This window comes from Acidobacteriota bacterium (assembly GCA_016208495.1).
Lineage (GTDB): Bacteria > Acidobacteriota > Blastocatellia > Chloracidobacteriales > Chloracidobacteriaceae > JACQXX01.
The window spans coordinates 1-57,671 of sequence record JACQXX010000092.1; the positions used below are offsets into that span (position 1 = coordinate 1).

Here is a 57,671-nt window from a genome sequence, read left to right on the forward strand (position 1 = left end):
AGTCAGTAGTCAGTAGTCAGTAGTCAGTAGTCAGTAGTCAGTAGTCAGTAGTCAGTAGTCAGTAGTCAGTAGTCAGTAGTCAGTAGTCAGTAGTCAGTAGTCAGTAGTCGAGTGTTGGGATTTGAGGACTTGTGTCAAGTGGATTTGGTTCTATTTGAGTCAGTTAGGAACAATTCTTTTTAAGAATTCCATGGATTCAGCTATCCGGGTTTTATCTACTGACCACTGACTACAAAAAAATGGAAAGCGGGATGGCACACCGTATGTGCCATCCCGCTTTTTTGTCACCCTGTCACCCTGTCACCTTGTCACCTGTCACCTTGTCACCTTGTCACCCACTCACCCTGTCACTTTGTCACTTTGTCATTAGCCGCGGCTTTCTGACGGAGTTGCTCGATGACCTTCTTCATTTTTTCGCGCTGTTCTTTCTGAGCAGCATCGGCAGGAATTGATTGCAAATAGGCTTCGAGCGCGTCGGCTGCTTCGCGATTCTGACTGCGCTTGCTGTAAATGGTGGCCAGATAGAGGTACGCCTGTGGAATATCTTTCCCGGCAACGTGAATCACTTTTTGAAAGGCATTTATCGCATCCGGGAATGTCGCTTCGGATTGTGCCAGCACCATCCCGAGCCGCATATTCACATTGGGGGAAGTCGGGTTGAGTTCAGCCGCCTTTCTCAGTGCCAGCATGCCCTCTTTCTGGTGCTTGAGTTCAACACAGGCCACACCGAGCGAATAAAACCCATGCCAGCCTGAGTCATTAATCCCCACCGCCTTGACCAGCAACGGAAGCGCCGCCGGATAGTCCCCGGCATCAACATAGGTGCTCCCCAGCAATTCCAGGGCATCGTAATATTCAGGAAAGATTTCCAGTGCCTTTTTCAAAGCAGCGATTCCGGGCTCAACGTCTTTCTTTTCAAAGGATTTGGTGGCCTTTTTATATTCCTTGCGGGCGTTTTCCGGCACGTCTTGATAAAACACGCTGGTATCACCTTTGGCTGGGAGCCGCTCACTTGAACTGACAGGATTTTTTCTGAGACGCAGATTCACATCAAAGGTAAAGACTTCGCCACCGGTACCAAGTGTGTTCACCGGGTTGACTTCGATGCGGACGGTTTGGGCCTCAAAGTCCGTTCCCGCTGGTTCAATCTGCAAGTAATAGTTCCCCGCCGGCACATTGCCAAACCGATACCGCCCGGCACTGTCAGAATACCCCATGCCAACCTGTGAGTATCCATCATTGAGCAGAAACACCCGCACATTCTGCACCGGGCGATTGTCAGTCCCAGCCACGCGTCCCTGAACCGTATTCCGGCTCTGGATCAGTGCCGTTGCCGTTACACGAAATTGGGTTGTGGGAAACGCCATCTGCCCCACCATCAGTACAATTCCAAGCAGCCTGGATTTCATACACCTCACTCCTTTGAAAAAAAAATGCCCGCCTCGCACGAGTCGAGACGGGCATTATCATACAGTGCGCGGTCAGTTGATCATATGATCATTTTAGGTGCGCACAAACCCGGTTCTTTCGGCCTGATTCCTGGGAAATAGTTTCAATTGAACATTTTCCAGGAACAAAGAACCAGGTACGAAGCACAGGCAAAATTAAGAAAGTCCATCATTTGCGGATGCGCTTCTTTTCTTGGAATTGTGCGCGAGACTAACGCCGTCAGTTCAGGGAACTGAGCCTGGGGCGAAAGGCTTCTCAATCATTTGAATGTTTCACCCTCAACCCCACGCCCTCAGCCCTGAAACAGCGCGCCGTTTTTCTCGTGCTGATTCCTAGAACTGAATCCCAAAGGAAATACGCGCTTCGCGTGGATCCTGGAAGCCAATCGGTTGTTTGTAGCGTGGATCAAGCACCAGATTCTGTGAGCTGATGCGCTGTTTCACACCATCCGGCGTCGCAGACAGGTATTCGTTCAACGTCGCAAAGTTGACGTTTTGGCCTGGTCCCAAAATATTGACGAATTGGTCAACGATGTTGCGTTCGTCAAACAGGTTGAACACGTTGAACGAAAACTTAAAGCGGACACGTTCGCTCACATTGATGAAGTGTGACACCACCAGATCGGTCTGGGTGTACACTTCGGTCCGTCCAGCATCAGCACGACCAAAGGCAAACAGCGGCAGACCGCTGGAGCCTTCCACGGTTGAGGAAACAACGGTGGTGATTGGTGTGCCTTGATAGATGAACTGCGAACCACCGATTTCAGTGGACATGTTCTTTCCAAAACCTTTGTAGTCAAAGCGATAGGCGGCAAAGGTCTTGAATGTGTGTGGTCGGTCGGTCGCCAATCGGCCCAAAATCGGATCGCCATTGGCGTCAAAGTTCAACGCCGGGAGGTCAAAGTTTCGGTTGACGTTCGGGCTGGTTCGGCCAAGTCCATTGGTCACTTCGTCTGAGCTGGCCAGACCGGCATAGTTTCCATACAGCTTGCTGTAGATGTATGAGAAGTTGGCATACCAGTTCTTGGAAAAGCGCTTGTCAAGGCGCAGTTCAAGACCGGTGTATTCACGCACGGCTTTCGGGGTTGGTGGATCAAAGAAATCCACCGTGGCACCAAAGCCTGGGTTTCCAATCGTGTAGACTTCATTGCCGTCGGCATCGAGACCGCCGACGTCTTCAATCGCCCGCAGCACATCCTTGCGGGTAAAGCGGGCGCTAAAGAGCCAGTCTTTCGAGAAGTTGTAGTCCACCGCAAACGAAAACTCACGCATTTTGAACGGTTTGAGATCCGGATCAATCGTTGGTCGTGAACCGGGCAGCGTCACGTTGGACGGGAAGCGCAGGTCAATCGGCCCCAGGATGACATCGCCGGGCTGATTGGTCAGGTTAATGCCCCGATAGTCAGCCTGTTCCAGCTTGCGATAGGTGCGCAGGAATTTTTCACCACCGAATGAACCGCGTGGCAGTTCATATTTCATCGTGTCGTAGAAAATGCTGAAGCTTCCGGAAACTTTGACCTTTCCATCACCCAGCACATCCCACGCCGCACCGATACGCGGTGCAACTTTATCCCCCCACCCGAAGTCAATCGGACGTGTTCCAGTTCCCTGGGCCACATCCGCAGGAATATCCGGGTGGAAATCCGTGCGGATCGGGAACGACGGCAGGAATTCTTTTTCAAACCGGACACCCAGGTTGAACGTCAGGTTTTTGTTCAACTGCCAGGTATCCTGCACGAAAATTCCCTGGTTGCTGCTGGTCACATCACCCGTGCGGGCGAAATCATCGGCGATGTAATAGCCATATTCCCCTCGCTGACCAGCAAAGGTACGGCCAAAGAAGTACTGGAAGCGACCGCCAGAGAACCCGAATTCAACTTTGTTGCTGAGCCGGTTGATCTGATAGCCACCCTTGATGATGTGTTGTTGACCGCCGAATGATTTGACCCACGTCGCATCACCATAAAAGTTGGTGCGGCGGGTAATATCAAACTGGGTCAAACTGTTGGTTTCAACCACTGGCCGACCCGTCACGCGCGTGTCGCCAGCGCATTCCGGCTGAGTGCATGGCGCGTTGATAATCACCAACGGTGTGTTCGGCAAAATGTCGTAGGCACCACCTTTGTCGTTGAAATAGTTGTGACCCGTACGGGCACTCAGGATCAGGTTTGGCGTGAGGCTCCAGGTTACCCCGCCGGATACTTGCCAGGCTGGCGTATAGCCGCCCTGGAATGGGTACCGAGGGTTCAAAAAGACCGTATCGCTCGTCGTCTGGAAGCCCAGCAGGTTTGGCGGCCCTTCGGTTTTGATCGGGTTGTTTTGGAAGCTGCTGTAAATATTGATTTTGCTTGATGGCGCAAAATCAAGCCGCGCGATCAGATAATCACGCTTGGTGCGATAGTCCACCAGCCGGGTGTTGAGCGTCTGGATCGAAGTATCGCCAGCCGCCACCGGTTTAATCCGATCCAGCCGACGGGTCTGAATCTCGTACTGAGGGGCGTAGCCCAGGAAGAACCACAGACGGTCCTTAATCACCGGTCCGCCAATCGTAAAGTTCGGGTTGATCAGCCGGGTGCCGTCTTTGCCGCGTGGGTTGGCAAAATACTCGACGGTTTGCTGTCTCGGATCAAGCGGGTTTAACCGCTGGGTTGGGTTGTCTTCCGCCCGGAATGAATCAGAGGTGTATTCAAAGCGGCCTTCGCCGTGGAATTCGTTGGTGCCGCTCTTGGTAATCACGTTGACCACACCGCCGGTCGCACCGCCGTATTCGGCTTCGTACCCGGCGCTCTTGACCTGAACTTCTTTGACAAAGTCCAGCGGCGTGTTCTTTGAGCCACGCAGGCGGCCCTGGGTGATTTCGGTCACTTCGACACCATCCACCACAAACACGTTTTCAACGCCTGAAGCCCCGTCAATCTGGAACCCACCAGATTTATCTTCACTTCGAGTGCCTGGCGCAACTTCAAGCACGGAAGAGAAATTCAGCGTTTTGGGCAACAACTGAATTTGCATTTCACTGATGTTGACCGCCGTCTTGGATGAAGTCACGTCCACATAGGCCGCGTCGGCGGCAGTGACGTTCACGATTTCATCCTGACCACCAGCTTTCAGATCCAGGTTGACCTGGAGCGTTCGCCCCAGTTCGAGGTTCAAATCACTCACTTCATAGGTTGTAAACCCTGAAGCGGTCGCCGTGATGGTATAGGTTCCCGGCTGAAGATTGGTAAAAGTGTAATTTCCGGATGCGTCGGTCGTGGCCTCATACGTGCGCTGTGCGTTTTTGGCGGAGACCGTCGCCCCAGCCACCACAGCACCCGTTTGATCCCGAACAACCCCTTTGATACTGCCTGATACTTCCTGAGCACCGCCCGCAACCGCTGGTCCGGCATAGGCCAGCACCGGCTGCGATACCCCTGTCGGAGACAGGACAACGGCCAGAAATAACAGGGCGGAAAGCAATTGAGTCAGCTTTCGTCTCACGTTTTATTCCTCCCAGAATGCTTATCGTTATTTTGTTCTGTGATCGCCCATCATTGAGGCCCGCGTTTGAAGCAAGCACACTTCACGGCGTGAGAAGGTCCGATGCCATTGAATTCCTTTGCAGATTGAGGGGAGATGGACAGGTATATGCGAGCGAGTTGCCGTGAACTGATAAGGAGTGGCACTATTTTTGGCAGCACGTGGCGTTCCAAAATATTCAAAATTCTGAATACATCAGCTCAAACAACACCCTCAACGGTTAGAAACCTGCCATCCGTTGCACATAATTCTTCACTATTCTGACTCGCGGGAGAGGGCGGCAACAGGTACGATTCACTTTAAATTCAAAAATTTGGATAAACTTGGGATTCACATTTGAAAAATCATCTTATTTATTTTGACTTATCTGAAAAAAATATTTTATTCCAGTCAGTTGCCTGACAAAAATTCACCTGAATCCGTATCCAAAGATGGAAAGTCATCCAAAAATTTGAAATTTTTATCCAAAATTATAAATTTCTAATCTTCCGGTAATCCATTTTTTTGAATTACTCTCTTCGAAAGACAATCCATTTCGAGGCTCAGGGCCTGAGAGAACACAGGCTGACACGTCAAACCATTTTGGAATGATGTGGGCTGGAGGCTGTACGCTTTAAAAAAAAGGAAATTGATTGTCTTCCGTTGCTCTTATACCAATTTGTAGTGAAGTCCTCGTATTAGAAAATAGTCAAATAGTTCAATCAAATAAACTTAGTGAACTACTGACTACTGACTACAAACTGGTATTAAATGAGGTTTGGATCTGAGGATGGGCAGGATTTGGCGGTGCTGGTGGATTTGAACACTCCGGCGATAACACAACGCCCGGACTGAACGAGTAAGGTTCAGGGCTGGAAATAACTGAAATAACTGACTTTTCAGTTCCCAGCCCTTCGCCTTAAATCATTTTTCCTGATTCGTCCTTAAAACTGAATTCCGAAGGAAATACGGGCTTCACGTGGATTCTGGAAGCCAACAGCCTGGTTGTAGCGCGGATCAAGCACCAGATTCTGTGAACTGATGCGCTGTCTCACACCATCCGGGGTGGCTGACAGATATTCGGCCAGGGTTCTGAAATTGACATTCTGGCCGGGTCCTAAAATCTCCACGAACGGGTCAATCACATTGCGTTCATCAAACAAATTGAACACGTTGAACGAAAACTTAAAGCGCACACGTTCGCTCACGTTGATGAAGTGTGACACCACCAGATCGGTCTGGGTGAAGACTTCGGTTCGGCCAGCATCACCACGACCAAAGGCAAACAAGGGGAGGTCAGTGGAACCTTCCACGGTGGCTGAAACCAGGGTTGTGACTGGTGTGCCCTGGTAAATGAACTGCGAACCGCCGATTTCAGTGGACATGTTCTTTCCAAAACCTTTGTAGTCAAAGCGATAGGCGGCAAAGGTCTTGAACGTGTGCGGTCGGTCGGTCGCCAATCGGCCCAAAATTGGATCGCCATTGGCGTCAAAGTTCAACGCCGGGAGGTCAAAGTTTCGGTTGACGTTCGGGCTGGTTCGACCAAACCCGTTGAAAACTTCATCTGAACTGGCCAGACCGGAGTAGTTTCCATACAACTTGCTGTAGATGTATGAGAAGTTGGCATACCAGTTTTTCGAGAATCGCTTGTCAAGGCGCAGTTCAAGACCGGTGTATTCACGCACGGCTTTCGGGGTTGGCGGATCAAAGAAATCAACTGTCGCTCCAAAGCCTGGGTTGCCAATCGTGTAAACTTCATTGCCCTGGGCATCGAGACCGCCGACGTCTTCAATCGCCCGCAGCACATCCTTGCGAGTAAAGCGAGCGCTAAAGAGCCAGTCTTTCGAGAAGTTGTAGTCCACGGCAAACGAGAACTCACGCATTTTGAACGGTTTAAGGTCTGGATCAATCGTTGGGCGTGAACCGGGCAGCGTGACGTTTGACGGGAAGCGCAGGTCAATCGGCCCAAGGATGACATCACCGGGCTGGTTGGTCAGCGTGATCCCCCGATAGTCGGCCTGTTCCAGCTTGCGATAGGTACGCAGGAATTTATCACCACCAAATGAACTCCGTGGCAGTTCATACTTCATCGTGTCGTAGAAAATGCTGAAGCTTCCGGAAACCTTGACCGTTCCATCACCCAGCACATCCCACGCCGCGCCGATACGCGGTGCAATCTTGTCGCCCCAGCCAAAATCAATCGGACGGGTGCTGGTGCCTTGCGCAATATCCGGCGGAATATCCGGGTGGAAATCCGTGCGGATCGGGAATGACGGCAGGAATTCGTTTTCAAATCGGATCCCCAGGTTGAGTGTCAGATTTTTGTGTGCCTGCCAGGTATCCTGAATGAAGATTCCCTGATTGCTGCTGCTCACATTCCCCGTGGTCGCAAATTCATCCACAATGTAATACCCGTATTTTCCTCGTTTGCGAGCAAACGTCCGATCAAAGACATATCGGAAAACACCACCCGAAGCACTAAATTCAACATTGTTGCTAAGCCGGTTGATTTGATAGCCACCCTTGATGATGTGCTGTTGACCACCAAATGATTTGACCCACGTCGCATCGCCATAGAAGTTGGTGCGTCGGATGATGTCAAACTCGGTCAGACTGTTGGTATCTACGACTGGACGCCCCGTCACACGGGTATCCCCGGCGCATTCCGGCTGAGTACAGGGTGAGCTGATGATCACCAACGGCGTATTTGGCAGAATGTCATATGATCCGCCCTTGTTGTTGAAGTAGTTGTGACCAGCACGGGCACTCACAATCAGATTTGGCGTGAGGCTCCAGGTTGCGCCACCTGAGACCTGCCAGGCTGGTGTGTACCCACCCTGGAATGGATAGCGCGGATTCACAAAGACCGGGGAACTGGTCGTCTGAAAATCCAGCATATTGGCCGGTCCTTCGGTTTTGACCGGGTTGTTTTGGAAACTGGTAAAGACATTGATTTTGCTTGATGGCGCAAAGTCAAGCCGACCAATGAGATAGTCACGTTTGGCGCGATAATCCACCAACCGGGTGTTGAGCGTCTGAATGGCAGTATCACCGGTCGCCACCGGCTTGATCAGATCGAGCCGGCGAGTTTGGAGTTCATACTGCGGGGCGTAACCCAGGAAAAACCACAGCCGGTCTTTGATCACCGGTCCACCGAGCGTGAAAGTTGGATTGATCAGCCGGGTGCCGTCCTTACCACGCGGGTTGGCAAAGTACTCGACGGTTTGCTGTTGTGGATCAAGCGGGTTTAACCGTTGGGTTGGGTTGTCTTCCGCCCGAAATGAATCAGAGGTGTATTCAAAGCGACCTTCACCGTGGAATTCGTTGGTGCCGCTCTTGGTGACCACATTGACCACCCCGCCCGTCGCACCGCCGTATTCGGCCTCATACCCGGCACTCTTGACCTGAACTTCTTTGACAAAGTCCAGCGGCGTGTTCTTTGAGGTCGGCAGACTCCCTTCAATAATTTCGGTTACTTCCACGCCGTCCACCACAAACACGTTTTCAACGCCTGAAGCCCCGTCAATCTGGAACCCACCAGATTTATTTTCGCTCCGTGTACCCGGCGCCACTTCGAGGACTGACGAAAAATTCAGGGTTTTGGGCAGCACTCGAATCTGCATTTCATTGATGTTGACGGCTGTCTTGGATGAAGTCACGTCCACATAAGCCGCATCAGCCGCTGTCACGTTGATGATTTCATCCTGACCGCCAGCTTTGAGATCCAGGTTCACCTGGAGCGTTCGCCCCAGTTCGAGGTTCAAATCATTCACTTCATAAGTTGTAAAACCTGGGGCGGTTGCCGTAATGGTATAAATCCCTGGTTGAAGGTTGGTAAAGGTGTAATGTCCAGATGCGTCAGTCGTTGCTTCATAGGAACGCTGTGCGTTTTTGGCGGTAAGGGTTGCCCCAGCCACAATGGCACTGGTTTGATCTCGAACAACCCCTTTGATACTGCCCGTTACTTCCTGAATACCGCCCGCGATGATGGGTCCGGTAGAGGCCAATACTGGCTGTGACAGCCCTGTTGAAGACAGGGCTATCGCCAGAAAGAACAGTGCGGAAAGCAATTGAATCAGCTTTCGTTTCACGTTGTATTTCTCCCAGAATGCGTAGTTTTTTCTCTTCTGTGATCGCCCATCACGGTGCCGTGCCCATAACACAAGCACACATCACAGCTTGAAGTGGTTCGATGCCACTGAGTTCTTTTTCAGAAGTGAAGGGAGATGGCAGAGAGGTGCGAACCGAATGCTGTGAACTGACAAGGAATGACACTGATGTGCTCAGGTGTCGCCCTCAATACTCCTGGTTCCTTCAAATTGGTTTTATTGATCACGAAAGAGAGCCGGTCGCCTCATTCACGTTCATCACACATCCATCGGCCTAACTTCCCAGATGTGCTATGATTTGCCGTCACCTCGTTGCACCTGCCTCTTTTGTTTCACGGTTCATTTCATTCCTGACTAGGCACTCTGAGGCGGTATGTCGCTTTGTAGCTCATCCTTTTTTCTCCGGCGAATGATCCACCGATACAGCATACTTGGGCTGGTCCTCCTGATATTGATATTGGGATGGGTGCAACCAGGGTTCGCGCTTGACCCAACCAAAATGCTGGCCCAGTACGGTTATGATGAATGGCAAGACGGTTTGCCGCAAAACACGGTTCATACCGTCGTGCAAACCCAGGATGGGTATCTATGGCTCGGCACCTATGAAGGACTGGTCCGGTTTGATGGGGCGCAGTTCAAAGTTTTTGACCGGAGCACTGTACCGCAAATCAAAAACAACAGCATTTGGGTGGTGCGTGAAAGCCCCGATGGAACGTTGTGGATTGGCACTTTAGGCGGTGGACTGCTGAGCTATCGCAATCATCAATTCGTGGGGTATGACATTGCTCAAGGGTTGCTCAGCAGTTTTGTCTATGCCCTCTGCCCAGGTCGTGATGGCGGGCTCTGGATTGGGACCAACCAGGGTCTGTGCAAGTTGTACCAGGGTCAGTTCAAGTCATATCCAGAACACAAAGAACTCGCCGGAAAACTGATTCGCTCGCTCTATGAAGACCAGGCTGGACGACTCTGGGTGGGCACCGATACCCAGGGGTTGATCTGCCTGGAGGCTGATCGAACCACAATATATTCAAGTGCTTCCGGCTTTCCAAATAATAGTATTTATGCCGTTCTGGAAGACCCCCAGGGCGGTCTATGGATTGGAACCAATGGTGGCGGACTCTGCTTTCTGCATGAAGGTCGCTGGACCGCCTACACCACTCGTGATGGCTTACCTGACAATTTGATTCGGTCACTCTATCAGGATCGCCACGGCGCCGTTTGGATCGGAACACTTGGGAATGGCGTTTGTCGTTTTTCTAACGGTCGGATTGAGACCTATACCGGATCGAGCTCACTGGCTCTGGATCAAGTCCGGACCATTTGTGAAGATCGCGAAGGGAACCTCTGGCTTGGAACCAATAATGGGCTGAAGCGGTTACGGGATGGGAAATTTATTACCTATACAACCTACCAGGGTCTGTCCAACAATTCAGCCAAAACCATTTTGGAAGATCGCTCCGGTCGAATCTGGATTGGTACGGATGGCGGCGGACTCAGTTATTTGAGCGGTGGAAAATTTTACACCTACACGACCAAAGACGGCCTGCCAAACAACTTCATCCGAAGCCTGGTCGAGGACCAGCAGGGAACGTTGTGGATCGGAACCAACGGCGCCGGGCTCTGTTCGCTCGTCAATGGCAAATTCCGGACCTATACCACTCAAGATGGGCTGTCCAACAACATCATCAATGCCCTGTATTGTGACCGCCAGGGAACACTTTGGGTTGGAACCATTGGCGGCGGAGTCAATGCCTTTCGAGATGGCAAATTCACGGCCTATACCACCGAAAATGGTCTGAGCGACAATCTGATTCGGGCCATTACCGAAGATCATCACGGAACAATTTGGGTTGGGACGGTCAACGGTGGCATTAACCTGCTGCGCACCGGCGGTATCTCCCATATCACGACCCAGGAAGGACTCAGCAGCAATAATATTTTTTCACTCTATGAAGATGCGCAGGGAGTAATGTGGGTCTGTGCCAGTGACAATCTTTCCCGGATCACAGGTGGAAAAATAACCAATCTTTCCCCAGCCGACGGTTTGTTTGAAGGAAACAAGTTTCATATTTTGGAAGACGATCAGCAGCGATTCTGGATCAGTTCGAACAAAGGAATTTTTTGTCTTTCCAAGACTGACTTGAACGAGGCCCTCAACCGTACCCGCACGTCACTTTCCTGGGACGCCTATGGCAAAGCGGATGGGATGGAATCCAGCCAATGTAATGGGGCCTCGCAACCAGCCGGCTGGAAAAGTCGGGATGGCAAGCTCTGGTTTCCCACGATCAAGGGTTTGGTTGAAATCAATCCGACTCGCATCCAACGCAATACCATCACGCCACCAGTGGTGATCGAACAGCTTCAGTTTGGTACTGGTCAACTGCCGCTCAACGCCTCACCGGAACTCTCCTGGGACAAAGAAACACTTGAAATTCGCTATGCCGGTCTTAGCTTTTTGGCCCCAGAGCGGGTCCGGTTTCGCTTTCGGCTTACAGGGTATAACCCAAACTGGATCGAAGCCGGCACCCGGCGGGTGGCCTATTACACCAGCCTGCCGCCCGGAAACTATACATTCCAGGTCATTGCCTGCAATAACGATGGGGTATGGAATACTGAAGGCGCCACCTATCGGTTTGTTGTCAAAACCCCACTTTCTCAAACCTGGTGGGCCTACCTGATCTATGCTACGGGATTGTTTGTGATTGGATATTTTGTCGTCAGGTATCGCACGGTTCAGCTCCAGCGCAGCAATGAATTGCTTGAAAGTCGGATCCGAGCCCGAACCCGTGAACTGGCCGAACTGGTCGAACATTTTAAAACCGCTGAACAAACCGCCCTGGCCTTGCGCGATAAAGCCATGACGTCTGAAGTAAAAGCACTCGAAGCCAGCCGGGCCAAAAGTATGTTCCTGGCCACCATGAGCCACGAAATCCGCACCCCCATGAATGGCATTATCGGCATGTCGTATCTGTTGCTTGATTCCAGGTTGACCAAAGAACAACAAGAGCAGGCCGAAACGATTCAAAATTCAGCCAATTCCCTGCTGACGATCCTCAATGACATTCTGGATTTTTCTAAAATCGAGGCTGGCAAGCTGGAATTTGAAGTGATTGAATTTGACCTGCGCAAACTGGTCAAGGATGTAACGGAACTTCTGGGAAAACTCGCCACCGATAAAGGTCTCACTGTAACCACCACCATTGCCCCGGATGTTCCAGCCCAGTGTAGCGGAGCACCAACCCGGATTCGCCAGGTTCTGACCAATCTGCTTGGCAATGCGGTGAAATTCACTGAACAGGGCACGGTGTCGCTCAACGTGAAGGTGGTTGAAAGAGATTCGGTTCAAACCACGCTCCGATTTGAAATTACGGATACCGGAATCGGGATTGACCCGGCAATTCAGCGCCACATTTTTGATCCTTTTTCGCAAGCGGACGAATCCATGACTCGTCGGTTTGGCGGTACGGGCCTGGGGCTGGCGATTTGCAAGCAACTGGTGGACATGATGGGCGGTGAAATCGGAGTTGAAAGCGCGCTTGGGCAAGGTGCCTGTTTCTGGTTTACAGTTCGACTGGCTTCACATTCAGTTCAAGAAAATCACCATCCGTTGAGTGCGCCCTCAACCGATCACACTCAACCCCCTCTGCCAACCCAACCGGCAACTTCAAAAAACCTTCCTTTGGAACAACCTGTCTTGCTGGTCGAAGATAACATCGTGAATCAAAAAGTCGTGTGCCGGCAACTTGAAAAACTTGGACTGAAAGTCACCATCGCCAATAATGGTAAGGAAGCGGTTGAAGCCACACGCCATACGGCATTTGCCTTAATCCTGATGGATTGCCATATGCCTGAAATGGACGGCTTTGAAGCCACCGCCAAAATCCGCCAGCAGGAAGGCCCTGACCGCCATATACCGATCATTGCCCTGACCGCCGGCGCGTTGCAGACCGATGCCGACAAATGTTATCAGGCCGGAATGGATGACTTTCTGGCCAAACCCTTTAAACCCGAAGAATTGCGCCACCTTCTTCAGCGCTGGCTGAACCCTTTGGAGTGCGGCGGTTTGACGCCGCTTTAGGTTTCCATACTCAAACAAAACGAGAACACAGTATGAAAAATAAAAGCGTCCCCTTCTCTATCGGCGATTGTGTCGTTGTCAAAAAAGGTGTCAAAGACCCGGATTCCGGTATCAACATGGGCGACTGGCAAGGCCGGGTGATCAAGATTCAAGAGACGAATCCTGAAGAAACCCTGCTGGTCATTGCCTGGGATAGCATTACGCTCCAAAACCTGCCGGCTTCTTACATCAAGGAAAGCGAAGAACAAGGGCTTGACTGGGCCGAAATGTGCCTGGGCCTGAAAGATGTCAAACCGGCTATCGCCCGCGATACGCCCAGGGACGTTGAGCGGATCGCCTCCGAAATCAACTCCAACGCCCACTGGTACGGTCTTGGTGACGAAGGGGCTCGAATTCAAGCGGTTCTTGCCGACGTTCATCCCAGAGATGAACGAGGCGCCCTGGATGCCTGGTATGAACACCTGGAAGAAAACCTGTCATTTCCCTTTGAAGCTGAAATCACCGAACCTCAGCGCGGGGGACAGCTCCGCTATGGTGATAAGGTCAAGGTCCTCGACATTCTTGACCAGGATGACATGTATGGAATTCTGGTGGCGGTCAAACGGGGTTCAGCGACTTATCACTTTCCGCTCTGTGATTTGACGGTGGTGGGAAAAGATTCTCCAACCAAACAACTGGTATCGGATTATGCCGTCTGGTTTGCCAATCGGTAGCGAAGTGACAAAGTGAATTGATTGAACAGTTTATCTTTTCCCAAACCTTAAACCCAGCCATTCTTTGTTTGAATGGTTTCTCGATTTCAACCCAAAAAGCTGGCAACCTGGAATACCTGGCGACTTCAATCAAGCGGGAAAAAGTTAAGAGTTCCGCCTTCAGGCGGGTTTTGTACCCCAAATTTGGTCTCAAAGGACACGGTGACCGCCTCAAGGCGGAACTCTTGACTTTTTCTTGATGGTTGAAGTGGTTGAGTCTTCTAAATTGGCATCGGCTTTGGTTCAGAATTGAGAAATCATTCAAATTGAGAATTGCTGCCTTAAACCCAATCCCAAATCCTAAATGATCTTGTATGCCACGAATTTTCGACAATATTGACCTGCCGTTTCTCCCAACCTTGAGCCAAACACTTCAAACTGCCATCCGGGCTGATTTCTGTGTGGGGTATTTTAATCTGCGTGGCTGGAAAGAAATTGACACCCACCTTGAGCACTGGGTGCCAGAGCAAGGACAACAATGTCGCGTGCTGGTTGGGATGCAGCGGCCTGGGCAGGATGAACTTCGGCTGGCACTCAGCCTGACCAGACATGAAGAAGAGGTTGATAATGAGACCGCCGTAAAACTCAAGAAACGATTGGCTGAGGAGTTTCGCGAGCAACTGCTGATTGGGGCGCCGACCAATCAGGATGAAGCGGCGTTACGGCGGCTCTCAAGCCAGATCAAAGCCAGAAAAGTCATCGTCAAATTGTTTTTGCGGCACACGCTCCATGCCAAACTCTACCTTGTGTTTCAGCAAAATTTGAATATTCCGATTGTTGGGTTTCTCGGAAGTAGCAACCTCACCCTGGCTGGGCTTTCCCATCAGGGTGAACTCAACATTGATGTGCTCGACGGTGATGCCTGTCAGAAATTGGCGCGGTGGTTTGAAGATCGCTGGAATGACCGGCTCTGTCTCGATATTTCGAAGGAACTGGTCCAGATCATTGATGAAAGCTGGGCAAGGGAAACAATTCTCCCTCCTTATTATATTTACCTCAAAATGGCGTACCATCTGGCCCAGGAAGCCCGAACCGGGCTGGCGGAATTTCAGATTCCGTCGGAGTTTCGAAACACGCTGTTTGAATTTCAAAAGGCAGCCGTGAAGATCGCGGCGCATCACCTCAACAAACGAAACGGTGTCCTGATTGGTGATGTGGTTGGGCTTGGAAAAACGCTGATGGCCACGGCGCTGGTACGGATCTTTGAAAATGATTTCGACCTGGAAGCCCTTATCATTTGTCCGAAAAACCTGGTGAAAATGTGGGAAGCACACCGCGAACGGTATGGCTTGCGCGGGAAGGTCCTCTCGTTAACCCGTGTGACGGCAGAGTTACCGGCGTTGCGTCGGTATCGCCTGGTCGTGATTGACGAAAGTCATAACCTGCGGAATAAGGAAGGGAAACGCTATAAAGCACTTCTAGACTACCTCCGAAAAAATGAAAGCAAGTGCGTGTTGCTTTCGGCGACGCCTTACAACAAAACCTATCTCGATCTGGCAGCCCAGCTTGGGTTGTTTATTCCGGAAGATAAAAATCTTGGGGTCCGGCCTGAAAACCTGCTGCGCGAAATTGGATTGACGGAATTTGAACGGCGCCACCAGTGCCCGGTTCATTCGCTGGCTGCCTTTGAAGCAAGTGAACATCCCGATGACTGGCGGGAACTGATGCGTCTCTTTCTGGTCAGACGGACTCGCAGCTTTATCCAAAACAACTATGCCCAGACCGATGCTGAATCTGGGCGCAGATACCTGACTTTTGAAGATGGCAGCCGCTCTTACTTCCCGAACCGGCTTCCGAAAACCGTCAAATTCACGATTGATGACAGTGACCCAAATGACCAGTATGCCCGTCTCTATGCTGATCAAATCGTTAAAATCCTGGATAAATTGACTTTACCGCGCTATGGGCTTGGAAATTATGTTTCAGCAAAGCCCCATACTCCACCAACCCAGCTTGAAGCGAAACAGCTCAAGGATTTATCCCGTGCTGGAAAACGGCTGATGGGGTTTTGCCGAACCAACCTGTTTAAGCGACTGGAAAGCAATGGTCAGGCATTTATCCAGTCACTCGAACGGCATATTCTGCGCAACTTCATCTTTTTGCACGCGATTGAGACGGACCAACCACTGCCAATTGGAGCACAAGGAGCAGAACTGCTTGATACACAGGTGACGGATGCCGATGCGGACGACATCATTTTTACATCCGATATGTTTGAAGATGACGGCGAATCTTCCGACACAGCGCCATCACCACCGGCCAATCGGTTGCAAAGGTTGGAGGATTACCAACAACGCGCGGCTGAAGTCTATGCCCTGTACACCACCGAATATCGGCGGCGGTTCAAGTGGCTTTCGCCCCGGTTCTTCACCAAATCGCTGGCCAAAGACCTGAAGGCTGACGCGATTGCCCTGCACGGAATCCTCAATCAATGTGGCGACTGGGCACCAGATCGCGATGCCAAACTGGATGCCTTATTCAAATTGCTCACCGAACAACACGCCGGTGAAAAAGTCCTGGTCTTTACCCAGTTTGCCGATACGGTTCGGTACCTGGAGGAGCAACTCCAGTCTCGATTTCGACAAAATGGCCTGAATCCAACCAAAATTTCCGGCGTGACCGGAGATTCGGCTGACCCAACCGGCCTTGCCTGGCGATTTTCACCAGCGAGCAACCAGAAACGGGAGCAAATTCCACCTGAGCGCGAACTCCAGGTGCTGGTGGCAACTGATGTCTTGAGCGAAGGCCAAAATCTTCAAGATGCGTGGGTTATCGTCAATTATGACCTGCCCTGGGCGATCATTCGACTGATCCAGCGGGCCGGACGCGTGGACCGTATCGGCCAACAATCTGACCGCATTCTTTGTTATTCATTTTTACCGGCGGAAGGCGTCGAACGCATCATTGGCTTGCGGAAACGCATTGTCCACCGGCTCAGAGAAAATGCGGAAGTGGTCGGAACTGACGAAGTCTTTTTTGAAGATGATCGCGGGGAGAACATCCTGCTCAACCTGTACCACGAAAACGCCGGTATTTTGGACACCGATGACGACACCGAAATTGACCTGGTTTCTTATGCTTACCAGATTTGGAAAAACGCGATTGCCGCCAATCCAGGTCTGCAAAGCACGATTACCGGGCTGGGCAATGTCGTCTTTTCGACCAAAGCCCATCAGCCATCACCACGATCACCAGAGGGTGTATTGCTCTACCTCCGCACACCCGAAGGCAACGACGCCCTGGCCTGGGTTGACCAGAATGGCCACAGCGTCACCGAATCGCAATTTGCTATTTTGCGCGCCGCTGATTGCACGATTGAGACCCCAGCGTTGCCACGACTGGAGAAGCATCACGAACTGGTTCAGGCTGGCGTGACCCACATCGCGGCTGAAGAAAAACGCATCGGCGGACAGTTGGGCCGTCCGACAAGCGCCCGGTATCGGACCTATGAGCGGCTCAAACACTATGCCGAATCACTACGCGGAACGCTTTTTGAATCAAAAGACTTGCTCAAAGTGTTGGAAGATATTTATCGTTATCCGCTTCGCCAGTCAGCTAGTGAAACCCTCAACCGTCAAATCCGAAGCGGCATCTCTGACCCAACCCTGGCCGAACTGGCAATCGCCCTCCGCGATGAAGACCAGTTGTGCATTATCCACGACGAAGACCAGACCCAGGAACCACGGATTATTTGTTCGTTGGGGTTATCTGGGCAGGTAGAAACGTAGGGGCGGATCAATTGGGGCGGACACGCAGGTCTGCCCGTACATCCGCCCTGGATTTTATAAATGGGGCGGATCAATTGGGGCGGACACGCAGGTCCGCCCCTACGATCCGCCCGCTATACCAAAATAAAATGGTGGAACGATATGGTTTACAATTCTGAAAAACACCATCGCCGGTCCATTCGATTGAAAGGGTATGATTATTCCCAGGCAGGTGCCTATTTCGTCACCATCTGCGTTCAAAACCGATTGCATTTGTTTGGAAATATTGAAGATGGGGTAATGAATTTGAATCCGGCGGGCCAGATGGTCGAACGATGGTGGCAGGAATTACCACACAAATTTCCAACCCTGGAAATTGATGAATATGTAGTGATGCCAAATCATTTCCACGCCATTATCGTCATTGACGACCAACCACCCGGTTCCCATCAGGAGGGCGGTTCCCATCAGGAGGGCGGACACGTAGGTCCGCCCCTACCCCGCCCTTCTGATGGGAATCGCCCGAATTTTACCGTCGGAACAATCGTGCAATGGTTCAAAACCATGACGACCAACGAATACATCCGCCACGTCAAACAAGACCGGTGGACGCCATTCCCCGGAAAATTATGGCAACGTGATTATTTCGAGCATATTGTCCGCAATCAGGAATCCCTCAATCGAATCCGCGCCTATATTGCGTCAAACCCGGCAACCTGGGACCAGGATCGGGAAAACCGGTAATGGGCGGATGTTGGGGCGGACCTGCGTGTCCGCCCTGTCCGCCCTGTCCGCCCTGTCCGCCCTGTCCGCCCTGTCCGCCCTGTCCGCCCTGTCCGCCCCTACGTCCGCCCCAATGTCCTCCCTAACCCCAAACCGTTCATCCAAAATGATTTATGACAACCCTGAATATCCCACGCACCCGAAATCTGCTGCAAAAATTTGATTTTAAAACACTTTTTATCGAAGAACTTGGCTGGGACAGAAACCGGTCAACGCTTCCAGTTCTCGTTGACGGAAAATCTTTTCAGTTGTCCGCCGTTGCTCACAAACGTGGGTTTGCAGTTTTTCTTTGTGAAATAACGGCTGGACAATCCCTTGATTACCAAACCCGCCGCAAAATTGAGCAACAAGTGGTCAAATCTGCCTTTGAGCATTTAATTATCTTTGTTGATACAGCTCAGGGCGTTCAAATCTGGCAATGGGTCAAACGTGAACGGGGCAAGCCAACGGCCTGTCGTGAGCATACCTACCACATCAACCAACCGGGTGATGCACTCATTCAAAAATTGCAGACGCTGGTATTTACCCTCGATGAAGAAGAATCGCTGGGGCTTCTGGACGTGACACAGCGTGCCCGTGATGCTTTTGACCTGGAACGAATGACGAAACGGTTTTATGACCGATTCAAAACCGAGCATGACGCATTTTTTAACTTCATTGCAGGGATTCCTGATGCCGAAATGCACCGCTGGTACACATCAGTGATGCTCAACCGCCTAATGTTTATTTACTTTATCCAGAAGAAAAACTTCCTGGACAATAACCCTGATTACCTGCGGAAAAAATTGGAAGTCAGCCGACAAACCGGCAAAGATCAGTATTACACCGAGTTTCTGTGTCCGTTGTTTTTCGAAGGATTTGCCAAAAAGGAGGGTGACCGGTCAGCCGCAGCCCGACAAATGCTTGGGCAGGTGCCCTACCTCAACGGCGGCTTGTTTATGAAACACCAGATTGAGGAACTTCACGGAGAGAAAATTCAGATTGCCGACATAGCTTTTGAACGGCTCTTTGATTTTTTTGACCAGTACCAGTGGCATCTGGATGAACGCCCATCGCGTCACGATAACGAAATCAATCCCGATGTGTTGGGCTATATCTTCGAGAAATACATCAATCAGAAGCAGATGGGGGCTTATTACACCAAAGAAGACATCACCGAATACATCGGCAAAAACACCATTCTTCCCTACCTGTTCGATGTCGCCCGCCAAAAATGTAAAATCGCGTTTGAAGGTGAAACCACCGTTTGGAAGTTGCTCCAAAACGATCCTGACCGATATATCTATGACGCTGTCAAAAAAGGAGTTGACCAGCCTTTGCCGGATGAAATCGCGGTTGGGCTGGGCGATGTTGCCAAACGAACGGAGTGGAATAAATCGGCACCGGCTGAGTTTGCGCTCCCGACTGAAATCTGGCGTGAAGTCGTCGCCCGCCATCACCGCTATGAAGAAATCCGCACCAAACTGGCGGCGGGTGAGGTCCGCGACATCAACGACCTGATTACCCTCAATCTCAACATCCGGCAGTTTGCCCAGGATGTGATTGAAAACGCGGAAGGCCCGGAATTGCTGCGCGCTTTCTGGCAGGCTATCGAAAAAGTCACGGTGCTTGACCCAACCTGCGGTTCCGGAGCATTTCTCTTTGCGGCGCTCAATATCCTGGAGCCGCTCTATGACGCCTGCCTTGATCGGATGCAGGTTTTCCTCGATGACCTGGCCCGGTCAGATCATAAGCATCACCCGAAAACCTTCAGTGACTTTCGTGAAACGCTTGAGACGATTGACCGCCATCCCAACCGGCGCTACTTCATTTTCAAATCCATCATTATCAACAACCTGTTTGGCGTGGATATCATGGATGAAGCGGTTGAAATCTGTAAACTACGGCTTTTCCTCAAGTTAGTGGCCCAGGTCGAGCAAGTGTCAGATATCGAGCCGTTGCCCGACATTGATTTCAACATCCGCGCCGGAAATACCCTGGTCGGGTTTGCAAACTACGACGAGGTGAAACTTGCCGTCACCCGCAAGTTCGACTTTGACAATGCGATGGGGCGCATTGACGAAAAAGCACAGGATCTTGATCGGCTGTTCAAACTCTTCCGCCAGCAACAAACCGAACTCGGTGGCGACGTTACCCCAAAAGATAAAAAGGATCTGCACGACCGCTTAAAAGAACTGGAAGATGAACTCAACCTGTATCTGGCTGGTGAATATGCGGTTAAGGTAGATCAAAAAGGGGCGTATGAAACATGGCTCACTTCCCACAAGCCGTTTCACTGGTTTATTGAGTTTTATGGAATCATCAAGGACGGGGGGTTTGATGTGGTGATTGGGAACCCACCGTATGTGGAAATATCCACAATCAGGTCTGTTTACAAGTTGATCGGTTTTGAAACAGATGTATGTGGAAATTTATATGCACCTTGTATTGAGCAGTCATTCAGTCTATTGCAAAACACTGGTCGCTTTGGATTTGTTGTGCAACAGCCTATCGTTTCAACCCAAAGAATGAAAACCGTTAGAGATTTTTTGATTAGAGAATCTTCTATTGTGCTCAGCAGTACATTTGATGACAGACCAAGCAAACTTTTTGATGGAATGCACCATGCACGGATTGCAATTTTGATTGCTGAAAAACGTCCTTCCGTTAACTCCGCTGTACTTTATGTCACTCCATATAAGAAATGGTACAAAGAGGAGCGAGATATTCTTTTTAACAGCCTCAGCTACTTTGGCCCAATTAACCGCTTTGATATTGGTTGTTTTCCAAAAATTCGATCAAAAATCGAATGGAACCTGGTAAGTAAGTTATTTTCAATGCCTCGTAAATTTGGTGAACTGCTTGTCTCACAACATACCAACTATCAAATTTTCTATAAAATCACTGGAGTTGGTCACTGGTTTACTATCACGTGTCGTCCACCCAAGTTTTACCGTGAAGGCACTGAATCGTCCTCAACGAGGGAAGAAACAATAAATTTTCCAACCTTGACAAACCGTGAAACCGCCTTTGCCCTTTTGAACAGCACACTTTTTTATTGGTTTTATCAGGTAAGAACAAATTGTCGAGATTTCAACCCGTCGGATTACAAAATCTTCCCAATACCAAATAGAATTGAAGTAATTGATCTATCTGATCATTCAAAAAGACTTCAGAGAAAACTTGATGCATCAAGTACGTTAATTCAAGTAACTCACAGTAAGACAGGAGCAATTCAACTTGAGCAATTTAAACCAAAAGAAGCAAAAGACATCATCGATGAAATCGACCGTGCCCTTGCCAAACACTACGGCTTTACCGACGAAGAGCTAGATTTCATCATCAACTATGACATCAAGTATCGGATGGGTCGGGATAGCGGGGATAGCGAAGATTGACAATAGTCACGGACGATGCAAAAACAGACAACCCTTTTCAATACAATAACTTTTGCCAAAGGAATCGAATGTGAGCGAAACCAATTGGAACCCAACGAAGATTATCCGGTATGTGAAAACAGTTGATTCCAGTTCACGAACAGCTATTGTTCACACTGATGCTGGAAGAGCCTATCTGAAAGCAACCAACAATCCAGAAGGACGGCATATTCTGGCGTGCGATTGGCTAGGAACGAAACTGGCACATGAGTTTGGACTACAAACCTTTGATGCGGCTATCTTGAATATCACGGAGGAGGACCAAATCCCAATCCAGGGTACAATCCTTGCTGAAGTTGGGGCAGCCTTTGTCACGCGATCCGAGGTTGGGATCCCAATGGGGCAACTCCGGGCATTAACAGGGGTTGCCAATACAGAAGACGTAGCCCGCCTGGTTGTCTTTGATACGTGGGTTCGCAACTGTGACCGTTATGCACCAGGCTTGCGCCAGGGGAAGCCTCGGTCAAATGCTGACAACGTTTTCCTCTCCATGGAAACAGGCACTTTGGTGTTGAAGGCAATTGACCACGGGCACATTTTGACCTGTGGAAAACCCCTGTCGTCACGACTGGCACATATCGAATTTGTCCAGGAGTCAAAGCTTTACGGGCTGTTCCCATTCTTTTTGGGATCAGTAACGGCTGAAGATATTGACCGCGAAGCCAAGCGGCTGAAAGATATTCGCCCTCAGTTTTGGCAAACCATCTTGCGACACCTGCCTGTCGAATGGGATGTGTCGGATACTACCAAACAGGCAATTGATCAATTTCTGTCGGATAGGGCGCAATTTCTCATCAAGCGGATCGGTGAAATTGCCGCCCAGGAACTCAGTTCCACCTTGCAGGAGGGAGAGACCATATGAACGACAATCTCAAATCTATCAAAGGGTATTATTCGCTTCTCCAATATGTGCCCGATTTAGAACGCTCTGAAGGGGTAAACGTTGGCATTGTGTTGTTTTGTCCAGACATTCAATTTTTGAAAATCAAGACCGATCCGAGCAATGACCGGATTCGACGGTTCTTTGGTCACGACCGCGAATTCAACCCAGCCATCCTGACTGCCTATAAAGATATTTTTTCAGAGCGGTTGGAGTATGAATTCAGTCAGCGGAAACTGACGACGCTCGCCGAGTTTGAACACTTTGTTGATACGCGTGCCAACGTTATGCTCTTGACGAAACCACGCTGGGTCAAAGTTTATGATCCAGAAGCCGAACTGGAACATCTGTTTCAGACGTTGGTCGGCACACCAGTACGTGCCATCGCCAAAACAGCAAGTGCTGAACCAGCCACGATTTCCGCCACATCTGGGCAACTCATTTTCACCCAACCAAAAGAAGTTAAACACCTGTTTACCCAGAAACTCACTCAGCGGAAACTGACGGCAAAAATTACTTCAAACCTCAAACTTGAATTGCCATTGTTAAAACACACCCAGACCTACCCGGTGGCCTATCACAATGGAGCCCTCAACGTAGTGAAACCAGTTGTGTTTGGAGAGACAGAAACCAAGGCAAGCAATCACGCCTGCCGTCTGGCGGTTGAAGGTACCGCCTTGCGGAAATTGCCTGAACCAGCCGTTTTGCGGGTGCTGGCCGGATTTAAGTCTGAAAATATTGACCTCATTGCGCAGGTCACGGAGTTGCTTGGAACGTTTCAGGTCAAACTCTACCGGGCTGATGAAATGGATATGCTGATTGAAGAAATCGAACGCAACGCACACGAATAGGCTGCCAGATGAAACTGACACACCTCACTTCGAAAGACCCTGAGTATCCGGCAATACTCACGAACGTGATGGGAGCTAAAGCCCCACAAGTCCTTTCAATGATTGGAGATATTTCTATTTTAAAGCGCCCGACCGTGGCGCTTTTTTGTTCGGTCAAATGCCCTGGCGAGTTGATTTTGAAGACCTACGATTTGGCTCAGCAGTGGCGAGCTGAAGAAACCACTATCATCAGCGGTTTTCACTCCCCGATTGAACAGGAATGCCTCGTGACCCTGCTGCGTGGGAAACAATCAATCATCATTTGCCCGGCGCGTGGCCTCGAAGGCATGCGCCTCAAGGATGAATGGAAAAAGCCGCTGGTGGATGAACGGCTACTCTTGCTTTCGATTTTTGGTCAACCGTGCAAACAGCCGAGCGTGCGGACAGCCACGCTTCGCAATCAGTTTGTGGCGACATTGGCCGATCAGGTTTTTGTCAGTTATGCGGCGGAAGGCGGAAAAACCGAACAGTTTTGCAAAACGCTGATTGAACAAGGCAAATCCGTGCTGACTTTCGAAAGCAAGGCAACGGAAAATCTCGTCACACTTGGGGCGGAGGTATTCAAGATTAAAACTGAGAGCACAAAAAGCGCTGAAGGATGAAAGGACTGAAACAAGCTTATGAAAACACCAGCCGAGCTTGAAAACAGCGAATACCAGGAATTTTTGACTCATCTCAAAACCCGAATCCGGGAAATCTCAAATATATGTGAGCATTTGCCGAAAATTACCCCCACAAACAATTCGTGCAGCAGCCTGCTGCACAAATTCCCTGGCAATGGCAGTAAGTTAAGAATGGGAGCGCGGGTATCCTGCCCACTTGTATTTCAATTTCAACCAACTGCGGGTGAGACGCCCGCGCTCCCAGCAGAAACTTTTTTCTATTTGCCGAGAATTACCCTGACGAGCAATTTGTGCAAGAAGTGCTTGCACAAATTCCCTAAGGGAGCGTTAAAAAACGGCTAACGTTGCTCTATCCCTCCGGGATGAGAACCAAAAACCGACAGGTGAAAGGAATATCACCCTCCAGTCACAAGTTCATTTTTTTGCGACTCACGACTCGCTACTCGCTACTCGCTTTCCAAAAAAGTGCTATACTGCCCGCCGCCACAGCCCGTTTGAGCACAACCAGCACAGTTCACCTGACTTTTTTTCTCGACCGTCGCCAGCCCCACCACCCTCAGGGTGTATCGGCGATGCACGTTTCATCTTCTCAAGGTGTGTGTACCATGCGAAAAGCAACCCTGCTTTTTTTTGCTCTCTTTGCTTCGGTCATCCTCAGCCTCAATCAACTTCCACTGAGCCAGGCCGCCCCCAACACCGCGCCGGTAACTGCCATTCAGCCTGCGTCCCAGGCCAAACCCAAACCAGTGGCCAAAAAAGCTGGCGCCGGCGACAAGACTGCTGGCCAGACCAGGTTATTCCCCAAGCCGAAGCCTGATCCGACCCGGGCCCAAACACCTGAGATTGATACCGCGTTGTTTTTGACCGAGGAATTTCAGGGCGTCCAGAGCCGCGTTCCGCGCCCCTATGCAGAAGCCCGCGACCAGATTGGCCAGTTGCTCACCAAATATCCGCAAGACACCAAACTCCTGCGCTATGCGGCCAACCTGGATGAAAAGCTCGGCAATTTTGACCAGTCCATCACGGAGATGCAGCAGTACACAGAGTTGCGCGGCAATGCTCCGAACGCGCTCCGGCGGCTGGCGGCCTTCTACCACCAGCGGGCGATGTTTGCCGACGAAGTACGCACCTTGCAACGGCTGGCGCCAGTGGCATTTCCGTTTGAACGCGACGCCATTTACCAGGAAATTGCCAAACGCGTCAAACAGCATAGTTTACAGGGATTTGACCTGGCTGAATTTTACCGAAAGACGATTGAAACTGATCCAAATAACCTCAAACTGGTTGAACAGTACATCACCCAACTGACCGAAACCCGGAACTACACGGAAGCCACACGGGCCCTGACCGAACTCCAGCCAAAATACCCGGCTGACCTGCAGTACTTTCTCAAAACCAGAGCCAGCGTCTATGAACAGACCCAGGATCGCCGCCGGGCCGAAGCTGTCTACGGCGATGCCTTTGACCCGCTCTGGCCGCGCCCGATTGTGAGCGATTATTATGACCTGCTCCGCCGGATTGGCCGCTATCGGTCATATCGCCGCGACCTGCAGGAGAAATTTCTGCGCTCGAAAACGGCTGATTTCAATGTGGCCACCCGACTCTTTAACCTCTATGCCTATGAAGCCAACCTCGAACAGGCACAGCGGGTCGTCACCGAATTTGAAAATCGCCGAACCGCCCAAAAAGCATCCTGGAACCGCAAAGAACTGGAAACTCTGGCCGGACAGTGTCTCCAGATTGGCAGCTATGATCTGGCATCGCGGTTTCTCTATTCAATGTACCTGATGCAGGGCCTGCAACCGGGTACGCATGAACGCGAACAGACCCTGGCCAGACTGACCCAGTTGCTCCTTGATGCCCAGACCAACGGCCTCCCCTTGAGTACCGGCGACCTCTCGTTTTATCGGGACGTAGCCCAAATTGATCAGGGCGCGGGCTTTTTGAATGGAACACTGTCGCTCATCCTGGCCGGCAGCAGCCCGCAAAGTGAATTCAAAGCGGTTGAAAGTTCAGCCGTGGCGTATTTTAACCGCGCCTTTGCCCATCGCCTCTACACCGGACTCAAAACCGAATACCCGGCGTCCAAACAACTGCCGGAACTGACCGCCAAACTGCTCGATGCGTTTACGGCAATGGGTGAATATGAAATCGTGGTCAAACTCGGCGATGAATTCCTCAAACAAAACCCGCAATCACCAAACTTTGATGTCATTACTCTGAAAATTGCCGATGCGGAAGTCCGTCTAAATCGTCGAGCCAGCGAACGGACCCGACTCATCGCCTTGATGGATCGCAAAGCCGCCGAACTCAAGCCCGGCCAATTGCTCGTGCCGGTGGCCTCGAAACGATGGACCTACAAACCGACACCAGTGCCGGGAGAAACCGTCGCCACCGATGGGACTCCGGTTGAAGAATCCGAATCTGAAACTGATTCAGGCAGCACGGTTTATGAAATTTATGACCCGGCGGAAGGCAGCGATAGCGATTCATCGGAGTATCAATATTATGACTATCCGACCGACTATCTGGGAAACGGCATCCAGCCAGCCGATGCCATTACTTATAGCCGGGTTCTGGAGCGGGTGATTGCGAGCTATGCCGCCGAGGAAAAACCCCAGGAAACGCTCAAGTTCCTCTATGGCGAAATCAAAAAACATTCGCAGGAAGAAGGACTCTATGAGCAAATGCTGAAGTGGCTGGGGCAAAACAGCCTGGTTGACGATCAACTCAAAGTGTATTCCGATGCGGTGCGCCGCTTTCATACCAACACCTGGTACCACCGCATGGCGCGCTGGTATGTTCGCAATGACCGGAAGCAGGCGTTTGAGCAGTACTCGCGTGAACTGACCGAGATTCTCGATGACGGCGACATCGAAGAATACCTGCAACAATTCATTACTCAGGCTGACCCAAACAGCAACCAGAACGACGCCCGGCTGTACCTCGAATTGTATCGGTTTGCCCACGACCGGTTTCCAACCAATGTCTCGTTTGTTAAAGGTCTGTTGACCTATTACAAACAAACCAAAAACTGGAAAGAATGGGAAAAATTATCAGCTCAGTATTACTTTTCAGACCCGGATATTCGTGAAGAACTCTTGCGGTGGCAATCGCAAAGCAACACCTTACGGTCAAACTATGAAGCCGCTAAAGGCCGGGCGGCAACTTCGCCGGTGTACAATCAATTTGCCGCCGATGGTGCGATGTGGCTCTCACACCACGACGAAGCCCTGACCGCCTATCGCGAACTGGTCAAAAAATATCCGGGCGAGCCCCAATATGCCGAACGGCTGGCCAAAATGGCCCGGTCGCTGGGCAGCCAGGACATCAAACTCTATGAGGAATCTGCCGCCGCCTGGATCAGCCTCGCCAAAGTCTATCCAACGTCACATACCTTCCCGACCCAGGCCGGCGAAGTCTATGCCGAAATGAGCGATTTCAAACGGGCTGGCGAGCAGTGGGACGCCATTCTCAACCGCGAACGCGGCAACCCGGAAACATTTCTCGAAGTCGCCAGCATTTATTGGGATTACTTTCAGTATGATGATGCCATCCGTATTTTGAGCACCTTGCGCCAGACCATGGGCAGCACGACGGCCTACGGCTATCAGATGGGCGCCATCTATGAAGGCAAAAACCAGATGGATCGGGCGATTGCCGAATATGTCGCGGTCCTGGTCGAAGTTGGCGACACACGGACCCAAACCGTCAAACGCCTGCGGCAACTCACGCCGCGCAAAGATTATGCGGCTCAGATTGCCAGGGCCTTTGCGGCCCGTGCCGCCCAACCGGGTGCTAATGACGACGGCCAGTTGACGCTTGGGTATGTGGAATATTTAAAAGCCGTTAAACAGTTTGACGAAGCCTTTACCCTGCTCAAACGCGACGTCCAGACCCGCACCAGCCCTGAATTCCTCGAAGCCGCTAGCGATGAATTCCGTCGCAATCGGCGAACCGATGAAGAAGAACAAACCCTCAAGCGGCTCGTGACGCTGGCCCGCGACGAACACGAAGCCATGAAATATCGGCTGCAACTGGCGGCCTTTTATGAGCGCAATAATCAGGTAGACACCGCCGTGTCGGTTATGGATCGCCTCACCAGCGAATTTGCCACCAATCTGGGCGTGCTGCAGGAAGCCACTCAGTTTTACTGGCGCGTTGGGCTGCTTGATAAATCCATTGCGCTCTATCAACGCACGTCAACCCAGGCGGTGGGACAGTACAAACGTCAATTTACGCTCCAGCTTGCCAAACGCCAGATGGATGCCGGCAAACTGGCGGATTCTGAAAAGACGCTCCGGACGTGGTATGGTGAAAACCCGCTTGATATCGAAGCCTTTACCCTTCTGACCAAAGTTCTGGCTGAATCCAATCAGTCAGAAGCCCTGGCCGAACTGTATAAAACCGGACTCAAAAACATCGCCAACGGAAACCTCAGCTCTGATGAACGCCGCAACAAAACGGCGGATTTGCGGCTGGGTTTGATCGAAACACTTACCAAACTCAAACGCCACAGCGAAGCGGTTGACCAGTACATTGAAATCATCAATCGGGATCCGGAGAACACAACCGCGCTGGCAGCGGCGTTGCGTTATTCGTCGCGCACCGGGCAAATGGGCCGGTTGCGGGCCTACTATACCGATCTGGCCCAAAAAGCGGACCGAAACTATCGCTGGAATGTCGTGCTGGGTGAAATCTCGATTTACAACGGTGAAGTCACTGTCGCCTCTGACCAATACCGGCAGGCAATTTTAAATGAACCACAGCGGCTTGATTTCCGCTCAAAACTGGCCGGGTTGTATGAGCAGCTTGGGCGCTATGACGATGCGGTAGCGGTGCTCCGGCGGGCCTACGAAATTGACGCCGGCAATTCGGAATGGCTCGTGACGCTGGCCAGTCTCTATATTCATCAAGGAAAAGCCGATAAAGCGGTTGAAACCCTGCGCGAAGCGGTTACGGTTCGGAAAAACACGCTGGCCGCCACTTATTTCCAATATGGTCAGATTCTGCTTTCGGCGGGCATGGTCAAGGAATCGGTGAAATTCTTTGAAGACGGCGTTGAAAAAGTCCGCCGTGATCCATACCGGAATGCCATTTCTTCCTATGAAGCCGGTAACTGGCTGACCGCCGTGGCGCTTACGGAAACACCGCTGACGGCACTGACCAAAGCTGAAACCCTGGTGAATCTACTCACTGCCGAGGCCAACAAACCCAATAATGCCCAACCGGGAACACCTCGGGGTTCAGCGGAAACCGTCCGGTCCACGCTCCGTGAAAAACTGGCGGAGATTGTCTTCAACTATGCCACGCCCGCCCAAATGACTGAACTTGAAGCCGCCCTTCGCAAGCGGGTGGACCAAAACCAGGCCAACACCATCGAAAGCCTGACCAACCTCAATTCACTGGTTGAATGGTTTGACATGCTGGGATTGACGGCTGCCCAGGAAGCCGCGCTCATCCGGGCCAAAGACGTGGCCTATGCCATCCGCACCAACAATCAGGATGGGCGCTTCCACACGCAACTCCAGTCGTTGCTTGCGTTTTATCGTTCACGAGAAAACTTCAAGACGGTCATTCAACTCCTCGAAACCGAGGAAAAACGCGAGAAATACCCTGGAACCTACAACTATCCGGTGGCGATTGCCGCCGAGTATCGCGCCGCCGGGGATGTATCAGGCGAGATGCAAACACTGGCCCGACTCTATCGCAGCCAGAGCGGCGATATGGTCACGAGTGAAAACGCGGAAGTCGGACGTTACTTAAACCTGCTCTATACTCAGGGCAAACGCGCCGAACTCGATGCCCTGGCCCAGATTCGCTCGCCGTATCAACTTCAATTGATCAATTTTCTGGCCAAACGACGCGAAAAAGACCTGGCTCGCAAGGCGATTGCCAACGCCGGATTGTCACCGGCGTGGATCAAGTCTCGAACCGCCCAGCTTGAACTGTATTTCCGCAATAGCTCCCCAGACGTGGAACCACTCTTCCGCGAAGTCCTCAACCTGCGGCCAATCGGCGAGCAACTGGCTCAAACGCCAAATCAGCAACGCGAACTGGTCGGCGATGACTGGTACAAAGTCGCGTCAAACTACGGTGTCTGGTTAACCCTTGACCCGAAACGGACCAAAGACGCCAGCCGGTACCTGCTGGCCTACGCCGAAGATTCGCCCAAATCGGATGAAGCCCAACGTGGTCTGGCCAATTTCCACCGGCTCGACAAACGATTTGACCTGGCCAAAGCCCACATCCAACTCGCCAAGGAATTGGATCCAGCACAAATTGAGACCTATGCGCTCGAAGGTTCAATTCTGTATGAATCAGGTGACCGCACTGGCGGGCGAGCGGTGTGGAACCAACTGCTCAACCTGCCCCGCGGCGTCAGCGAAGCTTATGTCCGGTACCTGCAAGTGATGACCGAACATGATTTGTTTCTTGAAGCTCTGCCAGCGGTTGAAGAACGGCTGGTGGCCCGTGTTCGACGCCCGGACGTTGACCCGGAAGATTGGGCAGGTCTGGCCCGCGCGATGAGCGCCACAGCGGATGAAGAACCAAAATTTGCCAAAGCGGTCAATGACAGTTTTGTGCGGGTGATGCAGGCCGTGCCGGAAGATATGAACTTCGGCCTCTTGATCCTGAATGAAAAACTGGTACCTGCCAGCGAAAAAATCCCGTTCCTTCGGATGATGCACAACCGGGCGGCGGATACGGTGCTGGCCGCTTATTCAAACGGGGACTATAACTTCAATAACTATGGCTACTACACCTATTACTTTAATTACAGTTCGCCGGCCAACGTGTTGAAAGTCGTCGAACAACGCTGGATTGACCATCTGCTGGAAAAGAAAAACTATCCAGAAGCTGAAAAAACGCTGGCGGAGATGCGTTCCTTGCGCACACTGCTCTTTGGACAACTGCGTGAAAGTGAGGCGGTCAATCCAGATGAATATTATTCCGATTCGGACGACTTAACCGTTGAACCAACCTGGATGGTGATGGCCCAGGCCGTACTTGAACTGCGCACCAATCGGGCCGCCCTGGCCTTGCAACGACTCCGAACCGCGATTGGACTTGATAAAGCCGATGATTTTCGAGAAGGTGAAATGGATTATGAAGGAAACGACTACAGTTATGACTCGGAAACGAAAGTTACCTATCAGAATGCCTATAACCTTCTTGTAAATGAAAACCATCAGGCCGAAGCTGATGCCCTGCTGGGTGAGTTCTACCAGAAATTCCAATCGCCAAACTCTCCACTGAGCTTCTTTGTTGGAATGGCTGAAATTGAATTTCGCCGGGGGCGAACAGCCGAAGGTCTCGCCCAGTTAACCCGTCTGATCAACAATCGCAACACTGCTGATGCGTTGATTTCAGCAGCGGAAACTGCGGCTCACTACGGACAATTTGCCCAGGCAGTTGAATGGCGGACCAAAGCCACCCGGCTCGCCCCGCTCAACACCCTCAATCGGATTGAGCTGGCAAGAGTTCAGGAACGAGTCGGCACGGCAGAGACCGCCCTGACCACACTGGCCGATCTGATTGATAACCAGAATACAACCAACCCTGAGCGACTGACGGCGATTGAAGTTCTGGGCGGCATTGCCCGCCGCAATCGCACTGCGGCTTCAGCCCTGATGGCCCGGTATACCAGCAAACCGGAATACACATCCCAACTCGTGCTGGCCCAAATCCAGGAAGCAACTGGAAACACCAGTGCCGCCAAATCCATTCTGGATCGGCTGGCAGCCGCACCGTTTGCCACCATGGCCCGGATTGAACGCGGGCAACTGGCGATTCGTGAAAAACAACCCGAAACGGCACTCACGGCCTATCTGGCAGCGCTCAAGGACGATCCAGAGAAACAACTTTCCGAGCGCCTGGCCTTTGCCGATGCCCAGCCGGGAACCAACCTGATCGAACTCTATCTGGCCACCAATCAGTCTCCAGCCGCCCTCCGACTGGCGGGGACGCCAACCACGGAGGAATCAGAATCCAGCGACAGCGATTTGACCAGTTTTACTTATCAAACCATTGTCAACGAAGACAGCCTGCCGGAGCCGGCCCTGCGAACCCTTGCGGCTGAAAGTCGGCGGCATACCCGCGACTATCAACAGCGGGTTTATCCACTTCTGGTCGAAGCCGCTGTCCAGACGGGCGACCTTCCACAAGCGCTCGAATTTGCCCGTGTGGCCCGAAAGTTTGCGAAGACACCGGAACTGATTGCGGCGGCTGACAAGCGGATTGAGACGTTGACTGAGCAGGTCAACCAGTTCAATCGCACCAACCTGATTTTTGGCACGAGCGTGACTGGACCGGAATCATTGGAAAGCACGCTTGGGGAAGCAATTGCGAGGAAATGAGTGAGGTAGCGAGGTAGCGAGATAGCGAGATAGCGAGGAGTCAGTACCACCTGTGTAAGTGGGTGGGAGTCAAGCCTCATAGCGAGGAGTCAGTACCACTTGCGTAAGCGGGTGGGAGTCAAGCCTCGGGTGAAACGAGCGTCAGCGAGTGGAGTTCGTGGGCAATTAAATCGTCGAAAGGAACCTCTTTGTGACAAATCAGACTTCGCTCGAACAATGGAAACAGTTGTTTGATGTCGCCAAACAGTTAAAAGAACAGTCTCCCTGGACCTGGATGTTGGACTCTCATCTCTTTGGCGTTCAAGACCCGGTGAGCAGCAACATTGCCTATTGTTGTGTTTTGGGAAACCTCGGAGAAGTACTTGGCATTGCGGCTTATCTGGGAACAACCGGATTGGAAACATTTATCCAAATCCAGCAGGGTGCCATTGGGATGGATCCTGAAGAACTCCTGTTTATACAAGATTGCCTGATGATGTCATTTGATGATCGAGATTTGCTCGACAAAAACGAACTGGCCACCATCAAGAAACTCGGCTTGAAATTTCGGGGGCGCCAATCCTGGCCGACGTTCAAACGGTATGAACCGGGCTTTGTCCCCTGGCCCGTCAATGCCCAGGAAGCCCAGTTTCTGCTCTACATCATTGAACAGACAATGGTGGTGGCCCAGCAGCTTCGTGAAAATCCGAAATATCTTGAACCTCCCAAAAAAAAGCTCTGGCAGAGACTTACATTAACTGAGCGGTACCTCACCCGCGTGCCAATCCAAACTGGAGACTCCTTGAGTTGGAAAGACGAGTGGCTTGCCCCACCACCGTCCCCCAAACAATCAAGTTCGCTCGGCACCATCAATGAAGTTCAGCTTGAGCGAATCAGTAAGCTGCCAATCAAGCGCGGCGGAACCTGGGAAATTGATTATTTTCATACCCATGCCGCTCTTCGAGATGCCGACAAACCCTATTTCCCGATTATTGGGTTGGTGGTGGAAAGCCAGAGCGCCATGGTGATTGCTCCGGTCATTTGCAAACCCGATCAGATTGGGACACAACTGGTCGGAGAATTGTTCAAGATCGCCGAGGAACATCGAGTGTTGCCACAGACAATCAACGTGCTTCGACCGGAGTTACAGGAATTTTTGTCACCAGTCGGCAAAAAACTCAGCGTCAACATTAAAACTGTCAGACGCCTGCCAGGATTGGAAATGGCTCGGGACTTTATGCGTCAGATGCCAGGATTTTAGGAATGAAGGATGAAGGAAGTGGTTCGTGGTTAGGGAGCGTTAAAAAACAACTTCCCGATTTTCATTTGGGTCGAAGCCATTTTCTTTTGAGTTCGGTGGCACTTTCCCTGACAAAAGCTCAGACCCCGTTGAAGTCTTTGGATTTCTTTTTCGTGTATTTCGTGTATTTCGTGGTTTCCTGCTCTGAAATTCGATCTCTCCGGGTGACTTTCGATAAAAACGGGAAGTTGTATTTTTACAGTCCCTTAGTGATTCGTGGTTAGAAATCAATACTTTCGAAGAAGCACCAGGCATCAGGCACGGTGAGAGACGACTTGCAATCGGGAATGTCCCAGGCCATTGATGGGAACACACCTTCACTGAAAATGACTTCCAGCCGGTCCTTTCTGTCTTTTATGTCCTTTCTCTCCTTTCTGTCCAGGCAGTCGGTATTTTGGGCAAAATTTGGGGGATGAACCATGAAGAATAAACCTTCGTCAACAACCCAAACAGCGCCTGCACCGTGGCTGTATCACCCGACACTTGACCTGATCGTGGGGTGCGGGGCCTGGTCGTTCCCCCTGCTCTTGCTCGATTATGGAATTGGCCCTGGGAAACCCATTGCTGTTCTCGTCAGTTTTTATGCGCTGGCACTGGTGTTTAATTATCCACATTACATGGCCACGCTCTATCGGGCCTATCGCACCCACGAAGACGTCACCAAATACAAATACTTCACCCTCTATTTCACCGGGTTAATTGTCCTGACCGCGATCCTGACGCACTGGTCGTATGAACTGCTGCCGTGGGTCTTTACCACCTACATCACCTGGAGTCCCTGGCACTACACGGGTCAAAACTACGGACTGGCCATGATGTTTGCCCGGCGGGCTGGTGCTCAACCGCCCACCTGGCAGCGAAATCTGTTTTACACCGCGTTTCACTCCTCGTTTTTCATTCTCTTTTTCACCTTCCACAGTGGTCCATCCAGCGACCCGGTACTTGTCTCCCTTGGCTTTCCGATTGGGTTTGGATACTGGGCACGTGTGGTGCTAGTTGGAGTGTTTCTGATCACAAGCCTCTGGAGCATCTGGCTTTTGGTCCGACAATCAAGCTGGAAAGCCATGCTGGCGCCGATTGTTTTACTCTCGACACAGTTTCTCTGGTTTGTGGCGCCGACATTGCTCGAATTCGGATCAGGTGTCTCAATTGCCCAGACCCGGTACAGCTCTGGTGTCCTGGCCGTCATGCACTCGGCCCAGTATTTGTGGATTACCAGTTACTTTGCCCGTCGCGAAGCCCAAACCAGTGCGATTCCAAACTGGAGTTTCGCCGCCTATTTCGGAACGCTGATTGTCGGTGGAATTGCGTTGTTTCTTCCCGGCCCGTGGTTGATCAGCTATGCGTTTCACTATGACTTTGCCGCCAGCTTTTTGATCTTCACGGCAATTGTCAATATTCATCACTTTATGATGGACGGCGTCATTTGGAAATTGCGGGATGGACGCATCGCCGCCCTGCTCCTGACGCCTTCAAGTGGAAAAGTAGCCGCGAGTTCCCAGTACAAAGTCGCGTTGGTTGATGCGGTTCGATGGGTGACCGGCGCGAGCACTGGAGCGCGAGTCTTTCGCATAGCAACCGCCATTGGGTTGCTCTTTCTCGCCGGACTGGATCTGGTCAAGTTCTACTTTACAACCAATGAACAAAACCTTCCGAATCTGGTTCGGGCGGCAGAACTCAACCCATATGATTCAGTCGCTCAACGACGACTGGCCCAGGCTCAGCTTCGACAAAACAATACCGATCAAACCATTGTTGCCCTGCAAATAGCAGTGAAGGTCAACCCTCACGACCCAAATACCCAGCAGTTACTCGGGAAAATGCTGCTCGAACAGGATCGGCTCACCGAAGCCTATGCCCACTATCAACAAATGGTGGTCAATATCCCCAATGATGCCAATGTTTTGATGAACTATGCCGTTTTGGAAGCCCAATTTGGCGATACTGACAAAGCCATTGCCGGTTGGGAACAGGCCCTGCAGCTTGATCCAGGTCAATTGAACGCCCATCGGTATTTGACCGAAAACTATAAACAACAGGGCAATTTCCAAAAGGCGATGTTTCATGCCGAACGGTTTCTGGAATCGGCCAGGAAACTCCCGCCAGATCAAGTCACTCCAGCCGATGTCATGATGATCACCTTGCGTCTGGCCCAATCTGAAGCTCAGTTGAATGCCCAACCGGCGGCCATCACCCACTTTGAAGCGGTCATCACTCAGTCCCGGCAGATTGGGAACCGTGATGTCGAAGCCCTCGCACTGGTTCAATGCGGGGAAGCTTATGGCCAGCTCAAACAATTCGATAAAGCCTTGGGTGTGTATCAACAAGGGTTACAGCTTGAGCGCCCCAACAGCAGCCAGGCTGATTTAGCCGTTGACTGGTTTAACTACGGGCAGTTGTTACAAAGCTGCCAGGCGCCCAACCGCCTGATTTTGGCCTGTTTTCTCAAAGCGGAGACGCTGTTGCTCAATGCCGGATCCGGAGTCCAATCATCTTTGAATGTTGTGCGCCGGGCCCGAATCGAACTCGAATCACGACCTGATAGCGATGCCGCCCAGACCCGCCGTCAGTTGGAAGTCGTTTTGCAAGAAGCACTTCGGTTTCGAAAAAATGGATAGGATGAGCCCCACAGGGAAGTTTCAGTTTTAACCTGCGCAGCCGGTGACAGACAATAGCCCCCGGTGCAACCGGGGGATTGCCCAGTTGCCCTCCTCAACCTGCGCAGCCTAGATTTTGTGCAAACAGCCCCCCTTCCTCAAAATCCTGTTTGTGAAATTGTTTTTCCAGTTTTCCGCCCTTTTGGTTCCTTCACAAACCTCGGTTCAGGTTCAGTGGTCGAAATTCAGGTTCTGAATTTGATCCAGGTGGTTGAAGTTGCTGAGCCTCAATAGACAAAACCGGAAAAATAACTTACAGCAGGTGGCAGAGAGAGAAAGAGCACCCATCCGGGTGAAATCCAACCCTTCCGCAATAGAGAAATTTCAGGTTAAATAACACTATCTCAATGTAGAACGCTGAACTCCGAGGCGACGAACTATGACTCACGAAGAAATGGAACGCACAATGGAATTTATCCTCGCGCAACAGGCCAAATTCAGCGTGGATATTGATTTGTTGAAAGAATCACAGGCGGCATTGACCAATTCAGTGACTGAAATGAAAATCCAGGCCGATCTGGACCGGGCAATAATGCAGGAAGCAATTCATGAAATGCGACAGGGTGTGACCGCCATGCTTTTGATTGCCGAGCGGTTGGAAAAAACAACCAGCGGGCTGGTGCAAGCCCAAATCGGTACCAGTCAGCGAGTGACCCGGCTCGAAGACCGTGTCACCAAACTTGAACAACCCTAATTGCATTTATAGCCTTTCAGAAAATGATTTCTGTACAGCGTTCAAGCTTCAACTTGCGAAACCTTTTCCTCCACAGTATTCAAGTTATTGATTTAAATTGAGTTGCCTGATTTGCTCGAAGAAGACAAGCTAAAGCTTGAACTCTGTACATCAACCCACCTGCTCACTCAGGTGGTACTGACAAGCTCTTCCTTATGTCTGCAATTTCTGCTCGATCAGCGCCCGGATTTCTGCCGAAGGTTCCCGCTGCAAATGGGTTTTCAAACCTTCAAGCGCCTGTGGATCATTAAACGCAATCAGCAGTTTGACCGCTTCCAGGCGAACATCGGTATTCCCGTCATTTAAAATCCCCAACATCAATTCAACCACTTTGTCGCTCGACTGGCGGGCCAGTTCCTGCAAGGCGGCAATGCGCACTTGCGGCGTTGAATCCCGGAGCGCCGCCATCAACATCGGCAGGATTGTCGGGTCGGCGTCTTCGCCAAGCTTGTGAATGATCAAAATTCGCAGTCGGGCATCAGTTTGGGTCAGCGCATCAACCAGTGCTTTTTTACCCGGCTCCCCAATCGTCACCAGCGCATTGACCAGCGTTTCCGGGCGAACCAGATTTTCAGGAATGCCGTCCTTGTTGAGTTTCACCGGTGTCAGCAATAGCGTCGTAAGCGACGAAATGACCGTGGGATCTCCGGACCGCCCAAGCGCTTCAATCGCCGCCGTCCGCACCTGATCTTCTTTATCTTCCAACCCAGCCAGCAGCACCTGACGCGAAACATCGGTTGGCGGCATAAAGCCAAGTGCGCGAACGGCATCAGCCCGAACACGGGTCAGCTTGTGCCGCGCCAGCTTGAGCAACGGTTCCCGAGCCGGTTCCCCAATATTTCCAAGCGCAAAAGTCAACCACCAGCGAACGGCAAACCGGTCTTCGAGTTCAAGCCGCATCAGCAACCGGTCTGTCGCTTTTGGATCACGAAGCTCTCCGATTAAATAGGCCGCCATTGCCCGCACCGGAAGGCGGGTATCTTCAAGATAACTCAACAGTTGTTCGGTCGAAGTTGTCAGATTTGTCGTGCGAACGACCTCCATCACCCCAAATCGGGCGCGGCCATCGGCTTTGCCAAACAAGCCGACCAGTTCCCCTGGTGAAGTAACCCCAATTTGGACCAGCGATTGCCGGGCGTAGTACCGCACCACAGCCGACGGATCATCCAGCGCAGCCACCAGTGGGGCCACAGCGCGTTGATCGCGAAACGGCCCCAGAATCCGCGCCACCTGTGCCCGGGCGGTCCAGTTTGGCGTGCGCATCATCTCCAACAAAACCGGCACTGCCTGGGTGTTTTTCAATTTGGCGAGTGCCGATGCAATTTCAAGGCTCACGGTGGCGTCAGTCGTGGTCTTCAACGCTGCCAGCAACCCGGTGGCGGCCCGGTTATCACCAATCATCCCGAGGGCTGAAGCCGCCGCTGCCCGCACGGTCAAATCACTGTCGCGCAGAAGTGCCAGCAACGGTTCAATCGCCCGTGTCTCTTTTAATCCACCCACCACAGTGGCTGCGGTGCGCCGGATCAGACTTTCCGGATCGTTGAGCAATGGGACAATCGCCGAACTCTGCTCGGCTCCGCCAAGCTGGCTCAATAGCCGCAACGCTTCATAGCGAATCTGCCAGTTTTCCGATTTGAGATCAGCCACCATCCGTTCAGGAGTCACTCCAAACCGTGAAAGCCCGGTTCTGGCGGCGGTTCGGATTTCCGGCGCCGGGTCTTCAAGACTCACAATCAGCGCATCAATCGCGGTACGATCTTCAACTTTTCCAAGGGCTTCGACAGCCGCCAGCCGTTGCCGGGTGTCGCTTGATTTGAGCAGTTCGGTCAGTTTGGTCACGGCAGTGGCTTCACCCAGTTGCCCAAGCCAGGCCGTGGCCTCAATGCGCTGTTCGGCTGAAAGTTCAGCATTCGCCGCCCGACCAGCCAGCACTTCGAGCGTCACATTGAACCGCTCAAGCGCCAGATTGATGGCCTGACGCGGCTTTTGCTTGTCGTCCAGGCGGGCTGCCAGCAAGGCATCAATCGTTTGTGAGGTCTTGAAATCATCCAACACGGTCAACAGCGCTTCGCGTTCGGGCGGTGGTGGCTCTTCTTTGAGCCGGACAATGATGAGTTCCGGGAGCGATGAATCGTGGGTGGCACGCAGCATCCGGACCAGAATTTCCCGCGTCGGTGGATCAACATCCACCAGCGCCTGGAGTAAACCGGGCACTGGAACTTTTTCTCCAAGCGCTTCAAGCGCCGAAGCCGCTGCCTGTCGGTGTGGCGAAGCCGTATCCGCCAACAAGGTCAACATCAACGGTCCGGCCAGCGCCTCGCGTTTCGTTGTCCAGTCGACAATCAATTCCTGCTGAACCGCCATCGGATACAGCCCAAAATCCCGAATGAGCGCCTCGGTTTCGCCGGTTTCACCTAATTTGTAGCGTGTCAGGGTAAGTTCCCGGTCAAATTCAAGCGATTCACCCCGCCACGAAGTCACCTGATCTTTCGCTTCAGCCAGCCTGAGATTTCCAACCGCACGGACAAGCTGGAGTTTTCCTTCAACGGTTTTTTCGGTGGCAATCGCCTGCAAGAGCGCGCTTTTTGCCCGCTCGCCACGCAGGTTTTTGAGTGCCTGTAAGGCCACCAATCGCAGGCTTTCATCTTCGCTGTTCATTGCCGTCAATAACACGTCAATGCGACGCGAATCTCCGATTTGGCCAAGTGCATACACCACACGCGCCCGTGTATCCCAGGCTTCTTTGCCAAACAATTGAACCAGATCGGGCACGGCAGCCTGGATTTTGAGCTGTCCCACGGCCTGAACCGCCCGCGCCCGGACAAACCAGTGATCGTCTTTGAGTGCCTGAACCAGTGCCGTGCTCACGGTTGGCGAAACCGTGCCAAATCCAAGTGAGAACGCCGCTTCGCCCCGGATCATCCAGGCATCGTTCTTGAGTTGCTCCAGCAATATTTTTTCGACTTCGTCACGGGTTTCGGCAGGTCCGAGGCAATCCTTCAAAAACCGAACGGCGGTCAGACGAATCAGCGGATTGGCATTGCCGACTTCAGCCAGCAGTTCGGCACAGGATTTTTTGGAAAACTGAGCCTCGATGGCTTCGAGTTCGGTTTGGGCTTCGGCAGTTTTTGGGGCGGGAGTTGAACGTTTGGAAGGCGTGAGTTCCGTCCCATTTTTCGGACGCGGCGCAACCGGCGGCTTTTGGGAAGCTGGTTTCTGTGCCCACACCGGATTAACCGTCACAACCAGAAAGCAGGCAAACCCAACCAGTATTCGCCGAATTGTTCGCCAGAGACGGCTGAACTGAAAAAGACCAGAGGAGTGCAAAGGACGACGTGACATCACAGAAAAACAACTTCTTTCAGCAGAATAAATCGTCTGCCACCCGCCGCACGATTGACTCATCCTCAAGCTCGGAAAGCAAGGTGCGAAATGACTTGCCCAGCCCTGGGTGAATCGCATCCGGGCACAGATCACACAGCGGTTCCAGAACAAACCGCCGCAGGTGCAAACGTGGGTGCGGCAGTGTCAACCAGACACCGTCGCGGTGTTCGTCACATGTAACATAGTGCTGGGCATTTCGACAAAGCAGCAAATCAAGGTCGAGCGTCCGCGCGCCCTTGGGAACGGTGCGAACCCGGCCAAATTCAGTTTCCAGTGCCAGGCAGTCAGCCAGAAAACCAAAGGGTGAAACTGGCTCAGAAAAAGTCAATTCCACCACCGTGTTCAAGAACCAGGGTTGATCAAGGTAGTCAACCGGCTCCGTTTCATACCATCCAGCCACCCGGCCAGCGACTCCTGGGCGGGCACACAACCGCTCAATCGCCGCCTGAAGCAACATTATTCGATCACCCAAATTTGACCCAAGTCCAAGGAAGATGATTTGCATAAGAAACAAGGTAAGCGAGTAGCAAATGGTGAGAGACCTAAATATTGACCTCTTCTCCAGTTTTGGTCACAAATGCGGTTGGTTGAGACCAAATGAAAGGACATAAAGGACATAAAGGACGAAAAGGACCAGATGGAAGTCAGTTTTGTTCTCACGAAGGCTCAATTTCGGTGAATTTCGATTCCGCTCAATGACCTGGCCGCTGTCTGGTCACGAGGTGTGTCTCGACCTGGCCGATACTGATCTTTCAACAAAGTGGTGTTATTTTGGGCGAAATTGAGGCCACTCTCAATTCTTCATTCTCAATTCTTCATTCTTCATTCTAAGTTGGTATTAGTGCTCAACCTCCAATCGTTCCAGACTTTCAACGGCATAGACGAGTGTTCCCCAACTAACCACGCCAGTGAGAATCAGGCAACATCCCCATCCAAGCACATTCAACCAGATTTCAAATTGGGGGAAAGCCTGCCCCAGCGCGGCAAATCCCATCACGGCAGCAAAGGCAAATCCAATGTAGGTCAAAAGAAGGAGCGGGGTTAAGCATCCGGCTTTCACCGTGGCCTGCTGCTGTGGATTTTCCCAGTCCAGTTTTGGGAAGATGGCATGCAAACCAATCACGATGCTGGTGGCGCCAATCCCAATCACGTAAATCAATCCAAGCGAAGTCAGGACCTCGGTCAAACTCCCTTGGCGCAGGGCCGAAAACAAAAGGATAAAAAATGTTCCAATCACCGGGTATGGCAGATAAGCCAGGAGGAATTTCCCAAACAGCACCTGCCAGGCTGAGAGTGGTGCCACTTTGAGTTGCCAATACCCTTTGCCTTCGCGATTGACTCCGGGTCCGAGGGCACCGGAAAGCGAGCTACACAGAAAGAAGGTAATTCCGGTTGTGCCAATCCGCTGAAAAACTCGGGCGAGGTCACCCCGATGATCACTTACGCCAAAATCTCCGGTCACAAGCTGGTACATCCAAAAAAGTGCCAGCAGGAGCGGAATAATCAGATTCTGCAAATTGCGGAAATCACGAATAATCAGCCGCAGGTCTTTATATACAATCGCTCGTGAACCGGCTGGAATGATCCGAAGGATCACATTTTTCAGCCGGATTGGGAAAGTTTCGTGGGTCTCAAGTCGTAACTGGTCAGAGGTAACCAGCTTTGCTGGTCGGCGGCGCCCGCCAACCGCAATGTTTGACCAACCGGTGTAATACAACCGTTCCGTCACCCACAAACACACCAGAAAAACACCCGCCGACACGCCAAAAAAGAGCCCTCCATACAAAATCAGGGCGACCGGGTGATGGTTCCCTGCCGCAACCAGCGTCCGGCCAGCCCAGCTCGACGGGAGCATCCACGAATCCAGCCAGTTGATCGCAGCCAGTGCCTGTTGGGCGCGTTGTGGGCCAATTGCCCGAGGCGCAAGCTGCGACAGCATAAAGATGACAATCCCGATGAACCCGCCAATGGCTGCCACCAGTTCCTGTACCCGATGGGCTGGAATGACACGGACAATCCCCATGACACCAATGGCCCCCAGACCAGCCGGCAGCAGCGGAATGGAATACACCACCAGTGGAGTCACCACAAAATAGAGCCAGCCAAAGTCCATTCCAACGCCATATCCCCAGGCCAGCGGCAGCAGAAAAATGGTCAATAACAGATATGACATCTGTAACCCGCTGAAAAACTTGATCACAAACACCGCTCGCATCGGGACGGGAGCCACCAGCAGCATCTCCATATCCCCTGACAGGTACAGGGCCGAAAGAATGCTGACCACACTGGTTAAGAGCAACAAGACCAGCACAAAAAAGAAGATCCCGCTCGGGAGCGCCTCCAATGCCATCAAAATATCAAGACTTGTGATGGGTTGAAGTTCGACTGGCCCACGAGTGGCGGTCCGCTCCAGAACAGCATCAAAATGAGGATTGTGGAGTGCTTTGACCGTCAGACCAATTACACTTTTTGAAACCCAGAACGCCGTGACCGCCCCGACCAGTGAAATGGCAATCACAAACACGGCGCCAGCCTTTCGCCCCAAACCACCTCTCCAAAAGGTGTTTCGGGCAACCAGCAACCGCATATGAAAAATGACCCAAATGGCGTTGAACATAGGAAAGAGGGGGTTCGGGGTTCGGGGTTCGGGGTTCGGGGTTCGGGGTTGGGTTCGGGGTTTTCGAAGGAGGGCGCGGTTCAAAGCAACAGCGCCTTTACTTCACCCTGTCACGTTGTCACCTTGTCACCCTGTCACTCTGTCACTTTGTCACCCTGTCACTCTGTCACTTTGTCATTCAAACAGGCTGCCAGTCGGGCAAAGTCTTGGACGGAAAGCGTTTCGGCACGCTGTTGTGGGTCAATACCGGCCTGGCGTAGACAGTTGTCGAGTTGCGAACGATCTCCTGGAATCAGAGCTGCCAGCGCATTGCTCAGGGTCTTGCGCCGCTGGCTAAACGCCGCACTGGCCGTTCGAAAAAACCAGTCTTCGTGTTGTGGAGCAATCAGCGGCACGGGCCGAGGAGTGAGTTTGACAATGGATGACCACACCTTGGGGGGTGGAGAAAAGGCACCTGGAGGGACGTCAAACAGATGTTTGATCTCACAGTAAGCCTGGAGAATAACCGAAAAATAGCCATAGGTTTTATTTCCTGGCCGGCTGCTAATGCGTTCCACGACTTCACGTTGCAACATCACCGTCATATCAGCAAACAAATCGCGATGCGCGACCAGTCGTTCCAAAATCGGAGAGGACAGATTGTAAGGCAGATTGGCGACAACACGCGTCACGGTGGGAGAGAATGTCAATTCTGTGCAGGCTGAAGTGAGCACCTCAGGGAGATTGCAACTCAAAATATCAGCGTGATGAATCACAAATCGGGTGTTTGAAAAGGTGATCCGAAGATAATCCGCCAGTTCTTGATCCAGTTCAACCGCGACCACGCCTCCAGCAACAGTAACCAGTTTCTGAGTCATGGCCCCTCGCCCAGGTCCGATTTCGAGAACCAGAGTTTCGCTATCAACACCAGCAGCAGCCACAATTCGATCCACAACACGTTGATCGCGAAGAAAATGCTGGCCAAGGCTTTTACGGGGAGGACGAAAATTCATGGGCTGAAAAACCTCGGGCTGAGGGCTGAAGAAACCAGGGCTGAAGACTCGCAAGCTCGGGGCTGAAGAAAACGGGCTCAATACCCTTAACCCCAAGTCTTCAGCCCGACTTCTTCAGCCCTAAGCCCTAAGCCCTAAGCCCTGGTTTGTTCAGCCTCAGTCTTCAGTTACACTTCGACAAAGACAGCTCCGTCTTCAACTTTTACCGGAAATGCTTTGATGTCGTCATTGCCCCGAACAACATGGCCCGTACACACATCAAATTTCCACCCGTGGGTGGTACACATCAGCAAGTTACCTTTCAGGATCCCAGTCACAAGCGGTGCTCCCTGATGCGAGCAGACGTTTTCGACGGCATATACAGTGCCATCAACCTGTACCAGGACAATCGAAGTCCCGCCAGCAGATACAGCTTTCTTTTTCCCTGGTTCGATTTCATCAACCATTGCAACTTTAATCCATTCTGACACGGGCACTCCCCCTTTATAAATTTCTTGATTGCAAGTGAAGAGAAGACTTCGGATTGAAAATTTCGGGCTCAGGGCGATTGAAGGGATGAGGGATGAGGGATAAAGGATGAAAGAAAACCAATTCTTCAGCCCCAAGCCCAATGTCTTCAGCCCGCTTTCTTCCGCTCCAAGCCCGAGGATTTTTCAGCCCTATGAATTGGCATTGCCACCCTGCTGGGCGGAAGGATTCAGGAATGAAAGGTCCATATTGGCGCGCTTGAGCATGGTTTCGAAATTACCTTTGTCAACCGCCTTCATATAGGCTTCCTGCGGTTCAACAAGCCGACGGCGTACCAGATCAAAGAGGGCATCATTGAGGAGCACATTTCCTTTTAGCTTTCCAGTTTGCATCGCCGATTGAATCTGGAAGGTTTTCCCTTCACGAATCAGATTGGAAACCCCGGAATCAATGATCAGGACTTCGAGTGCGGCGATACGCCCGCCACCTTTCTTTTTACACAATGTCTGTGCAATGACCCCTTTAAGTGATTCAGAGAGCATCACCCGGATTTGTGCCTGCCGGTCAGCCGGAAACTGGTCAATGATCCGGTCCACGGTGGACGGTGCGGTTGAAGTATGCAGCGTTCCAAACACAAGGTGGCCGGTTTCAGCCGTTTCAATCGCAATCGCAATCGTTTCCAGGTCGCGCATTTCGCCGACCAGGACAATATCTGGATCTTCGCGCAACGCGGCCCGCAACGCATCTTTAAAAGAAGACGTGTGGTTGTGGACTTCGCGCTGGTTAATCAGACACTTTTTGTTTTCGTGGGTAAATTCAATCGGGTCTTCAATCGTGATGATATGGTCACTCCGGTTGCGATTGACATAGTCAACCATGGCACACAGTGTCGTTGACTTACCGCTTCCGGTCGGGCCAGTAACCACCACCAGTCCTTTGGTCAAATAACATAACTTGAGAATTTCAGGCGACAACCCCAGGGTTTCGGCGGTCAGAATTTTGCTTGGAATGACCCGGAACACTCCACCCATCCCTTTGCGATCACGAAAGATGTTACAGCGGAACCGCGCGATGGTGCCATACTCATAGGCAAAGTCGGTGTCGTTGCGGCGGCTGAATTCCTCACGGTTTTTATCGGGCATCAACTCCCACAGCATCCGTTCGGTGTCCTCTGGCGTGAGGGCATCGGTAAATCCTTCCATGACAACCATATCCCCATCCAGCCGCAACATTGGCGGCGCAGAGGTGGACAGATGCAGGTCCGACGCTTTGAGATCAAGCTGCTTTTGAAAAAATTTATCCATTTCCAGCGGCCCCTGACGACGCGGCCCGCTTGTCGTCGTTGGGCGCAAGGTCGGAGGTGAGGAAAATCCACCTGGCGGAGTTGGGGTCCGCGGCTGCATCGGTGGCGGAACCGGCTGCTGTGAAAAATGCGACGGAGGTTGAGGCGGTGTTGGTAATGGTGTCTGAGGTGGTCGAAAACTCGAAGCGGACGGTGCGGATGGTGGTGCCAGACCACCTGGGGGTGAGGAAGATGAATAGGCCACGCCACCTGAAGGCGCCGGGGAAGGATAGCCAGAGGGGGCACGTGGCGCAGTGGGTGCTGACATCGGCGGGGGTACCGGCGCGGGTGCCGTACCAACTGGACCGCCACCCAATGGACGGAACGTCACTTTCATCGCCCCGCCTTCTTTCGATACCGTTACGTCAAACGGGCCGGCGCCGGAAACATTGACCTGAAACTGGGTCGTCGGCTGACTCATCAGCGCGGCTTTTTTATCCTCCGGAATAATCGGGGACAAGAGCTTAAAAATATCAAATGGACTCAGTTGTGTTCGAGTCAGGTCAGTAATTCCAGAGGAATTCATGACGATTGGATGTTTCCCAGCTTGCAAAACTAATTGATCCGCTCCAGCCATGCGCGGATCACGCAAAAGGCTTTCAATGCTTGCGACCATAGCCAACCCTCATTCAAAGTCCACAGCAAGATGCAGGATGCACGGATTCATCTGTGTTGGTGGGCATATTGAGGCTCAACCTCTGGATCAGAAGGCTTGATCAAGTACAGTGGCTGATCCAAATGGAAACAAAAACGGCCTCAACCTGCAGTCACCGCAACAAGTGAATCGTGAGCGTTTGTGAATATTTTCTTTTTCAGGGAATGAACAACTAACCGAAGTGACAGCCGCTGGCATCTTAGCACAGCATGTAAAGAGGACGTCATGTGTTTGTTTTGCGTGCTCCGGCAATTTAAAACCTCGGGCTGAAGACCAGGGCTCAGGGCTGAAGTCTCGCAAGCTTCGGGGCACAGAAAGGGATGAAGGATGAGGGATGAAAGAAAACCAGTTCTTCATCCCGATAATCTTCCGCCCTCAGCCCCAAGCCCTGGTTTTCTCAGCCCGACTTCTTCAGCCCTGAGCCTAATGTCTTCCGCTCGACGCCTTTACGAGCGAAAAATGAAGTACACCGCCCCGAGTAAACACAGCCCAGCCCACAAGTAATCTAGTTTCAGCGGTTGCCCCAAATAGAAAATTGCAAATGGAGCAAAAATCATCAGCGCAATTACTTCCTGCAAAATTTTGAGTTGGGAAACAGTAAACTCAGTGTGGCCAATCCGATTGGCCGGAACCTGAATCAAATACTCAAACAGGGCAATTCCCCAGCTAATAAAGGCGGCGATATACCATTTTTTATGGTTCAGGTTTTTGAGGTGACCATACCAGGCAAAGGTCATAAAGACATTGGAGAGCGCCAGCAACAGCGCGGTTTTCAGCAAAATTGACATAGAGCAGAGAAATTCATTTAGGGTTTCAGGGTTTCGGGGTCTTTTTCAAGCAAGATCGTGACTGGTCCATCATTGTGGATTTCAACTTCCATAAACGCGCCAAACACGCCGGTTTCAACGTGAAGGCCCATTGATTGCAGCACTTCGACAAAGAAATCAACCAATTTTGAAGCCTTGTCGGGAGCTTCAGCATCAGTAAACGCCGGGCGGCGTCCTTTGCGAGCATCGCCATAAAGTGTGAATTGCGAAATCACGAGTGCCTCTCCCTGAATTTCAAGCAGGGATCGGTTCATTTTTCCCTGGTCATCCTCAAAAATGCGCAGATTGGCAACTTTGTTGGCCAGCCATTCAGCTTCGGCTCGGGTATCGCCAATTTTGACGCCCAGCAAAATATTGAGGCCGCGACCACAACGACCGACAACCACACCGTCAACCACGACAGCCGATCTGGTAACTCGTTGAACAACAACACGCATAATTTGAAGGAGGGTTCAGGGTTCAGGGTTCAGGGTTCAGGGTTCAGGGTTCAGGGTTCAGGGTTCAGGGTTCAGGGTTCAGGGTTCTTCGAGTGTATTCATTCCTCAACACCAAGCCCTCAGCCCCAAGCCCTCAACCCTCTGTTTTGCAGATTGCAGACACAAAATGACTGCGCTAGGATGCGTGCCAACGCTAGCGAAAAATCACATCCTGTCAATTCTTTTTCACGACTCTCAATTCAACAAATTAAGGATTTTTCCTGTCATGACCACATACAATCCGAAAGAAGTGGCCGGGATTTATGCCGCAAACCTGGTTGCCGAAGGCATGGTTGTCGGCTTAGGAACTGGCTCAACCGCTACATTCATGATCAAGCATTTAGGCAAACGAGTCAGCGAAGGGCTGCATATTACGGCCATTCCAACCTCTGAAGCCTCCGCTCAGTTGGCCCAGAGCCTGGGGATTCCGCTGGTTGGATTCGGCGAAATTGACCATATTGACATCACCATTGACGGCGCCGATGAAATTGATGGGCGGTTCGACATGCTCAAAGGCGGTGGTGGCGCGCTCTTGCGCGAAAAAGTCGTGGCGTCGTTGACGAAACGCCAGGTCTGTATTGTTGACCCGATTAAAGTTGTGGAGCAGATGGGCAAGTTTCCGCTCCCAGTTGAGGTTGTTCCCTTTGGCTGGGAAGTCGTCGCCCATCGCATTACCGCTCTGGGTGGCAAGTACACCTTGCGCCAGACCAAAGAGGCGGAACCGAAAACCTATGTGACCGACAACGGCAACTACATTCTGGACTGCGATTTTTACCCGATTACTGATGCTCCAGCCCTGGAACGAACCATCAAAATGATGCCCGGCGTGGTTGAAGTCGGCCTGTTCATCCAGATGGCTCACACGCTCATCATCGGGAATGAAGACGGCACCTGCACTGTGAAAGAAAGAGATAGTCAGTAGTTGATAAGTCAGTAGTCAGTAGATAAAACCCGGATAGTTAAATCTGTGGAATTCTTGAAAAGAATTGTCCCTAAATGACTCAAATAGAACCAAATACACTTGACAGGCAATTCAAAATCCCAACACTCGACTACTGACTACTGACTACTGACTACTGACTACTGACTACTGACTACTGACTACTGACTACTGACTACTGACTAAATTTTTGAGGAAGGCACACCACAATGAACGAACTTATGCACCGCACGCTCCGGGCAACGGATCCGGAGATCGCCGAAGCCATTTACAATGAAAACCGCCGATTGGCATCAGGTTTGGAAATGATTGCTTCGGAAAACTACACCAGCGAAGCCGTGATGACGGCGATGGGCTCGGTTTTCACGAACAAATATGCCGAAGGCTACCCTGGACGGCGTTACTACGGCGGTTGCGAATTTGTGGACATCGCCGAACGGCTCGCGATTGACCGCGCGAAACAGATGTTTGGCGCCGCACACGCCAATGTCCAGCCACACTCCGGCGCTCAGGCCAATATGTCGGTGTTTCTGTCGGTACTCAAGCCGGGAGACACGGTGATGGGCATGGACCTGTCACACGGCGGGCATCTCACGCACGGCCACAAGCTGAATTTTTCAGGGATTACCTACCACATCGTGAGTTACGGCGTGCATCCGGAAACGGAACGGATTGACTATGATGCGCTGGCGGCCCTGGCCGAACAGCACAAACCCAAAATGATCATCTGTGGCGCGAGCGCCTATCCACGCCAGATTGATTTTGCCCGGATTGGTGAAATTGCACGGTCAGTGGGTGCCTACTCAATGGCGGATATTGCCCACATTGCCGGACTGGTTGTGGCTGGTGAACACCCAAGCCCAATTGAGCACATGGATTTTGTGACCACCACGACTCATAAAACCCTGCGTGGGCCACGCGGCGGGCTGATTATGTGCAAGGAAGAACACGCCAAAATCATTGACCGCTCGGTATTTCCCGGCGTTCAGGGCGGACCGTTGATGCATGTGATTGCCGCAAAAGCGGTTTGCTTTAAAGAAGCGCTCGAACCGGCCTTTAAGGAGTATCAACAGCAGGTCGTGCGCAATGCCAGCGTGCTGGCTGAAACGATTGCCGCCGCCGGGTTCCGGATTGTGTCGGGAGGAACGGATAATCACCTGTTGCTGGTGGATGTGTTCAGCAAGGGCATCACAGGAAAAGTCGCGGAAAAAGTCCTCGAACATGCCGCAATCACCGTCAACAAAAACACGATTCCGTTTGATAAGAATCCACCGCTCGTCGGAAGCGGTATCCGCATCGGCACGCCGGCGCTGACCACCCGTGGCATGAAAGAAGACGATATGCGGCTAGTTGGCGGCCTGATCTGCGAAATCCTGGCGGATGTTGAAAATACTGCTGTTCAGGAAGATGTCAAACGACGCGTCGAAGAACTCACCACGCGCTTCCCGATCTACCAAAGCCGAATGACCGCCTACGAAGCCGAAACTCAGCAAATGGCCGCGCATTCATAACCACGCCAGAAAAAATGGAGCAAGGTGTCACCAAAACACCTTGCTCCACAGACGGAGTCACGCAATGGCACGCGAAGCTTACGGCGTTTTTGAAGGCGGCGGGGTCAAAGGCATTGCCCTGGTCGGAGCACTCAAAGCAGCGGAAGAACTTGGGTTCACCTTTCGTGCCGTCGCGGGCACCTCCGCCGGGGCTATCGTCGCGTCACTGGTCGCAGCCGGATACACGGCTGATGAACTGCGGCTCATCTTGATGGAAAAGGATTTCAAAGATTTTATGGACCCGGTTGCCAGTGGCATAACCGGCTGGATCCCAGGGTCAAATTTCGCGAAAGCGTGGAATGCGATGGGGTTGTATAAGGGTGACCATTTCCACGATTGGATGCGTGAAAAACTTTCCTGGAAAATCTTTGGCAATAAGAGGAAATCACCTACATTCAATGATTTGCTTGAAAAAACGGGCATTCCACTCAAAGTAGTAACCATTGAACTCATCAGCCAGAAAGTGCGAGCCTTTGAAAGCCACCGCAATGAAACAATGCATGTTGCGGATGCAGTACGGATGTCAATGAGTATTCCTTTTTTCTTTGTCCCGTATCGACGTGGAAGTGAAATGTATGTTGATGGCGGCGTCCTCAGTAATTTCCCAGCCTGGGTCTTTAAAAAAGTTCAAGACATTGAGCCATTACCTGTCCTTGGATTTCGTTTTGAACCTGATAGCTCAGATTTGATAACCAACGTCTGGGAACTCAGTTTGGCTCTTATTGGGACAATCCAGAAAATCGGAGAACAACTTTTGAATGAGGATACCCCAAATATCACTCCCGTTAACCTACCCACTCTTGGAATTGGCACAACCGACTTTGATTTGACGGATACTGATAAGGAGAATTTGTACCAGTGGGGATATGAACGAGCACAAGGTAGTTTGTTGGATTCCTTTCCACCCACACCATAACCCAGGAGGTGAAAATACAATGTCTTCACAAAACCCCTTTAATTATCTGTCGCCGATTACCAATCCAGCCGATTTTTTCAACCGCGAACGGGTGAAAGAAGAATTGAAGGCGCTTCTGGCCAAAGGCTCAAGCTGCCAGGTTATTGCGACACGTTCTGGGTACGGAAAAACATCTTTGCTTCGTTGTCTTGATGGATTTGCCCAGGAGTGGGATTCCTCTTATGTCACTGCCTACCTTGATATGAAGGAAGCTGATTGCCGAACAATAGCCGGTTTTGTAAAAGCTGCTGAAACAGGTTGGGGAGATCGTACTCGCGCTGCCAAATACAAAGATCCGCAAAATATGGAAACCCTGTTGTCAGTGCCCCAACTGGCGAACCGGGTTCAACAATTGCGCAAATCTGGGAAACGCCCGGTCTTGTTACTTGATAATTTTGAAGCGGTGGCCAGGTTCCCAACCGAATTCAATGAGGATTTCTATCTTGATCTTCGCCATATCGCAACAAGCAAGGAATTGGGTTTGTCGTTTGTGGCTACGTCAGAACAACCCATCCACGAAGTGGTTTACCCACGCAACCCGATTGTGTCGGCCTTTTCCAACATCTTCCGAACCACCTACCTGTTTCGGTTCAACGAAGAAGACTCCCACGACTTTGTCACGATTGAGCGTCCAGGTGTTCCCAAATTCACCGAAGAAGAAAAACAGGCCATTCTGGAGTTCGCCAAAGACCACCCAATGAGACTCCAAATCGCGTGCCATTTTGTGCTGGAAGCCAAACTCAACGGCACCAGCCTGACGACCGGCATTCTCAAAGCCATGGCCGCCGCCGATTCCCGTCATGCGGCATAGAACAAGGAATGAGAGATGAAGGATGAGGGATGAAAGAAATAACCTATTGTTTATCAATAGGATAGATCACTTCAGGGTAAGGATTTCAGGCCCTGCGGGCCTAAAACCATTCCACATCTGGCACCGTAACCTCTGGCCCAATCTTCATCCTCTAACTGATTTTAATTCCAACAACATATGGGCGATTACCTTCGCTGGGCATGCTGGCAATTGTTTCTCATTTTCTTTCAGCCGTCGCGGTTTGATCGTGAGGTAGCAGGCGATGGAGTTGAAAAGCCAACGATGTCTTTCAAGGAGCGTGTTTTCTATGTGGGGAAAATGGCTCCAGTTATGACAGCAATTGTCTTTGGGGGAAATCTGCTGATTGGTTTAGCTTGCGAGGCATATGGAATTAATTATGACTGGTTAAGATCCTGGCTATTTGCTTTTGGATGTGTGGCGGGTGGCTTGGCAGTTGGCTTGGCGGGTGGCTTGGCGGGTGGCTTGGCAGCTGGCGTGGAGAGTGACGTGGCGGGTGGCGTGGCGTCCGACGTGGCGTTTGGCTTGGTGGGTGGCTTGGTGTTTGGCCTGGCGTCCAACATGGCGAATGGCGTGGCGTCCGACGTGGCATCTTGCGTGATGTTTGGCGCGGCGGTTGGCGTGATAGTTGGCGTGATGGATAGCGTGGTGTTTGGCGTGATGGTTGGCGTGATGGATGGTGTGATAACTGGCGTGGCGGTTAGCGTGGCGTCTATCTTGGGTTATTTTAGATTCATAACGTACCCCATCAATGCTGCACTTTCGACCACTGCTTATTTCAAAGCCAACCGAAATCCTCAAACTGCTTTTCGTGCCTGGCGATGGTGCCCCATTTCCTGGAATGAAGTGATCTGGCTGCCTTTGCCATATCTGAGCGACCTGTTGGTGTTGATGACCAAACAGCACCGTGAAGAGGGTTTTCGTCAAATCGCCTTTGTTGCGGCTGAACGCACATTACAACGCCGTGCGGTACTTTCGGCACTGGCTGAAATTGCAGTCAGTGATTTGCAGGCCAAAACTCCGCAGGAACTGGCCAGTATTTCCGAGACGCTCAAGTGGACAACCAATGCTCCGGCAGAGTTACCGAAAGAATTGACCGAAGCCCTGCCGCAATTTGATCGAATCGCACAGCAAGTTGGTCAATCTATTGAACTTCGTTCCCAAAATCGTAAACGGAAGGCGCTTGACCAGGCGCTGTCCGAACTCCAATCACTCCAAAAAAGCTTGATTGTGACTCGTGGAAAACTGGTGCCACGATTGCTGCAAGTCGCCAATGAATGGCAGGCACTCATCAAAGCTAGTCGTCAGGCGCTCCAGTCTGACATCGAAGCCAGAGGTGAAATCCCCAACCCGTTTGTCTTTGGAACCCCGGTGACCGAATCTGAATACAATGTTTTCACCGGGCGTCAGGACATCGTCGGTCATATCGAAGAATCCCTCCTCAATGCTGCAAATCTGCCCACCCTGCTGCTCTTTGGCCCACGACGAATGGGAAAAACCAGTATTTTGAATCAACTCCCACGGTTGCTGGGGCCCGATTTTGCGCCGGCAATGGTTGATTGTCAGGCGCCAGCCGTGCGGGAAAGCGCCAACGCATTGCTCCGGTATATTTCAGAGGCGATGAGCGAAGCGTTGCAACGCCGCCGAATTCTGATTGACCCGCTTTCGGTTGAAGCGCTGAAAAGCGAACCGTTCGGGTTTTTTGAGAAATGGTTGACCAACGTTGAGAAAGCCCTCCCCGAACAAATGCGGGTGCTCCTGTGTCTGGATGAATATGAACGGCTACAAACGGCGCTTGATGCCGGATGGGGTGCGGACGTGCTTGATTTGCTCCGAAATACCTTTCAGCATCGGCGGCGCATCGCGATGATGTTTACCGGAGCGCATCGTTTTGCCGAACTTGGTCCCGCCTGGACGGATCGGTTTATCAGTGCGCGAAATATCCGCGTGAGCTTTCTCAAACCTGACGAAGTTGTACCGCTTCTGACCAAACCAATTCCTGATTTTGATATGACATATGCCGATGGAGCGCTTGAAGGCATTATTTCAGCGACGAACGGACAGCCTTTTCTCATTCAAGGAATCGGCTTTGAACTGGTGCAGTTTATGAACGAAGGCAAACGGAAACAGGCGACTATCGCCGATGTCGAAGAAGCCATTTCACGCACGCTTTCGAGCGGCGATGCCTACTTTTTCAATGTCTGGAGTGATGCAGGCGAAGACGGACAGGCAATTTTGCAGGCAATCGCGACCAGTTCACCGGTTCCAAATTTCCCGAAAGCCATGCGCTGGCTCAAAGACCACGACGTTTTGACCACCGAAGGGCGCTTCGCCGTGCCAATAGTCGAACGGTGGGTTAAGACCATTTAGGGTTCAGGGTTCAGGGTTCAGGGTTCAGGGAAATCCAGTTTTTCCAATCAACTCCCGATGTGGTTTTTCGATTTGCACCTCGAAGAGTTGCCGTTCGGATGCTCAAATCTGCTTTTGAAACCACACCTGTTCATGTGATGAAATGGATTTCACTTCTTCACGGCCTTCCAGCAACAGGTAAAGGCTGGCTCACCGCGACTCAACAGAAAGCTCCAGCCGTGGTTGCCGGGCGCAAGTGTGAATTCATGTTCCACGCCGGCATCGGTCAGAATCTGATTCAGGAGCTTGTTGCCGACGTCAAATCCGTAGCGGTCTTCGCTTCCCACATCAAAATAAATTTTCAGTTTTTTGAGCTTCGCGGCATTGGTTTTGGCCAGGTAGAGCGGATTGTTTTCCTGGAAAAATGAGGTATCCGGCGGGTTACCATAGAGTTCGGTGGCGATTTTGTAGCGGTACTGACCACGCATATCCGACACCGAAGCTGGTGGTTTTGGCGATTCTTCAAAAAGCGCCGCGCAGTGGGTTACGACGCCGGAAAAGAGTTCCGGGTGCTTGAAGGCAATCAGGAGCGCCCCGTAGCCGCCCATTGAAATCCCTTCGATCAAACGATGCTCAGGTTTGGCAATCGTCCGAAAACTCTTATCAACAAAGGGGATAAAGTCTTTTACAATCGCGTCTTCATACCGTACGCCGCTTTTGCTGTTGATGTAAAAGCTGTTTTCGCCATACGGCATGGCGACGATGTATTCGCCCACCTTGCCGGCGGTGCGCAATTCCTGCAACTTGGCTTCAATCCCACGACCTTCCCAATCCCGCTCTGAGTTAAACAACCCATGCAGAAAAATCACCACTGGATAGCGGCGTGATTTGTCCTGGTCATACGAAGCCGGTAACGAAACGGCGTAGTTGACGGCTCGACCAAGGCTGGCCGACTGAAAGGTGGCATATTCAACCCGGCCACGGGCGGCAGAAGGTTTTGTTTCTCCGCCCGGCGCCGGCCCAACCGCAGGTGCTTGTTGGCCGGTTACGGCACAGGTGGAGCAAAAAACAACGGCGCAAACCATTGAAAAGACAGAGAAAATCGGCTGCCAGACAAACAACTTCATTCAGGTGTTTCTCCTTAATACAGATATGAATAACGTGGAGAGATGCGGATGTGAAGCGATCTTGAGAGAACGAAGATTTTTCCAAAGTTGCCCAAATTTTGATTGAACTGGACCGCGAAAGTCCAACCGCTTTCACTGGTCCTCAGACTTGCCTGAGCGTTCAAAATATCGAGCCTTCCAAAAACAAGGCATTTTGGGAATCAGGCGCTCTGGGGTTTTGACCCAGGTTGACTGAAAGTTGAGCGAACCCTCAAGCCAAGTGCTGCAAATGCTTTTACTTATCCACGCTGAAAAGGACTCTGTCCTTGACACTCCTACCCCGCTATGCTATCAACGCTCTTCTTTTTAGGACCCGTTTCATCCCTCATACTTTTCCGTCTCTAAAGGTTGAACCTCATTCGCTATGATAGACGCATGCCTATTACCTCAACTTCTGCTTTTCGCCGAATTGTTGAGCGTTGACTATTCTCTCGTCGTTATCATCGTCCTTTTCATTGTTTTAGCGGTTCTGCTCAACAGCCTGATCTTCAATCCGATCCTGAAAGTGCTCGAAGAGCGGGAACGCCTGACCAGCGGTTCCATCAGCGGTGCCCGGCACCTGCTCGAAGAATACGACCGCCGGCTCAAAGACTATGAATCGGCACTTAAAGATGCGCGCCTTGTGGCCTATGAACAGATGGAAAAACATCGTTCAGCCGCAATGAAGGAACGCACTGATATGCTTAACACCGTGCGTGCCGAAACCACGGCTGACATTGCCAAGGCCAAGAGTGAAATCGAAGCTCAGGTCAAGAAAGCCCGCACGGCACTTGAAAAAGATGCCTCGGTGATGGCCGCCACGATTTCGACCTCAATTCTTGGTCGTCAAGTTGGAGGTCCACGATGATGTTTCCTCTCTTAACCAGCCTGTTCGCCTCAATCGAACTCCTCTCCTCAATGCCGCTTGGCTATCGCTTTATCAACTTTGCCATTTTTGCGATTGCACTTGGGGCGGTTCTCTATAAACCACTCACGCAGGGGTTGCAGGCCCGCGCCAATTCAATCGAGGAAGAACTTCAGCGAGCTGGAAAAGAAATCGCTGCCGCCGAAGCCAAAATGAAAGAGTTAGATACCCGTATCAGCCGACTTGATGACGAAATCAACAACATCAAGCAGCAAGCTGAACGCGATGCCAAAGCTGAGCGCGAACGAATTGCACAAACCACCAAAGAAGATGCCGAACGGTTGCGCGCGATGGCCCGCCTTGAAATTGAAGGTGCGATGAAAGCGGCCCGGACTGAACTCCGGGCATTTACCGCCTCGCAGGCAGTCGAAATGGCAGAAGCAATCATCCGGCGTGAGTTGAAAGACGCTGACCGCGATCAACTGGTTACTCGCTATGTTGACCGCATGGAGCGGGTGAACTGATTGGGGGCTTGGGCGATTGAAGGGATGAGGGATGAGGGATGAAATAAAACCAATTCTTCAGCCCAATGTCTTCAGCCCTGAGCCCTGAGCCCGATGTCTTCAGCCCGAGAAAAAGGTCTTCATTTCCACGAACTGAGTTATTTATGAGCATTACCGCCCTTGCCAATCGTTATGCCCGTGCTTTGGTTGATGTGACTGCGGCCAAAGGCGAAATGAAAGAAGTGTTTACTGAGATCAGCGCGTTTCAGACCCTGGTCGCCACCCACGCCGAACTCCACGAAGTCGTGGTCAATCCAACAATTCCCCAAAACCAGAAAGAAGTGCTGCTGGTCACGCTGACCACCCGCATGAAGCTGCGCCCGACAACGGTGAATTTCCTGAGTCTACTGCTGCGCAATCAGCGTCTGGCCTATTTAGGTGAAATTGTGGAGGCATTACGACGCGAAATTGACATTCGGACCAATGTGGTCGCCGCCGATGTCACCACCGCTGGCGCCCTGGCTGAAACCCAAAAAGTCACGATTGAAAAACGCCTCCAGC

General features: G+C 51.6%; 32 protein-coding genes (1 of these 32 running past the window's edge). 20 read left to right on the forward strand and 12 right to left on the reverse strand.

The features are described 5' to 3' along the window. Positions 1–347: 347 nt before the first annotated feature. The 3 genes from HY774_19035 to HY774_19045 all read right to left on the reverse strand — a co-directional run bounded on the left by HY774_19035 (position 348) and on the right by HY774_19045 (position 9,037). Positions 348–1,409: a carboxypeptidase regulatory-like domain-containing protein gene (locus tag HY774_19035; protein ID MBI4750584.1), complete on the reverse strand. Its 1,062-nt coding sequence runs from the start codon at positions 1,407–1,409 to the stop codon at positions 348–350. Positions 1,410–1,781: 372 nt separating this feature from the next. After that, complete coding sequence (locus tag HY774_19040) at positions 1,782–4,928, reverse strand: TonB-dependent receptor (GenBank protein ID MBI4750585.1); 3,147 nt, start codon at positions 4,926–4,928, stop codon at positions 1,782–1,784. Between the two features lie 962 nt (positions 4,929–5,890). Continuing rightward, positions 5,891–9,037, reverse strand: coding sequence for a TonB-dependent receptor (locus HY774_19045; GenBank protein ID MBI4750586.1), 3,147 nt, complete (start codon positions 9,035–9,037; stop codon positions 5,891–5,893). 391 nt (positions 9,038–9,428) lie between these two features. Here HY774_19045 and HY774_19050 point away from each other — a divergent pair, with 391 nt between their 5' ends. The 12 genes from HY774_19050 (at position 9,429) to HY774_19105 (ending at position 37,174) form a co-directional block, all read left to right on the forward strand. Continuing rightward, positions 9,429–13,133, forward strand: coding sequence for a response regulator (locus tag HY774_19050; GenBank protein ID MBI4750587.1), 3,705 nt, complete (start codon positions 9,429–9,431; stop codon positions 13,131–13,133). A gap of 32 nt (positions 13,134–13,165) precedes the next feature. Next, positions 13,166–13,846: a hypothetical protein gene (locus tag HY774_19055; protein MBI4750588.1), complete on the forward strand. Its 681-nt coding sequence runs from the start codon at positions 13,166–13,168 to the stop codon at positions 13,844–13,846. 353 nt (positions 13,847–14,199) lie between these two features. Beyond that, positions 14,200–17,613, forward strand: a complete 3,414-nt coding sequence (locus HY774_19060) for an NgoFVII family restriction endonuclease (protein MBI4750589.1) — start codon at positions 14,200–14,202, stop codon at positions 17,611–17,613. Positions 17,614–17,754: 141 nt separating this feature from the next. After that, the gene (locus HY774_19065; GenBank protein ID MBI4750590.1) at positions 17,755–18,336 is read left to right on the forward strand and encodes a transposase; all 582 of its coding nucleotides are present in this window, start codon (positions 17,755–17,757) and stop codon (positions 18,334–18,336) included. A 152-nt stretch (positions 18,337–18,488) separates the two neighbouring features. After that, on the forward strand, positions 18,489–21,752 hold the full coding sequence (locus HY774_19070; GenBank protein ID MBI4750591.1) for an Eco57I restriction-modification methylase domain-containing protein: 3,264 nt from the start codon (positions 18,489–18,491) through the stop codon (positions 21,750–21,752). A gap of 70 nt (positions 21,753–21,822) precedes the next feature. Next, positions 21,823–22,653, forward strand: coding sequence for a hypothetical protein (locus HY774_19075; GenBank protein ID MBI4750592.1), 831 nt, complete (start codon positions 21,823–21,825; stop codon positions 22,651–22,653). Then, positions 22,650–23,522 (forward strand): DUF3037 domain-containing protein, encoded by an 873-nt coding sequence (locus tag HY774_19080; protein ID MBI4750593.1) that lies wholly within the window; start codon positions 22,650–22,652, stop codon positions 23,520–23,522. The genes HY774_19075 and HY774_19080 overlap by 4 nt, the downstream gene beginning before the upstream one ends. Before the next feature lie 8 nt (positions 23,523–23,530). After that, positions 23,531–24,163 (forward strand): DNA-processing protein DprA, encoded by a 633-nt coding sequence (locus tag HY774_19085; GenBank protein MBI4750594.1) that lies wholly within the window; start codon positions 23,531–23,533, stop codon positions 24,161–24,163. A gap of 626 nt (positions 24,164–24,789) precedes the next feature. Next, positions 24,790–32,544 carry a tetratricopeptide repeat protein gene (locus HY774_19090; GenBank protein MBI4750595.1) on the forward strand — a complete coding sequence of 2,585 codons (7,755 nt, stop codon included), beginning with the start codon at positions 24,790–24,792 and terminating at the stop codon, positions 32,542–32,544. A 190-nt stretch (positions 32,545–32,734) separates the two neighbouring features. Then, positions 32,735–33,784, forward strand: a complete 1,050-nt coding sequence (locus HY774_19095; protein ID MBI4750596.1) for a hypothetical protein — start codon at positions 32,735–32,737, stop codon at positions 33,782–33,784. A 458-nt stretch (positions 33,785–34,242) separates the two neighbouring features. Beyond that, on the forward strand, positions 34,243–36,441 hold the full coding sequence (locus tag HY774_19100; GenBank protein MBI4750597.1) for a tetratricopeptide repeat protein: 2,199 nt from the start codon (positions 34,243–34,245) through the stop codon (positions 36,439–36,441). 418 nt (positions 36,442–36,859) lie between these two features. Then, the gene (locus tag HY774_19105) at positions 36,860–37,174 is read left to right on the forward strand and encodes a hypothetical protein (protein MBI4750598.1); all 315 of its coding nucleotides are present in this window, start codon (positions 36,860–36,862) and stop codon (positions 37,172–37,174) included. Positions 37,175–37,366: 192 nt separating this feature from the next. Here HY774_19105 and HY774_19110 read toward each other — a convergent pair whose 3' ends face one another. The 8 genes from HY774_19110 to HY774_19145 all read right to left on the reverse strand — a co-directional run bounded on the left by HY774_19110 (position 37,367) and on the right by HY774_19145 (position 47,935). Continuing rightward, positions 37,367–40,555, reverse strand: a complete 3,189-nt coding sequence (locus HY774_19110) for a HEAT repeat domain-containing protein (GenBank protein MBI4750599.1) — start codon at positions 40,553–40,555, stop codon at positions 37,367–37,369. 19 nt (positions 40,556–40,574) lie between these two features. Beyond that, positions 40,575–41,102 carry a 2-amino-4-hydroxy-6-hydroxymethyldihydropteridine diphosphokinase gene (folK, locus tag HY774_19115; GenBank protein ID MBI4750600.1) on the reverse strand — a complete coding sequence of 176 codons (528 nt, stop codon included), beginning with the start codon at positions 41,100–41,102 and terminating at the stop codon, positions 40,575–40,577. A 333-nt stretch (positions 41,103–41,435) separates the two neighbouring features. Continuing rightward, positions 41,436–43,214 carry a hypothetical protein gene (locus HY774_19120; protein ID MBI4750601.1) on the reverse strand — a complete coding sequence of 593 codons (1,779 nt, stop codon included), beginning with the start codon at positions 43,212–43,214 and terminating at the stop codon, positions 41,436–41,438. 158 nt (positions 43,215–43,372) lie between these two features. After that, positions 43,373–44,206 carry a ribosomal RNA small subunit methyltransferase A gene (gene rsmA, locus HY774_19125; protein MBI4750602.1) on the reverse strand — a complete coding sequence of 278 codons (834 nt, stop codon included), beginning with the start codon at positions 44,204–44,206 and terminating at the stop codon, positions 43,373–43,375. Positions 44,207–44,373: 167 nt separating this feature from the next. Continuing rightward, positions 44,374–44,676: a Rieske 2Fe-2S domain-containing protein gene (locus HY774_19130; GenBank protein MBI4750603.1), complete on the reverse strand. Its 303-nt coding sequence runs from the start codon at positions 44,674–44,676 to the stop codon at positions 44,374–44,376. Between the two features lie 189 nt (positions 44,677–44,865). Further along, positions 44,866–46,632, reverse strand: coding sequence for a PilT/PilU family type 4a pilus ATPase (locus HY774_19135; GenBank protein ID MBI4750604.1), 1,767 nt, complete (start codon positions 46,630–46,632; stop codon positions 44,866–44,868). Between the two features lie 485 nt (positions 46,633–47,117). Further along, complete coding sequence (locus tag HY774_19140; protein ID MBI4750605.1) at positions 47,118–47,459, reverse strand: DMT family protein; 342 nt, start codon at positions 47,457–47,459, stop codon at positions 47,118–47,120. A 17-nt stretch (positions 47,460–47,476) separates the two neighbouring features. Continuing rightward, positions 47,477–47,935 carry a D-tyrosyl-tRNA(Tyr) deacylase gene (locus HY774_19145; GenBank protein MBI4750606.1) on the reverse strand — a complete coding sequence of 153 codons (459 nt, stop codon included), beginning with the start codon at positions 47,933–47,935 and terminating at the stop codon, positions 47,477–47,479. Positions 47,936–48,200: 265 nt separating this feature from the next. Between HY774_19145 and rpiA the strand changes: the two genes are divergently transcribed. From rpiA to HY774_19170, 5 genes are all read left to right on the forward strand, one after another. Then, complete coding sequence (gene rpiA, locus HY774_19150; GenBank protein ID MBI4750607.1) at positions 48,201–48,896, forward strand: ribose-5-phosphate isomerase RpiA; 696 nt, start codon at positions 48,201–48,203, stop codon at positions 48,894–48,896. Positions 48,897–49,135: 239 nt separating this feature from the next. Further along, entirely contained in the window at positions 49,136–50,425 is a 1,290-nt protein-coding gene (locus HY774_19155; protein MBI4750608.1) for a serine hydroxymethyltransferase, read from the forward strand. A 64-nt stretch (positions 50,426–50,489) separates the two neighbouring features. Next, positions 50,490–51,380, forward strand: a complete 891-nt coding sequence (locus tag HY774_19160; GenBank protein ID MBI4750609.1) for a patatin-like phospholipase family protein — start codon at positions 50,490–50,492, stop codon at positions 51,378–51,380. A 19-nt stretch (positions 51,381–51,399) separates the two neighbouring features. After that, entirely contained in the window at positions 51,400–52,230 is an 831-nt protein-coding gene (locus tag HY774_19165) for a hypothetical protein (protein MBI4750610.1), read from the forward strand. A gap of 495 nt (positions 52,231–52,725) precedes the next feature. Further along, the gene (locus tag HY774_19170) at positions 52,726–54,618 is read left to right on the forward strand and encodes a hypothetical protein (protein MBI4750611.1); all 1,893 of its coding nucleotides are present in this window, start codon (positions 52,726–52,728) and stop codon (positions 54,616–54,618) included. 149 nt (positions 54,619–54,767) lie between these two features. On the opposite strand, the gene HY774_19175 is transcribed toward HY774_19170, so the two are convergent. Continuing rightward, positions 54,768–55,724 (reverse strand): hypothetical protein, encoded by a 957-nt coding sequence (locus tag HY774_19175; GenBank protein MBI4750612.1) that lies wholly within the window; start codon positions 55,722–55,724, stop codon positions 54,768–54,770. A gap of 403 nt (positions 55,725–56,127) precedes the next feature. On the opposite strand from HY774_19175, the gene HY774_19180 reads away from it, so the two are divergent. The 3 genes from HY774_19180 to atpH all read left to right on the forward strand — a co-directional run. Continuing rightward, on the forward strand, positions 56,128–56,610 hold the full coding sequence (locus HY774_19180; protein ID MBI4750613.1) for an ATP synthase F0 subunit B: 483 nt from the start codon (positions 56,128–56,130) through the stop codon (positions 56,608–56,610). Continuing rightward, positions 56,607–57,131, forward strand: coding sequence for an ATP synthase F0 subunit B (locus HY774_19185; GenBank protein ID MBI4750614.1), 525 nt, complete (start codon positions 56,607–56,609; stop codon positions 57,129–57,131). Before HY774_19180 ends, HY774_19185 begins: the two co-directional genes overlap by 4 nt. Before the next feature lie 143 nt (positions 57,132–57,274). Next, positions 57,275–57,671, forward strand: partial view of an ATP synthase F1 subunit delta gene (gene atpH / locus HY774_19190; protein MBI4750615.1) — the 5' portion only. It continues 146 nt past the right edge of the window; 397 of the gene's 543 nt are visible here — the first part of the coding sequence; the start codon lies at positions 57,275–57,277; its stop codon lies beyond the right edge, outside the window.

What these genes read in the sequence shown, in the direction of transcription:
- HY774_19035 (MBI4750584.1), bottom strand. Translation starts at nt 1,409, where the DNA reads ATGAAATCCAGGCTGCTTGGAATTGTACTGATGGTGGGGCAGATGGCG.
- HY774_19050 (MBI4750587.1), top strand. Translation starts at nt 9,429, where the DNA reads ATGTCGCTTTGTAGCTCATCCTTTTTTCTCCGGCGAATGATCCACCGA.
- HY774_19055 (MBI4750588.1), top strand. Translation starts at nt 13,166, where the DNA reads ATGAAAAATAAAAGCGTCCCCTTCTCTATCGGCGATTGTGTCGTTGTC.
- HY774_19060 (MBI4750589.1), top strand. Translation starts at nt 14,200, where the DNA reads ATGCCACGAATTTTCGACAATATTGACCTGCCGTTTCTCCCAACCTTG.
- HY774_19065 (MBI4750590.1), top strand. Translation starts at nt 17,755, where the DNA reads ATGGTTTACAATTCTGAAAAACACCATCGCCGGTCCATTCGATTGAAA.
- HY774_19070 (MBI4750591.1), top strand. Translation starts at nt 18,489, where the DNA reads ATGACAACCCTGAATATCCCACGCACCCGAAATCTGCTGCAAAAATTT.
- HY774_19080 (MBI4750593.1), top strand. Translation starts at nt 22,650, where the DNA reads ATGAACGACAATCTCAAATCTATCAAAGGGTATTATTCGCTTCTCCAA.
- HY774_19085 (MBI4750594.1), top strand. Translation starts at nt 23,531, where the DNA reads ATGAAACTGACACACCTCACTTCGAAAGACCCTGAGTATCCGGCAATA.
- HY774_19090 (MBI4750595.1), top strand. Translation starts at nt 24,790, where the DNA reads ATGCGAAAAGCAACCCTGCTTTTTTTTGCTCTCTTTGCTTCGGTCATC.
- HY774_19100 (MBI4750597.1), top strand. Translation starts at nt 34,243, where the DNA reads ATGAAGAATAAACCTTCGTCAACAACCCAAACAGCGCCTGCACCGTGG.
- HY774_19105 (MBI4750598.1), top strand. Translation starts at nt 36,860, where the DNA reads ATGACTCACGAAGAAATGGAACGCACAATGGAATTTATCCTCGCGCAA.
- HY774_19110 (MBI4750599.1), bottom strand. Translation starts at nt 40,555, where the DNA reads ATGTCACGTCGTCCTTTGCACTCCTCTGGTCTTTTTCAGTTCAGCCGT.
- folK (MBI4750600.1), bottom strand. Translation starts at nt 41,102, where the DNA reads ATGCAAATCATCTTCCTTGGACTTGGGTCAAATTTGGGTGATCGAATA.
- HY774_19120 (MBI4750601.1), bottom strand. Translation starts at nt 43,214, where the DNA reads ATGTTCAACGCCATTTGGGTCATTTTTCATATGCGGTTGCTGGTTGCC.
- rsmA (MBI4750602.1), bottom strand. Translation starts at nt 44,206, where the DNA reads ATGAATTTTCGTCCTCCCCGTAAAAGCCTTGGCCAGCATTTTCTTCGC.
- HY774_19135 (MBI4750604.1), bottom strand. Translation starts at nt 46,632, where the DNA reads ATGGTCGCAAGCATTGAAAGCCTTTTGCGTGATCCGCGCATGGCTGGA.
- HY774_19140 (MBI4750605.1), bottom strand. Translation starts at nt 47,459, where the DNA reads ATGTCAATTTTGCTGAAAACCGCGCTGTTGCTGGCGCTCTCCAATGTC.
- HY774_19145 (MBI4750606.1), bottom strand. Translation starts at nt 47,935, where the DNA reads ATGCGTGTTGTTGTTCAACGAGTTACCAGATCGGCTGTCGTGGTTGAC.
- rpiA (MBI4750607.1), top strand. Translation starts at nt 48,201, where the DNA reads ATGACCACATACAATCCGAAAGAAGTGGCCGGGATTTATGCCGCAAAC.
- HY774_19155 (MBI4750608.1), top strand. Translation starts at nt 49,136, where the DNA reads ATGCACCGCACGCTCCGGGCAACGGATCCGGAGATCGCCGAAGCCATT.
- HY774_19160 (MBI4750609.1), top strand. Translation starts at nt 50,490, where the DNA reads ATGGCACGCGAAGCTTACGGCGTTTTTGAAGGCGGCGGGGTCAAAGGC.
- HY774_19165 (MBI4750610.1), top strand. Translation starts at nt 51,400, where the DNA reads ATGTCTTCACAAAACCCCTTTAATTATCTGTCGCCGATTACCAATCCA.
- HY774_19175 (MBI4750612.1), bottom strand. Translation starts at nt 55,724, where the DNA reads ATGAAGTTGTTTGTCTGGCAGCCGATTTTCTCTGTCTTTTCAATGGTT.
- HY774_19180 (MBI4750613.1), top strand. Translation starts at nt 56,128, where the DNA reads ATGATAGACGCATGCCTATTACCTCAACTTCTGCTTTTCGCCGAATTG.
- HY774_19185 (MBI4750614.1), top strand. Translation starts at nt 56,607, where the DNA reads ATGATGTTTCCTCTCTTAACCAGCCTGTTCGCCTCAATCGAACTCCTC.